This is a genomic window from Campylobacter peloridis LMG 23910 (genome assembly GCF_000816785.1).
Taxonomy (GTDB): Bacteria; Campylobacterota; Campylobacteria; order Campylobacterales; family Campylobacteraceae; genus Campylobacter_D; species Campylobacter_D peloridis.
Genome location: NZ_CP007766.1, coordinates 1,669,694 through 1,711,369, shown reverse-complemented (window position 1 = coordinate 1,711,369; position 41,676 = coordinate 1,669,694). Strand labels below are relative to the sequence as shown.

General features: G+C 28.9%; 39 protein-coding genes, 5 tRNA genes and 1 pseudogene (1 of these 45 running past the window's edge). 27 read left to right on the top strand and 18 right to left on the bottom strand.

Annotated features, from left to right (window positions below):
* The first annotated feature begins 119 nt into the window (after window positions 1–119).
* Window positions 120–605 (top strand): crossover junction endodeoxyribonuclease RuvC, encoded by a 486-nt coding sequence (ruvC, locus tag CPEL_RS08400; RefSeq protein ID WP_044599453.1) that lies wholly within the window; start codon window positions 120–122, stop codon window positions 603–605.
* On the opposite strand, the gene CPEL_RS08395 is transcribed toward ruvC, so the two are convergent.
* Window positions 592–1,218, bottom strand: coding sequence for a hypothetical protein (locus tag CPEL_RS08395; RefSeq protein WP_044599452.1), 627 nt, complete (start codon window positions 1,216–1,218; stop codon window positions 592–594). The two genes, ruvC and CPEL_RS08395, sit on opposite strands and share 14 nt — an antisense overlap.
* A gap of 120 nt (window positions 1,219–1,338) precedes the next feature.
* Between CPEL_RS08395 and CPEL_RS08390 the strand changes: the two genes are divergently transcribed.
* Entirely contained in the window at window positions 1,339–1,962 is a 624-nt protein-coding gene (locus CPEL_RS08390; protein ID WP_044599451.1) for a DUF305 domain-containing protein, read from the top strand.
* Window positions 1,963–1,987: 25 nt separating this feature from the next.
* Here the strand turns inward: CPEL_RS08390 and CPEL_RS08385 are convergent.
* The 3 genes from CPEL_RS08385 to CPEL_RS08375 all read right to left on the bottom strand — a co-directional run bounded on the left by CPEL_RS08385 (window position 1,988) and on the right by CPEL_RS08375 (window position 4,468).
* Window positions 1,988–2,063: transfer RNA gene (locus tag CPEL_RS08385), tRNA-Val, on the bottom strand.
* A 48-nt stretch (window positions 2,064–2,111) separates the two neighbouring features.
* Window positions 2,112–3,302 (bottom strand): replication-associated recombination protein A, encoded by a 1,191-nt coding sequence (locus CPEL_RS08380; protein ID WP_044599450.1) that lies wholly within the window; start codon window positions 3,300–3,302, stop codon window positions 2,112–2,114.
* Window positions 3,299–4,468: a YdgA family protein gene (locus tag CPEL_RS08375; RefSeq protein ID WP_044599449.1), complete on the bottom strand. Its 1,170-nt coding sequence runs from the start codon at window positions 4,466–4,468 to the stop codon at window positions 3,299–3,301. The genes CPEL_RS08380 and CPEL_RS08375 overlap by 4 nt, the downstream gene beginning before the upstream one ends.
* 129 nt (window positions 4,469–4,597) lie before the next feature.
* Here CPEL_RS08375 and glmM point away from each other — a divergent pair, with 129 nt between their 5' ends.
* From glmM to hemJ, 3 genes are read left to right on the top strand one after another with little or no spacing between them, the layout of a single operon-like run.
* Window positions 4,598–5,935 (top strand): phosphoglucosamine mutase, encoded by a 1,338-nt coding sequence (gene glmM, locus CPEL_RS08370; protein WP_044599448.1) that lies wholly within the window; start codon window positions 4,598–4,600, stop codon window positions 5,933–5,935.
* On the top strand, window positions 5,928–6,380 hold the full coding sequence (lspA, locus tag CPEL_RS08365; RefSeq protein WP_044599447.1) for a signal peptidase II: 453 nt from the start codon (window positions 5,928–5,930) through the stop codon (window positions 6,378–6,380). The genes glmM and lspA overlap by 8 nt, the downstream gene beginning before the upstream one ends.
* Window positions 6,374–6,823, top strand: coding sequence for a protoporphyrinogen oxidase HemJ (hemJ, locus tag CPEL_RS08360; protein ID WP_044599446.1), 450 nt, complete (start codon window positions 6,374–6,376; stop codon window positions 6,821–6,823). The genes lspA and hemJ overlap by 7 nt, the downstream gene beginning before the upstream one ends.
* 19 nt (window positions 6,824–6,842) lie before the next feature.
* Here the strand turns inward: hemJ and CPEL_RS08355 are convergent, their stop codons facing one another.
* Window positions 6,843–8,180, bottom strand: coding sequence for a coproporphyrinogen III oxidase family protein (locus CPEL_RS08355; RefSeq protein ID WP_044599445.1), 1,338 nt, complete (start codon window positions 8,178–8,180; stop codon window positions 6,843–6,845).
* Window positions 8,181–8,254: 74 nt separating this feature from the next.
* Between CPEL_RS08355 and CPEL_RS08350 the strand changes: the two genes are divergently transcribed.
* Window positions 8,255–8,443 (top strand): mini-MOMP protein, encoded by a 189-nt coding sequence (locus CPEL_RS08350; RefSeq protein ID WP_044599444.1) that lies wholly within the window; start codon window positions 8,255–8,257, stop codon window positions 8,441–8,443.
* Between the two features lie 18 nt (window positions 8,444–8,461).
* On the opposite strand, the gene CPEL_RS08345 is transcribed toward CPEL_RS08350, so the two are convergent.
* From CPEL_RS08345 to ccoG, 5 genes are all read right to left on the bottom strand, one after another.
* Window positions 8,462–9,904 carry a multidrug efflux system CmeABC, outer membrane lipoprotein CmeC gene (locus CPEL_RS08345; RefSeq protein ID WP_044599443.1) on the bottom strand — a complete coding sequence of 481 codons (1,443 nt, stop codon included), beginning with the start codon at window positions 9,902–9,904 and terminating at the stop codon, window positions 8,462–8,464.
* The gene (locus CPEL_RS08340; RefSeq protein ID WP_044599442.1) at window positions 9,897–13,019 is read right to left on the bottom strand and encodes an efflux RND transporter permease subunit; all 3,123 of its coding nucleotides are present in this window, start codon (window positions 13,017–13,019) and stop codon (window positions 9,897–9,899) included. Before CPEL_RS08340 ends, CPEL_RS08345 begins: the two co-directional genes overlap by 8 nt.
* Window positions 13,019–14,116 carry an efflux RND transporter periplasmic adaptor subunit gene (locus CPEL_RS08335; protein ID WP_044599441.1) on the bottom strand — a complete coding sequence of 366 codons (1,098 nt, stop codon included), beginning with the start codon at window positions 14,114–14,116 and terminating at the stop codon, window positions 13,019–13,021. The genes CPEL_RS08340 and CPEL_RS08335 overlap by 1 nt, the downstream gene beginning before the upstream one ends.
* Before the next feature lie 76 nt (window positions 14,117–14,192).
* Window positions 14,193–14,825 (bottom strand): TetR/AcrR family transcriptional regulator, encoded by a 633-nt coding sequence (locus CPEL_RS08330; protein WP_049984614.1) that lies wholly within the window; start codon window positions 14,823–14,825, stop codon window positions 14,193–14,195.
* Window positions 14,825–16,192, bottom strand: a complete 1,368-nt coding sequence (gene ccoG / locus CPEL_RS08325) for a cytochrome c oxidase accessory protein CcoG (RefSeq protein ID WP_044599439.1) — start codon at window positions 16,190–16,192, stop codon at window positions 14,825–14,827. Before ccoG ends, CPEL_RS08330 begins: the two co-directional genes overlap by 1 nt.
* A 181-nt stretch (window positions 16,193–16,373) precedes the next feature.
* Between ccoG and rpsU the strand changes: the two genes are divergently transcribed.
* The 9 genes from rpsU (at window position 16,374) to CPEL_RS08280 (ending at window position 23,198) form a co-directional block, all read left to right on the top strand.
* Window positions 16,374–16,586, top strand: coding sequence for a 30S ribosomal protein S21 (rpsU, locus tag CPEL_RS08320; RefSeq protein WP_002780697.1), 213 nt, complete (start codon window positions 16,374–16,376; stop codon window positions 16,584–16,586).
* Between the two features lie 40 nt (window positions 16,587–16,626).
* Complete coding sequence (locus CPEL_RS08315; protein WP_044599438.1) at window positions 16,627–17,238, top strand: LysE family transporter; 612 nt, start codon at window positions 16,627–16,629, stop codon at window positions 17,236–17,238.
* Window positions 17,239–17,294: 56 nt separating this feature from the next.
* Window positions 17,295–17,915, top strand: a complete 621-nt coding sequence (locus tag CPEL_RS08310; protein WP_044599437.1) for a UPF0323 family lipoprotein — start codon at window positions 17,295–17,297, stop codon at window positions 17,913–17,915.
* Window positions 17,916–17,927: 12 nt separating this feature from the next.
* Window positions 17,928–19,100 (top strand): glutathionylspermidine synthase family protein, encoded by a 1,173-nt coding sequence (locus tag CPEL_RS08305; RefSeq protein ID WP_044599436.1) that lies wholly within the window; start codon window positions 17,928–17,930, stop codon window positions 19,098–19,100.
* The gene (locus CPEL_RS08300; protein ID WP_044599435.1) at window positions 19,100–20,032 is read left to right on the top strand and encodes a D-2-hydroxyacid dehydrogenase; all 933 of its coding nucleotides are present in this window, start codon (window positions 19,100–19,102) and stop codon (window positions 20,030–20,032) included. The genes CPEL_RS08305 and CPEL_RS08300 overlap by 1 nt, the downstream gene beginning before the upstream one ends.
* Window positions 20,022–20,513: a YajQ family cyclic di-GMP-binding protein gene (locus tag CPEL_RS08295; RefSeq protein WP_044599434.1), complete on the top strand. Its 492-nt coding sequence runs from the start codon at window positions 20,022–20,024 to the stop codon at window positions 20,511–20,513. Before CPEL_RS08300 ends, CPEL_RS08295 begins: the two co-directional genes overlap by 11 nt.
* A complete protein-coding gene (locus CPEL_RS08290) occupies window positions 20,510–20,995 on the top strand; it encodes a hypothetical protein (RefSeq protein ID WP_044599433.1) in 486 nt (161 codons plus the stop codon). The genes CPEL_RS08295 and CPEL_RS08290 overlap by 4 nt, the downstream gene beginning before the upstream one ends.
* 8 nt (window positions 20,996–21,003) lie before the next feature.
* Window positions 21,004–22,716 (top strand): ATP-binding protein, encoded by a 1,713-nt coding sequence (locus CPEL_RS08285; protein WP_044599432.1) that lies wholly within the window; start codon window positions 21,004–21,006, stop codon window positions 22,714–22,716.
* Window positions 22,717–22,778: 62 nt separating this feature from the next.
* The gene (locus CPEL_RS08280) at window positions 22,779–23,198 is read left to right on the top strand and encodes a PepSY-like domain-containing protein (protein ID WP_044599431.1); all 420 of its coding nucleotides are present in this window, start codon (window positions 22,779–22,781) and stop codon (window positions 23,196–23,198) included.
* A 30-nt stretch (window positions 23,199–23,228) separates the two neighbouring features.
* On the opposite strand, the gene CPEL_RS09840 is transcribed toward CPEL_RS08280, so the two are convergent.
* On the bottom strand, window positions 23,229–23,669 hold the full coding sequence (locus tag CPEL_RS09840) for a methyl-accepting chemotaxis protein (protein WP_414437345.1): 441 nt from the start codon (window positions 23,667–23,669) through the stop codon (window positions 23,229–23,231).
* 804 nt (window positions 23,670–24,473) lie between these two features.
* Window positions 24,474–25,064: pseudogene (locus tag CPEL_RS09835) on the bottom strand (cache domain-containing protein); the annotation flags it as partial.
* A 300-nt stretch (window positions 25,065–25,364) separates the two neighbouring features.
* On the opposite strand from CPEL_RS09835, the gene CPEL_RS08270 reads away from it, so the two are divergent.
* The 4 genes from CPEL_RS08270 to CPEL_RS08255 all read left to right on the top strand — a co-directional run bounded on the left by CPEL_RS08270 (window position 25,365) and on the right by CPEL_RS08255 (window position 25,747).
* Window positions 25,365–25,439: transfer RNA gene (locus tag CPEL_RS08270), tRNA-Gly, on the top strand.
* 9 nt (window positions 25,440–25,448) lie between these two features.
* Window positions 25,449–25,537, top strand: a tRNA-Leu gene (locus CPEL_RS08265).
* Window positions 25,538–25,553: 16 nt separating this feature from the next.
* Window positions 25,554–25,627, top strand: a tRNA-Cys gene (locus CPEL_RS08260).
* Window positions 25,628–25,659: 32 nt separating this feature from the next.
* Window positions 25,660–25,747, top strand: a tRNA-Ser gene (locus CPEL_RS08255).
* A gap of 8 nt (window positions 25,748–25,755) precedes the next feature.
* Here the strand turns inward: CPEL_RS08255 and ilvD are convergent.
* Window positions 25,756–27,432 (bottom strand): dihydroxy-acid dehydratase, encoded by a 1,677-nt coding sequence (gene ilvD, locus CPEL_RS08250; RefSeq protein WP_044599429.1) that lies wholly within the window; start codon window positions 27,430–27,432, stop codon window positions 25,756–25,758.
* A 136-nt stretch (window positions 27,433–27,568) separates the two neighbouring features.
* Between ilvD and CPEL_RS08245 the strand changes: the two genes are divergently transcribed.
* Complete coding sequence (locus CPEL_RS08245; RefSeq protein ID WP_044599428.1) at window positions 27,569–28,921, top strand: Na+/H+ antiporter family protein; 1,353 nt, start codon at window positions 27,569–27,571, stop codon at window positions 28,919–28,921.
* A 23-nt stretch (window positions 28,922–28,944) separates the two neighbouring features.
* Here the strand turns inward: CPEL_RS08245 and CPEL_RS08820 are convergent, their stop codons facing one another.
* The 3 genes from CPEL_RS08820 to CPEL_RS08230 are packed head-to-tail and all read right to left on the bottom strand — an operon-like array spanning window position 28,945 to window position 30,867.
* Entirely contained in the window at window positions 28,945–29,343 is a 399-nt protein-coding gene (locus CPEL_RS08820; protein ID WP_148308791.1) for a hypothetical protein, read from the bottom strand.
* An 8-nt stretch (window positions 29,344–29,351) separates the two neighbouring features.
* The gene (locus CPEL_RS08235; protein WP_044599427.1) at window positions 29,352–30,305 is read right to left on the bottom strand and encodes a phospholipase A; all 954 of its coding nucleotides are present in this window, start codon (window positions 30,303–30,305) and stop codon (window positions 29,352–29,354) included.
* Window positions 30,268–30,867 carry a molybdopterin-guanine dinucleotide synthase gene (locus CPEL_RS08230; protein WP_044599426.1) on the bottom strand — a complete coding sequence of 200 codons (600 nt, stop codon included), beginning with the start codon at window positions 30,865–30,867 and terminating at the stop codon, window positions 30,268–30,270. Before CPEL_RS08230 ends, CPEL_RS08235 begins: the two co-directional genes overlap by 38 nt.
* A gap of 42 nt (window positions 30,868–30,909) precedes the next feature.
* On the opposite strand from CPEL_RS08230, the gene CPEL_RS08225 reads away from it, so the two are divergent.
* From CPEL_RS08225 to CPEL_RS08195, 7 genes are read left to right on the top strand one after another with little or no spacing between them, the layout of a single operon-like run.
* Window positions 30,910–32,214 (top strand): NFACT RNA binding domain-containing protein, encoded by a 1,305-nt coding sequence (locus CPEL_RS08225; protein WP_044599425.1) that lies wholly within the window; start codon window positions 30,910–30,912, stop codon window positions 32,212–32,214.
* A gap of 2 nt (window positions 32,215–32,216) precedes the next feature.
* Window positions 32,217–32,543: a hypothetical protein gene (locus CPEL_RS08220; RefSeq protein ID WP_044599424.1), complete on the top strand. Its 327-nt coding sequence runs from the start codon at window positions 32,217–32,219 to the stop codon at window positions 32,541–32,543.
* Between the two features lie 11 nt (window positions 32,544–32,554).
* Window positions 32,555–33,283, top strand: coding sequence for a phosphatidate cytidylyltransferase (locus CPEL_RS08215; RefSeq protein WP_044599423.1), 729 nt, complete (start codon window positions 32,555–32,557; stop codon window positions 33,281–33,283).
* Window positions 33,280–34,359 carry a 1-deoxy-D-xylulose-5-phosphate reductoisomerase gene (gene dxr / locus CPEL_RS08210; protein WP_044599422.1) on the top strand — a complete coding sequence of 360 codons (1,080 nt, stop codon included), beginning with the start codon at window positions 33,280–33,282 and terminating at the stop codon, window positions 34,357–34,359. The genes CPEL_RS08215 and dxr overlap by 4 nt, the downstream gene beginning before the upstream one ends.
* Entirely contained in the window at window positions 34,356–35,744 is a 1,389-nt protein-coding gene (pgp1, locus tag CPEL_RS08205; RefSeq protein WP_044599421.1) for a peptidoglycan D,L-carboxypeptidase Pgp1, read from the top strand. The genes dxr and pgp1 overlap by 4 nt, the downstream gene beginning before the upstream one ends.
* The gene (tsaD, locus tag CPEL_RS08200; protein WP_044599420.1) at window positions 35,741–36,748 is read left to right on the top strand and encodes a tRNA (adenosine(37)-N6)-threonylcarbamoyltransferase complex transferase subunit TsaD; all 1,008 of its coding nucleotides are present in this window, start codon (window positions 35,741–35,743) and stop codon (window positions 36,746–36,748) included. Before pgp1 ends, tsaD begins: the two co-directional genes overlap by 4 nt.
* Window positions 36,745–37,317 carry a type II secretion system protein gene (locus CPEL_RS08195; protein WP_044599419.1) on the top strand — a complete coding sequence of 191 codons (573 nt, stop codon included), beginning with the start codon at window positions 36,745–36,747 and terminating at the stop codon, window positions 37,315–37,317. The genes tsaD and CPEL_RS08195 overlap by 4 nt, the downstream gene beginning before the upstream one ends.
* Here CPEL_RS08195 and CPEL_RS08190 read toward each other — a convergent pair.
* Window positions 37,314–38,888 (bottom strand): ShlB/FhaC/HecB family hemolysin secretion/activation protein, encoded by a 1,575-nt coding sequence (locus CPEL_RS08190; RefSeq protein ID WP_084083579.1) that lies wholly within the window; start codon window positions 38,886–38,888, stop codon window positions 37,314–37,316. The two genes, CPEL_RS08195 and CPEL_RS08190, sit on opposite strands and share 4 nt — an antisense overlap.
* An 11-nt stretch (window positions 38,889–38,899) precedes the next feature.
* A protein-coding gene (locus tag CPEL_RS08185) for a filamentous hemagglutinin N-terminal domain-containing protein (protein WP_044599418.1) crosses the window boundary here: on the bottom strand, window positions 38,900–41,676 show its 3' portion. The gene runs 790 nt beyond the window's last position; 2,777 of the gene's 3,567 nt are visible here — the last part of the coding sequence; its start codon lies off the right edge, out of view; the stop codon is at window positions 38,900–38,902.

The following is a 41,676-nucleotide window of genomic DNA, read 5'->3' as shown; positions in this document are numbered from 1 at the left end:
AATTAATCTTGTCAAAATATTAATGTAAAAACTATAATTTTAGCTTATTTTTTATAAAAAATGGTTAAAATTATTCACATAAAATAAATTTCACATCTATGTGAAAAAAAGGTGAAAAAGTGAAAGTTTTAGGGATAGATCCTGGTTCTAGGTATTGTGGGTATGCTATAGTAGAAAAAATTCATAATAAAAATCATCTTATCGAAGCAGGACTTATAAAAATAAAACCCAACAACTTACAATACCAAATCACAGAGTTATGTGAAGGACTTGATTTAATCTTTAAAAATCATCAATTTGATGAGGTAGCAGTAGAAGATATATTTTTTGCATATAATCCAAAAACCGTTTTAAAATTAGCTCAATTTCGCGGTGCATTGAGTTTAAAAATTTTACAAATTCATGGTGAATTTGCAGAATATACTCCATTGCAAGTAAAAAAAGCAGTAACAGGAAAGGCAAAAGCTACAAAAGAACAAGTAGCTTTTATGGTAAAAAGATTGTTAGGGATTTCAAAAGATATAAAGCCACTTGATATAACAGATGCTATAGCAGTAGCTTTAACACATTTAGCAAATTCAAATAGAAAGATTATTTCCCGATAAAATAAATTTCTACATCATGCAAAAGTTTTTCGCATATTGCTGAGTCAGTGTTTTTTTCTACAATAAGATTAATGTGATTTTTAGTATCTCTAAAACTTCCTGCAGATTTTGAATTTTTCATTTCTAATTTTTGATTATCTTTTAAATATTTAATGGTAATAACAAATTTTTGTGCTGCAGTTGCTTCACCAAGGTTTGTTTCTATTACTACATTCATATTAGATGCTTTTGCTAAGGTTGCTTGAGTTTTATTAAGAATTTCTTTCATTCTTCTGTTTAATTCTAAAATTCTTGAAATGAATTTATTATCTATACTTTCATATGCGATTTTAAGTTTATTCATAATTTCTTGATTAGTTGGTTTATCAGGTGCCACATATACCATGTATAAGCCATTTTTAATATCTACTTTTGTGCTTTTTGTATCTCTACCGCTACCAAAAACTTTGATATAAATTGCATTATCAAGATATACTCTATCTATCATAGGTCCATAAATTTCATATTCTCTTTTTCTTACAATTACTTCTCTTGAAGCTACTTGAATTTTAACCGAACAATCATGAATTATAGGTTCCATTTCTTTTTTTATTTCAAGTAGTTCTTTAAGCATTAATAATCCTTCACATATTTTTTAATAAATTATAACAAAAAAATATTTAATTTTTTAGTTAATTTTTGATTAGAAATATTCTTATAAATTTTTATTTTTAATTTAAAATGAAGGAAAAAAATGAAAATAAAAACTATGATTTCTAGTTTAGTTTTGGCAAGTTCATTATTTGCTATGAATTCTCATCATAATCACCATAGTAGCAATGCTCAAAGTATTTCTGCTCAAATTATGGCTAGTATGCATGATCCTATGATGAAAAATCCTTTAGTTCAAAGCAATGATATAGAAAGAGATTTTTTAGCTAATATGATTCCACATCATCAAGGTGCTATTGATTCATCTAAGATTTTACTAGAACATACAAAAAGTGAAGAGATGAAAAAAATAGCTCAAAATATCATTAAAGCTCAAGAAAAAGAAATTCAAGAATTTCAAGAAATTTTAGATAAAAATCTTTATAAAAAAACCGAACTTAGCGAAGAAGATTATAAAAAATTCGTTCAAGAAGAAAAAGAATTGATGCAAAAAATGATGATTTTAATGAGTGCAGTTAAAGAAAGTAAAAACATCAATAAAGACTTTTTAGAAGCTATGATAGCACATCATCAAGGTGCAGTAGATGCGTCAAAACAAATTTTATTTTACTCTAAAGATGAAACTATAAGAGAAATTGCTAAAAAAATCATTTTAGATCAAGAAAAAGAAATTCAAGAATTTACGAATTTGTTAAAGTATATGTAGTGAGTTGATCAAAAGAAATAAAAAATGGTGGCTCCGATTGGACTTGAACCAACGACCACCACCATGTCAAGGTGGTGCTCTACCAACTGAGCTACGGAACCTTAAAAAAACAAAAATTATATAAAAATATTTTTACATTGTGCTTAAATTTATGTTTTAGATTTTTTCATATCATTTAACCATAAGTCTAGCTGTGCTTCAAAGCCTATGCCTTTGCTATGATAAAATTTCAAGTCTTTTTCTAGGTATCTTTGCTTAACCCAGCCTCCAAAATCATGCGGATAAAGGTAGTTTTTTCTTTGTGGGTTGTTATTATCAAGATAAGGAAGTATTTGCAAAGCAGGATTATTTTGCACATAATTTAGCGCTTCATTTATAGCAAGATAGCTTGAATTTGACTTGGGCGAACTTGCTAAAAATACCACACATTGAGCCAAGATGATTCTAGCTTCAGGATAGCCTATGTTTTTTACTGCTATGAGTGTGCTTGTGGCTAGATTAAGTGCTTGAGGATTTGCATTTGATATATCTTCACTTGCAAATATCACTAGCCTTCTAGCGATAAAATCAGCACTTTCGCCCCCATCGATTAACCTCGCAAGATAATACAAACTCGCATCTACATCACTTCCTCTTAAGCTCTTTATCAAAGAACTTGCTAGTTTATAGTGTGTGTCTTTGCTTGAAGTGCCATCGCTTAAAACATTTGCTCTTAGTTTTTTTAAAGTTTCAAGAGTGATATGAGTGCTATTTAAAGCCAAAGCAAACTCACATAAATTTAAAAAGCTTCTTGCATCATTTGCACTAGAAGTGATTAAAAAGTCTTTAGCATCATCATCGATTTTACACTGGAGTTTTTCTTGCACCTTTGTAGCAAGTTTTTCTAAGTCTTTATATTCTAAACCTTTAAATTCAAAAAGCATACTTCTGCTTCTTATGCCTGAAGTTAAAGTAAAGTAAGGGTTTTCAGTGCTTGCACCTATGAAAAGGCATTTTTGATTTTCTAAAGGGATTAAAAGCATTTCTTGTTGAGTTTTTGAAAGCCTGTGCACCTCATCGATAAATATCAAAGGTTTATATAAAGAATTTTCGTAATTACTTAGTATTTTTCTAAGCTCTTCAAGTTTAAAATTTCCCCCATCTAATTCATAAAAATCTAATTTAAAATCATTTGCTATAGCCCTTGCAAAAGAAGTCTTCCCGCAGCCTGCTGGGCCAAAAAATACACTATGAGGGAGCTTTGAAATTTGTATGAATTTTTTAAAAATTTCTACTAAATTTTCTTGTCCTAAAACCTCATCTAAAGTTTTAGGACGAAATTTTAAACTTAGATTGTTCATTGTGGATTAAGCGTAATTCCTTCGCCATTTATGATGGTTTTTATATCATTTTTATCAGAATCATCATATATAAAATCTAAAACATAAGTGCCATTTTCATCTACAAAATAAGAATCAAAATTTTCAAATGTCGGCCAAAATTGACTTGGAAGAATTTGAGTGTTAATGTGTAGCTGTGATTTTATATTATTTTGTGTGAAAATAGCTTGAGCATTAGCATTGAATTTTTTTTCTTCCTTCTCAAAGCTTAGATTATTCAAAATGATTTCAGGATTTGCTTTTAAAAATTCATTTGCTATAGCCATCATAAAAAAGATGTCTATATTAGGGCTAAACATTAGCTGTTCATAGGCTTTTTTTGAAATATTATTAAAATTTGCATCTAAATTGATGTTATTTAATAATAAATCCTCTTGTATTAAATGTAGTTTATTAAGAGTTAGTTTTAAATCATTATTGTAATCATTTTGTGTATTAGGTATAGTTTTTGCATAAATATGCAAATTATCAAATACTGCTTCATCTGTGAAATTAGCATATTCTATACTTATGTTTTGCTCGCTATTGCGTGTAGGATTAAAAATATCTTCAAATTTTAAAGCTGTAATAGGGATTTCTACTACATGAGCATTTTTGATGTTTATTTTATCATCTACGCTAAAATCCCCAATATTGTATATTATATCTTTTACTAAACCTTCTTTTGTATTTAAAGCAATATATATATCATTCCATTTGATTGAGCCTGTTTGTTCATTGTTATAATTAACATTATTAATTTTGAGCTTTAAATTGATATTAGAGTTAATATTAAATGGATTAAATTTAGCATTGATATTACCAATTTCTTCATTAGGAAAAATATCTTTAAAATCATCATTTTGATTAGTAATAGAAATTTTTACATTATTGCTTGCAAAAAATACATTAGAAAAATTTGCATTTACTTTAAATTCATAAGGTAAATCATTTAGTTTTATTATAAAATTTCCTTGAGAATTCAACAAACCCTTAGTATAATTTACATCTTCAACTTGATAATAAAGCGTATTTTTACTCACATAGTTGAAAAATTTTTCATTTATAGAATTCATATAAGAAGTAGAAACAAAAAATAAAATAAATAACACAACTAAAACCGCAATGCTTATGATGGTTTTTTTCATCTAATTTCCTTAAACAAATTTTGAAAAATTATATATTTTTTTTACTAACTAAAGATTATATTTTTTTACATTTATGCATTACTTAACTTTTTTTCTTATAATTTCACTATTTAAAATCAAAGGTAAAAAATGAAACTTTTTGGAACAGATGGTGTAAGAGGAAAAGCAGGAGAGTTTTTAGATTCATTTTTAGCTATGCGTTTGGCTATGGCTGCTGGAATTTATTTTAAAGATAAGGCTGTAACTAATAATATTTTAGTAGGAAAAGACACTAGACGCAGTGGTTATATGATAGAAAATGCAATAGTTTCAGGGCTTACTTCTATAGGTTATAATGTGATACAAATAGGCCCTATGCCAACACCTGCTATTGCTTTTTTAACTGAAGATATGCGTTGTGATGCGGGGATTATGATATCAGCTTCGCATAATCCTTACTATGATAATGGCATTAAATTTTTTGATGCACATGGCAATAAACTAGATGAACAAGCTGAAGCTAAAATAGAAGAAATTTATTTTAACGATAAGCTTATAGAAGAAGCTAAAACTACTAAATCTCAAATAGCTCAAGCAAAAAGAATTGATGATGTAATAGGAAGATATATAGTATCGATTAAAAATTCCTTTCCGAAAAATTTGACTTTGAAATCTCTACGCGTTGTTTTAGATGTAGCTCATGGAGCTTCTTATAAGGTTGCACCTACCGTTTTTAAAGAGCTTGGTGCTGATGTGATAGTAATAAATGATAATCCAAATGGTTTAAATATCAATGAAAATTGCGGAGCTTTACATCCTTTAAATTTAGCTTTAGAAGTTAAAAAATTTAGAGCTGATGTGGGTTTTGCTTTTGATGGAGATGCAGATCGTTTAGTAGTAGTAGATGAAAAAGGTGAAGTAGCTCATGGAGATAGCCTTTTGGGTGTTTTAGCTTTATTTTTGAAAAAACAAGGCAAGTTAAAATCAAGTGTAGTTAGCACTATTATGAGTAATGGAGCTTTAAAAGAATTTTTAAATAAACACAAAATTACACATGAAACTTGCAATGTAGGTGATAAATATGTCCTTGAAAAACTTAAAGAATGCGGTGGAAATTTTGGTGGAGAACAAAGTGGGCATATTATCTTTAGTGATTATGCAAAAACTGGAGATGGTTTAGTGGCTGCTTTGCAATTTAGTGCTTTAATGCTAAGTGAATCAAAAAGTGCAAGTGAAATTTTAAATCAAGTTAAACCTTATCCGCAACTTTTACATAATCTTAAAATTTCAGAGAAAAAAGACTTAAGCAAGCTTGCAGGTTTAGATGAGTTGAAAAAAGATTTAGAAAAAAAAGGAATTGCTAGTTTATTTAGGTATTCAGGGACTGAAAATTTGATAAGATTATTGCTTGAAGCAAAAGATATCAAACTTTTAGAAAGAGAAATGAAAGTAGTAGAGAAGTTTTTCATGAAAGCGTTGAATGCTTAAAATTTTATCTTTGAAATTTTATCTTGTTTTTTTTATAGTTTTTATATTAGATCAAGCAAGTAAGTATGTATTTTTGCAAGGATTTGAATATAAGGGCGAATTTTTTGATTTAGTTTTAACTTACAATACTGGTGTGGCTTTTTCTATGTTTGCATTTTTAGGAGCATATTTAAAATACATACAGCTTGTTTTTATTTTGGCTTTGTTTGTATATTTGCTTTATCAAAAAGAGTTTTTTAAAACACATTTGATTGCTTTTGCTATTATGCTATCTGCTGGGTGTTCAAATTTACTTGATCGTTTTGTGCATATAGGTGTAGTGGATTTTGTGTTTTGGCATAAATGGTTTGAATTTGCTGTGTTTAATTTAGCAGATGTTATGATAAACATTAGCGTTGCTTTGATTTTAATAAAAGAAATTTTTAATAAAGGAAAAAAATGTTAGATTTTTTAAATGAGTGGTATTTATGGATTAAAATGGTGCATTATTTGGCTTTTGTTTCGTGGATGGCTGGTATGTTTTATTTGCCAAGGCTTTTTGTCTATCATACAGAACATAAAGATAATAAAGGCTTTGTTGAAGTAGTAAAAATTCAAGAGAAAAAATTATATTTTTACATACAAACTCCAGCGATGATAGCTACTGCAATTACAGGTAGTTTGATGATGATAGCCAATAAAGATGTTTTAATGGTGGGTGGTTATATGCATGCTAAATTAACTTGTGCTTTGCTTTTGATTATTTATCATTTTCAAAATTATTACTATTATAGACAACTTCAAAATGATACTTGTAAAAAAAGTGGAAAATTCTTTAGAGCTTATAATGAAATTCCAACTATATTATTTATAGTTATTGCTATAATGATGGTAGTAAGACCATTTTAGTAAAAGCCTTTAAAGGCTTTTACCCTTTAAATTCCATACTTTTAAAATCAAGCGGATCAACATTTTCGTGCATGATGTTAATGTGTTCTTTATTTTGCAAACGCTTATCATCTCTAAATACCGCACGCACTAAATCCATACCCGTATAAAAATCCTTCATTAAAACCATAAACAAATAACGCCCAAATTCACTAGTATATAAAGTATTATTTTCTTTTTTTATAGCTTTGCTTAATTTAAGCCCTAAAAGCTCGATGAAAAGATCTTTTTCTAAGTCGCATTCTAGGGTTTTATTAAATTTATCAATCTTGATTTTACCTGCAAACATTTCAGTTAAAAAGACATATTTTATGATTTCTTTCTTGCCAAAATTTGCCTTAGCAATATTTGCATTTTGTTTTTCTTTGATGAGTTTAGAATACTCATTCAAATTAAAAGCATTGATTAAAAGCTCTCCATCTAAAAAGCTAAAAGCTCCACTTCCTACACCCAAATACTCATGATGGCTACTTACATACTCATCATTAAAATGGCTTTTTTCTAAAGAAAACGACCATGCATTGTTTCTTTCATAATCTTTAAAAAAGTCTACAATGATTTTATAAAATTCAAATTCATTATCCTTAAAGCTTACTCCTAAAGTTTTTGCAATATTATCTTTAGTCAAATTGGATTTCATTAAAGGATAAGTTGTAATTTGCTGAGGTTTTAAACTTTTAGCTATCTCTAAATCATTGAGTAATTGCTCTTTAGTTTGAGAAGGAAAATTAAAAATCAAATCAATACTCATGATAGGAAGCACACCTATGGCTTTAGAAAGCTTTTCTTGAAGCTCCTTGCTTGAACCAAATTTATGATATCTTGCTACTTTTTTTAAGGTATCATCATCAAAGCTTTGTATGCCACAGCTTAAGCGATCTATAAGTCCTTTAAACATTTCTAATTTTTTTGGGTCAATATGGTTTGGATCGCTCTCGCAAGAAATTTCTTTGATATTAAATAATTTTTTGCAAAGTTCTAAGGTTTTAGCAAGCTCTTCTTCATTGATTAAAGTAGTGCCACCACCCACATACATAGAAGTAAAATCAAATCCTTTATCTTTAATTTGCTTAATTTCTTCTCTTAAACTTTCAAAATATTTTTTTGCCAAATTTTCATCATAGTAGTATTTATGAAAACTACAATATGGACAAAAAGTATGGCAAAATGGTATATGAGCATAAAGCATATAAGATTTTTTTTCATTTACTTTTTTATCTTGTCCTTGCTTTAAAAGTTTGACATCAAAACCATTTTCTAAAGACTTTTGCATAGCCTTGTGAGAGTAAGAAAGTGCTAAATTTTGTAAAAAATTCATATTTTTCCTAAATTTTTGTTTTGTAGTTATTTAAAAAGACTATAATTGTAGCATATTTTTATAAAGGCTTTGCAATGAAAAAAATATTTATAGTATGTTTTGTGTTTTTATTGGGTTCATTTAGTATTGTAAATTCTGCTCCTTTAGATGAAATTTTTCAAGATGTTAATGTTTCAGGTAGTATGCGTTATCGTTTTGAGCATAATAGCCCTAAAGATAGAAATGATAAATCTCATCAAAGAGTTAAAATTCAAATGCATTAACAACTAAGCCTTTAAGGCTTAGTTGTTGTAAAAGTTTTCTTTTAAATTTTCTTCCATAGCTTTGATATTTTCTTTAGAATCTTCTTTGGCGTTAAACCCACCGCCAAAAGCTTTCATTACATCCACGATAGAATTTGCAAGCTCATAAGATGAGTTAGTATAAGAAAGTTTAGCGTTTAAATAATTTCTTTGATCTTGTAAAAAATCAGCTAAATTGATCACACCATTTTCATATCTTAAAGTAGAAATTTCATAAATTTTACTTTGAGCTAGAAATAAATTTTTATAATTTTGCTCATTTTCATAATAATTTTGGCGATTAAATAGAGCAAGTCTTATCTCTGCAAAAGCTGTCTTTAAAGTGTTTTCATATTGTAAAAATGCTTCATCTTTGGTAAGTTTTGCAATATTAACATTATTCATAATCTCACCCCAATAAAAAATAGGCATTGCAAAATTTCCAGCTACATTCCAAGTATTGCTTCCGTGTTTAACCAAAAGATCTAAATCACTACTTTGAAAACCTAAAAGTCCTGTTAAAGAAAGGCTTGGTAAAAATGCACTTCTAGCAACTCCCACAAGATAGTTTTTTTCTTCTAAAATTTTTAAACTAGCTTGTATATCAGGTCTTTGGAGTAAAATTTCACTTCCTATACCCTCAGGTATATTAAGTTCATATTTTTCTAGCTTTTGATATTCTATATTATTATAAAATATATCATCTATATTGTTTGAAGTTAAGATTTTCAAAGCTTTGGTATTAGCTTCTTTTTGAATTTTAGCATTAGTTAGTAAAACCTTTGAATTTTCAAGCTCGGCTTTAAATTTATTTAACTCATACTCGCTAATCACCCCAAGTTTAAAATGTTCTAATTTTAAATTATAAGTTTTTTGATAGCTTTGAGTTGTTTCTTCTAAAATTTTTACTTGTTCACTTAAGCTGGCTAAGTTAAAATAAGTTTTTATTACATTAGAAATTAAACTTAATCTTGCACTTTCATAGTCAAATTCACTTGCTTGAAGTTTTGATTTTGAAGCACCATAATTATCTCTATATTTTCCCCATAAATCAATTTCATAGCTTAAATTTAAACCCATTTTAAAATCATTACCATAGAAAAAATCATTACTTTTATTGCTTGGTGCATTAATGCTAGTTTTTGCTCTTGCTCCACTAGCACTTCCATCAAGCTTTGGGAGTAAATTGCTTCTTGCTATACCTAAAGTTTCATAAGCTTTTTGTAGATTAATATATGCAATTTGCAAATCGTTGTTATTTTTTAAAGCTTGTTCAATCAAAACATTTAAGTTCTCATCATTAAAAGCTTTCCACCATTGTTTATCAATGCTGATGTTTTGATCCAAACTTTTAGTGTAGTTTATATCAGCGATTTCTAGTTTTGGTTTTAAACTACAAGCTGCTATAAAAAAGCAGCTTATAAATATGATTAATTTATGCATGGATTTTACCTCTTTTTATATCAAGCCATCTATTAAAACTCTCTAGTAAATAAAAGAACAAAGGCACAAAAAATATTGCTATGGTTGAGGCTGCTATCATTCCTCCTACAACTCCAGTTCCTATAGCATGGCGACTTGCACTTCCAGCACCATAAGCAAATACTAAAGGTAAAATTCCACAAATAAATGCCAAAGAAGTCATAACAATAGGCCTAAATCTTAATTTTGCTGCACTAATAGCAGCATCAAAAATACTTTTTCCTTTTTTAAGATGTTCTTCCATAGCAAATTCAACAATTAAAATTGCATTTTTAGCAGAAAGTCCTATTAAAAGTAAAAGTCCTGTTTGAAAATATATATCATTTTCTAAGCCTCTAAGCCATACAAAAAGCAATGAACCAAAAACAGCAAAAGGCACAGCTGTAATTACTGCTAAAGGCATAAGCCATCTTTCATATTGGGCTGCTAGGATTAAAAATACAAATAAAAGTCCTAGCATAAAAGCAACTTGTCCAGCTCCACTACTTGTAACTTCTTGATAAGCTGAACCTGACCAAGCTATAGAATAATCCTCTCCTAAAGTTTCTTTTGCAACTTGTGCAATCGCATCAATAGCCTGTCCTGAGGTATAGCCTGGAGCAGGATCGCCTTGAACTAAAGCCGATGGGAACATATTAAAGCGTTTTACATCATCAGGACCAACACTTCTTTGTAGTGTTAAAACGCTATCTAATGCTATCATAGAACCATCATTTGCTCTAACAAAAATATTTTTTAAAGCATTTTGAGTATTTCTAAAATCCCCTATTGCACTAATATTTACACGATAATTTTTTCCAAGCATAGAAAAATCATTTACATAATAAGTTCCTATAGTAGCATTAAGTGTGCTAAATACATCTGCTAAATTTAAACCATAAAGTTTTACTTTGTCACGATCAACTTCTAGCTTAAGTTGAGGAAAATTTGTATCAAGTGTAGTTCTTACATTAGCAAGTTCAGGGCGTTTATTAGCCGCTTCTACTAATTTATTAACATCAATTTGTATTTCATCATAATTTTTACCACTACGATTTTGAGCATACATTTCAAAACCACCAGTTAAGCTTAAACCTTGAATTGGAGGTGGATTAACAAAAAAAGTTTGGAAATTCGGATTTAAGAAGTATTGTTTATTATACATGCTAGTTAAATCAAAACTACTAGTGTCTCTATTATTCCAATCTTTTAAATTCACAAACATTGCTCCAGCATTTTCTTTTAAAGAGCCTGTGAAAAGATCATATCCTATAAGTCCTACTATATTAGTAATATTTTCATTTTTACGCACTTCTTCGGCCATAGCATCCATTGCTTGAGTGGTTCTATGCAAAGAAGAAGCCGCAGGTAAATTAACAACTGATAAAAAACTCCCTTGATCTTCATTTGGAACTAAAGAATGCGGAACAAGTTTAAAAAGTCCATATAAACCTCCTAAAAAGATCACGAAAATCAATATAAAACGCACAGATCTTTTTAAAATATATGCAACCCCTGCACCAAAAACTTCAGTAGACCAATCAAAAATATGATTGAATTTTTTTACCAAATAAAATGGCTCACCTTCATTGCGTCTTAAAAAAATCGCACATAAAGAAGGGGTTAGTGTTAAAGCTACAAAGCCTGAGATTGTAACTGAAATTGCTAAAGTTATAGCAAATTGTCTTTGAATTTCGCCTACAAAGCCAGATATAAACGAAACAGGTATAAACACAGCACAAAGCACAAGCACTATAGAAACAACAGGAGCAGCAACTTCATCCATAGCTTTAATAGCAGCATCTTTTATGCTTATATTAGGATCTTCATGCATGATTCTGTCTATATTTTCTACCACAATAATAGCATCATCAACAACAATACCAATAGCCAATACCAAGGCAAAAAGCGTAAGTAAATTTATACTAAAACCTAAAACATATAATCCTGCAAAAGTTCCCAAAATAGAAACAGGCACAGCAATCATAGGTATGATGGTTGAGCGGAAATTTTTTAAGAACAAATACATTACAATTACAACTAAAATCAAAGCTTCAAAAAAAGTTTTAACCACTTCTTTAATGGAGGCTTTTATAAATAAAGTTGTATCATAAGGCACTTTATAAGTTAAACCTTCAGGAAAGTTTTTAGAAAGCTCTTCGAATTTTTTTTGCACTAGTTCTGCTGTGCTAACTGCGTTTGCTCCAGTTTGTAAAAAAATCAAAATCGGAGTAGCACTATTTCCATTTAATCTACCATTAAAAGTGTATTCTCTAGCACCTAAAGCAACTTCAGCTACATCTTTTAATCTTAAAAAAGAACCATCGCTATTAGTTCTTAAGATGATATTTTCAAATTCTTTTGTGTTTTTTAATCTTCCTTGCATAGTCACTGAATATACATAAGGAGAATGCTCCATAACCGGCTCTTGCCCTATTTTACCTGTGGCGTATTGGGCATTTTGCTCTCTAACTGCAGCAATAACATCTGTAGCTGTAACTTTGTATTTATTTAACAAATCAGGATTTAGCCAAATTCTCATAGAATAATTTCTTGAGCCAATAGCTACAGCATTTCCTACTCCAGGAACCCTAGCAAGATCATCTAAGATATTTAATGCAGCATAATTATATACTTCTAGTGCATCCATAGAACCATCAGGTGAGTATAAAGTAGCAACTTCTAAAATACTTGAGCCCGTTTTTCTAACACTAACACCGGTTTTTTTAACATCTTCAGGCAATTTTGCCATAGCTGCTGAAATTCTATTGTTAACATCGACTGTTGCTTGATCAGGATCTGTGCCTATGTTAAAATAAACACTTAAACTCATATCACCTGAAGAGCTTGAAGTTGAATCCATATAAATCATATTTTCAACTCCATTAATCGCATCTTCAAGAGGGATAGCCACCGTTTGAGCCACCGTTTGAGCATCAGCTCCTGAATAATTTGCATTTACTTTAACTACAGGAGGTGTTAAAGAAGGGTATTGTTCCACAGGTAAAGAATAAAGCCCTATAATCCCTGCTAAAGAAATGATAATAGCAGTAACTGCAGCAAATACAGGTCTTTCTATAAAGAATTTAGAAAACATTATTTATTCTCCATTACGCTTACACTTGCACCAGGACGGATTTTTTTGAAATTATTTAAAATTACTTTATCTCCGTTTTTTAAACCTTGGTTGATAATGGCTTTATCAGCAGTTTGATAAATCACATTTACAATAGTTTTAACCACTTTCCCATCTACTAAAGTATAAACATAAGTAGCGCTATCATCTTGTAAAAGTGCAACTTGAGGAATTTCAAAACCATCTTTTTGGACAAAACCACTTACATAAACATTAGCAAATGATCCAGGCATTAAATAAGAAGTGTTATTATCAAAAATTGCTTTTGCTTTTACCCCGCCACTATGAGTATCAATCACACTATCTATAAAGTATAATTTTCCATTAAAAAGTTCGCCGCCGACATTAGCTTGAACTTGAACATTTTCTAATTGCCAATTACCATCTTTGATATTTTTATTCATGCTAATCTTATCAACATCTGATATGTAAAAATCTGCAAAAATAGGATTTATATTACTAATGCGAACAAGCTCAGTTGATGAAGCATTAACATAATCACCAATATCCACCAAAGAATCACCCAAAATTCCATCAAATGGAGCGCTTACTAAGGTATATTTTAAATCCAATCTTGCATTAGCAAGTTTTGCTCTAGCACTTTCTAAAGTAGCTTTTGTAGAATTAAATTTAGCCAAGCTTGCATCAAATTCTTTTTGTGAAATAGCATTTTTTTCTATTAAAATACTATCTCTTTTAAAATTTTTTTCCGCATCATCAAAATTTGCTCTTGCTACTAAAGCTTCTCCATAAGCCATATTTACGCTTGCTTGGTATTTATCAGGTTCTATAAGAAAAAGTTTATCGCCTTTTTTAACAGCTTGGCCACTTTTGAAGTATTTGGCTTTGATTTCACCGCTTACCTTAGGTTTAATCAATACATCAAGTTCAGTGCTTAATCTTGCAGGATAAGTAAATTCTAAAGGCAAGTTAGCACTTTGCATAGTCATAACACTAACAGGCTGAGGAGGAAGTTGTTTAACTTGAGCTTGTTTGTCATCTGTGCAGGCTGCGAGTATCAAAGAGACGCAAGTTAAAGCTAAAATTTTTGTTTTCATTTCATTCCTTAAAAAATCAATATTTAAAAAGTAATTAATATTACAAAATTATAATACAAATTATATTATGCTTTAATTAATAAAAGTTAATAATCCCTTGAGTAAATAATTTTACAATTTTTTCTGCATGTTTAATTTGCTCATCTTTACTCATTGAAATTTTATTTTTAAAAACACTTTGCATAAAAAAATCTCCTCTAAGCATAGCACAAAATGTGCTACTTAAGAATTTGGAATTAGAAGAAATATTGCTATTTTTTTCTTGATAGAATCTTTTTTGCAAAATAAACTCAACTGCTCTTTCACTTTCTTCTTCAAACCATTCGCTTAGGTTTGTTTTTTCATTATACACTTGTGAAAAAATTATTCTTGCAATAGCAATTGTTTTTTCATCGTTAAAAATTTCTAAATAAGCTAAACAAAATTCATAAAGAAAGTCTTCTAGTTTTTGATTTTCAACATTTTCCATATGTTTTAAAGCCCGCAAAAAATGTTTTTCAGTAAAATCATCTAATACAGCTCTAAATAAACCTTCTTTATTTTTATAATGTTCATACACAGAAGAAAAAGAACCGCCAGTTTGTTTAATAATATCTTTAAGATTGGTTGCTTCATAGCCATTTTTTAAAAATGACTCTAAAGCAATTTGTTTAATCTTTTCTAATCTAAGTTGTGATTTTGAAAGCAGTTTTTCTGTATTTTTATTCATTATTTTTCTTCTAAAATAGAATTTTTAGGATATACAAAATTACTACTTCTTGTTACGGCTATATTTTTATCATCAATTGCATAAGCTTTGATGGTTAAAGGTATTACCGTATCTTTTCTATCATTATCTGCTAATTTTTTTGTAGCTTTTAAAACTACAATATATTTATCTTTCTCACCTGCTTTTAGTTTAAAAGACTTTTTAGGTCTAATGATTTCTAAACCATCTTCGATGCCTTGTAATTTTACATCAAAATAATACTCATGAGTTTTATTGTCAGTGTTTTGAAATAAAAATACATAAGCGTTAGTAATTTGCAATTGTTTATCATGTGTTTTTCTAACTTGATAAAGTTCGCTTGAGCGATTGATATTTAAAAGCATATTTTCTTTTTTACTTCCCATCAAAACCAAAGCTACAAAAACACCACATAAAACAACTAAATAACCAATGGTTCTAAATCTAAAATATTTTACCTTTTCTCTAGTTTCTATTGCTTTTGCACTAGTCCAGTTGATCAAACTAGGACGATTAAATTTAGCTTGAACTTTTGAACAAGCATCAGCACATTCAAGACAATTTATACATTCAAGTTGCATTCCTTGGCGTATATCTATATGAGTAGGACAAATTTTTACACAGGCTTCACACCCTATACATTCTCCTTGTGGAGGTTTTTGATAAAGTTTGGTATGGCCATCATAGATTACACCGCCTCTTTTATCATCATAAATAACTTGGATAGTATTGTTATCAAACATTACAGATTGTATTCTTGCATAAGGACAAACATAAACACAAAATTTTTCACCCAAATACACTATATCAAAGGTAAATGCCAAAGAAGCACAAAATAAAATTCCTAAAAGCAATAAATGTTCAGCAGGATTTTGAATATATACAAAAAAATCTTCGGGTGGAACAAAATACCATAAAAAAGCACTCATCATTAACAATGAAAAAAGATAAAAAATCACAATACTTAAAGCTTTTTTGATAAAAAATCCATCTATTTGTTTTTGTTTATTGGCTGTGCTTTTGTGAATTTTAAAAATTTTTGTTTGTAAAAGATCTCTATAAATAACTCTAGCAATAGTCTGAGGACAGCTCCAAGCACACCAAATTCTTCCTGCTAAGGTAGTAACAAAAAGTATAGTTAAAAACATACCCATAATAACAAAAGGCATTAAATAAAGTTCTTGAGTATCAAAAGCAATAAAAAATAAATTTAGCTTTTTGTGATCAAAACTTAATAAAAAGAAATGATTCCCGTTGATTTTTATAAAAGGTAAAGCAATAAATACAATCATAGAAATGATATATGCTATATACCTTTTTTTGGTATAGTTTGTTATACAAGCACTCATTTTATTTCCTTGTAAAAATATTTTTATAATTGTAGTCTTTAAAAATTAAACCAAACTTTGTCTTATTAAAATTTTTATTTAATTTTTATTTATATAATTATTACAAAAATAAATTTTATTTTCAAGTAAAATTATGATATAATCAAAACTTTCAAATTTTTAATGAAAGGTGGTGAGGGTCGTGCCAGGAATTAAGGTACATCCTAATGAGTCTTTTGATGAAGCGTATAGAAAATTCAAAAAACAAGTAGATAGAAATCTAGTTGTTACTGAAGTGCGTGCAAGAAGATTTTTTGAGCCTATGACTGAAATTCGCAAAAAACAAAAAATTTCAGCGCGTAAAAAAATGCTTAAAAGGCTTTATATGCTTAGACGCTATGAGTCAAGACTCTAATACCAAAAAAGCCGAGCAATCGGCTTTTCTTCTTTAATCTATGTTTTTATGGACTTTAATTATACATTTTTTTGGACTTATTTTACCAGGGCCTGATTTTTTCTTAATAAGTTCTTATGCTCTAAGAGAAGGTTTTAAAAATGCTTTAAAAGCAAGCTTGGGTGTAAGTTTTGCAATGAGTGTTTGGATAATACTTTCTATACTTGGTTTGAGTGTAATTTTTCATCAATTTCCTTTTTTGCAAGTGATTTTATCAAGCATTGGGGCTTTATATCTTTTGTATTTAGCATATTTGATTTATAAAAATACAAAAAATACCAAGTTAAAAACACAAAAACCGCCTATTTCACCTTTTTTTAGCGGGGTAATTACTAATTTGTCTAATCCAAAAGTGATTTTTTATTTTGCTAGTGTTTTTGCTAATTTTGATTTTTCGCAAATGCAATGGATGTTAGTGGTTTTAATTTTAGTGCTTATATTAGAAACTATTGTTTATTTTTCCTTGGTTGCTTTACTTTTTTCTAAGCAGTTTATGTTAAAAATTTATGAAAAAAATTTAAAAAAGATTGATTATTTAAGTGCTTTTATATTTTTTAGTTTTGGTGTTTTTATTTTAGCTAAGAATTTATTGGCTATGATTATTAGTAATTAATTTTTATTAATACTTTTTTTGTTAAAATTTTCATAAATTTAGCCATAGGAATGATGATGAAACATATAAAGACTATACTTAAACTTAGTATGATAAGCGGAATTGCTGCAATAAGCGGTGGTGCTTTGAGTGCGTGTAGTAACAATTCAAATGATACAAACAATAATGCATTAACTCAAGCTGCTAACACTCAAGGTGCTTTTGTTATTATCGAAGAGACTGCACCAAATCAATATAAAATCAAAGATCAATTTCCAAGTGATGAAACTAGGGTAGTTTTAAAACAACTTGATGGAACTGAAAGAGTTTTAAGTAAAGAAGAAATGGATAAATTAATCCAAGAAGAAGCAGCAAAAATTGACAATGGAACTTCAAATTTAACCAATGCTAATAATGCTTCTATGAGTAGTGGAGGGCTTTCTTTGGGCGAGACTTTGCTTGCTAGTGCAGCTGGAGCTATACTTGGTAGCTGGATAGGTTCTAAGCTTTTTAATAATCAAAATTTTGCAAATCAACAACGCGGAGCTTTTTCAAATCAAAGTGCTTACCAAAGAAGCGTAAATAGTTTTAATAAAGCAGGCACAAGTGCAAGTTCTGGATCAAATGCTAAAAAATCAGGATTTTTTGGTGGTGGTTCAAAAGCTGCAAGTTCAAATCAAAATTCTTTTGGTTCTTAAAAAAGGTGAAAAATGCAATTTTTAAAAGTAAATCCTTTAGAAAAATCATATTTAGAGCAAATAGGTTTTTCATGGCATACAGATAATGATGGAAGTGATTATTTAGATTCTAATTTAGTTTGTGTTAAAGAAAGTGAAGCAAATGCATATTATGAAGCAGTAAATGAGCTTTATGATATGTATGTAGCTGCTGCACAAGAGGTGATTGATAATGATCGCTTTGATGAGCTTGGCATTCCTTTTAATTTAGTTGAAGCTATTAAGATGAGCTGGGAAAATGATGTGCATTGGCATTTATATGGAAGATTTGATTTAGCAGGTGGGCTTGATGGCAAGCCTATAAAATTGATAGAATTTAACGCTGATACTCCAACTTCTTTGTTTGAAAGTGCAATTTTACAATGGGCTATTTTAAAGCAAAATAAGCTAGATGAAAGTGCGCAATTTAATAATATCTATGAAGCCTTAGCGGATAATTTTAAAAGACTTATCACTTTAGAAGAAGATGTGAGCGGGTTTGAAAAATATTACCAAGGCTGGAAGATTTTATTTTCTTCTATTGCAGGGAGCAATGAAGATACTATCACTACAAAGCTTTTAGCGCATATAGCTAAAGAAGCAGGCTTTGAGAGTGAATTTTCTTTTGTTGATGAAGTGGAATTTTCACCTGAGGGAATTTTTAAAAATGATGTAAATTATGAGTATTTTTTTAAACTTATTCCTTGGGAAAGTATAGCCATAGAAGAGGGCGAACTTGCTATGCTTTTAACTCAAATCATGCAAAATCAAAAAGCTATTATTTTAAATCCTGCTTATACTTTGCTTTTTCAAAGCAAGGGTATAATGAAAATTTTATGGGAGCTTTATCCAAATCATCCTTTATTGCTTGAAACTAGCGATGAGCCTTTGGTGGGTAAAAAATGTGTTAAAAAGCCTGTTTTTGGTAGAGAAGGGGCTAATGTTTCTATTATAGAAGCTAATGGAGATATAAGTTTTAAAACAGATGGAGATTATCAAAACAATCGTTTTGTATATCAAGAATTTGCTGAGTTTAATCAAAATGAAAATGATTATTATCAAGCTGGAGTTTTCTTTGCTTATGAGGGTTGTGGATTAGGTTTTAGAAAAGGTGGATTGGTGCTTGATAATTACTCTAAATTTGTAGGGCATTTGGTAAGAGATTGATGAAAATAGTATGTTTAGATGCAGCAACTTTAGGCGGAGCAGATTTATCAGCTTTTAAAAGTTTTGGTGAGTTTGTAAGCTATGATTTAACACCTAAAGATGAGGTTGTTTCAAGGATAGCTAATGCACAAGTTGTAATGATAAATAAAGTTATCATTGATAAAGAAGTGATAGATAAAACCAATCTAAAGCTTATTTTGCAACTTGGCACGGGAGTAAATAATATAGATGTAGCTTATGCAAATTCTAAAGGTATAGTTGTTAAAAATGCAGCGGCTTATTCTACAAAAAGTGTTTTAAGCCATACTTTTGCTTTACTTTTTGCTTTTTTAAATCAAATTCCTTATTATGATAAATGGAGCAAAGAGGGCAAATGGTGTGAGTGTGCGATGTTTACTGATTTTAGTAGAATTTTACACACTTTAACAGGAAAAAGACATGGCATTATAGGACTTGGTGCTATAGGAAAGGAAGTAGCTAAAGCTTCAAGTTTGTTTGGAGCTAGTGTTTGTTATTATTCTACTTCAGGAGCTAATTTTAACGATGAATACACGCAAGTAAGCCTTGAAGAGCTTTTAAAAACTTGTGATGTTATTAGCATACATGCACCTTTAAATGAAAAAACTAAAAATTTACTTACTAAAAAAGAATTAATGCTTTTAAAAGAGGGTGCTATTTTGATTAATGTTGGGCGTGGTGGTATCATCAATGAAACAGATTTAGCTTTGATTATGGATGAAAAAAATATCAAAGTTGGACTTGATGTGCTTGAAATAGAACCTATGGTTAAAAATCACCCTTTGCTTAGCATAAAAAATAAAGAAAATTTAATCATCACTCCGCATGTTGCATGGGCAAGTGCTGAATCTATACAAAATTTAGTTCAAATCGTATTTAATAATCTTAAGGAGTTTGTGGAAAATGGCAAGTGAGCATAGTTTTGATATAAGTGGGGAAATCGACAAACAAGAGTTGAAAAATGCTTTAGAGCAAGCAAAAAAAGAGCTTGATAGCAGATATGATTTAAAAGGCATTAAAAGCGAGATAGAGTTAAATGAAAAAGAAAGTGTTTATAAGCTTATTTGCTCTAGTGAGGCAAAACTTGAAGTTTTAAAAGATATTATTATTTCAAAATTAATTAAAAGAGGGATAAACCCTAATGGCATTAAAGAATTAAGCAAAGAAAGTGGAGCAAATTTTAAACTGAATTTAAAGGTAAATGATGCTATTGATGCAGATAGTGCTAAAAAAATCAACAAGGCTATAAAAGATAGCAAATTAAAAGTAACTTCAAGTATAAGAGGCAATGAAATCCGCGTAACTAGCAAGCAAATAGATGACTTACAAAGTGTGATGAAACTGGTTAAGGACTTGAATTTAGAGCTTAATATCAGTTTTAAAAATCTCAAATGAGAAAATTATATAAGCTAGCATTTTTGTGTTTTTTGTGTTTATTTTTAAGCTCATGTGCATTGAAAAATAAAATGCAATCACAAAGTGCTTTTGTTGTTTTAAAAACCCCACAATTTAAATTCAGTGATTATGGGTTTTTATATCAAGGTAAAAATATAACACAGCTTGAGCTATATAATGCTTCAAGAGTATTGTTTAAACTGCAAATTACAGATAAAATTTGCATAAATGGGATATGTTATGCTAAAACATTGTTTAACCAAAAATTCTTTAATTATGAGCATTATGATGATTTTTTGCAAGATGTTATTAGTAAAAAACCTATATATCAAGGAAAAAATGAAATTCAAAATTCATGTGGGTTTAGCCAAAAATTAAAAACTAAAAACTATGATATTTATTATGAGGTTTGTGGTAATAATATAAATTTTAATGATAAAAAGTCAAAAATTAAATTTAGTATAAAATTAGTTGATAATTAAAGGAAAATATGAAAGATTTAAAACTTTTTTTAAGCAATACGCAAAAAAGCAATATATATAAAAACCTACAATGCAATAAAAATGAGCTTTTAATTTTAAAGCATTTGTGCAAGAGTTATTTGCAAGCAAATGCAAGTGTGAATGCATATAATTTACTAAATGAGGTTTTTGGTAATGATGAATATCGATTTTTAGATCATTTAAAAGATTTAAAAAATCTTATAGAACGAGGTTTTATTGTCCAAATTTATTCTGATTTTAAAATAGGAAAAAATTCCACCTTGCTTTTGAATTTATTGCAGAGTGATTTAAGCTTAAGTGAAGTATTTTTACAAATTTTAGAAAATAAAAATATAAAAGATGTAATGAAAGAAGAACCTTATGAAGATCATATGGATTATTTAAAAGATGAATTTTTTAAAATAGAGCTTTACCAAAGGTTGCGATTTTTTACGCAAAATTCTAAAAATAAAAAATTAAAAGAAGATATAATTGAATTTCAATCATATATAAAAGCTAGATTGAAAAAAAGCAAAATAGCTAATGTCTTGGCAGATATTTTTAAAGAGTATGCCTTAAACGACAAAGAATGTTTGATTTTTATTAGTTTACTAAAAGAAGAATATTTATTGAATACAGAAAATTCCTATAGTAGAGATTTTAATTTTTTATTGCATTTAATCAGTGACAATGAAGAGCAAAAACAACAAAATAAAGCTTTATTAGAAGAAGACTCTAAGCTTTTAAGCACCAATCTTTTAGAATTTGATGAATTTGTTAATTCTTTAGGGGATATTTCTAGGACCTTTTATTTAAGTGATGATATCTTACAAAGAATTATCAACTTTAAAGAACCAAAGAAAAATAAAAAAATTAAATTGCAAAATTTGGTAAAAAATCAAGATATTTTTGAACTCATAGAACCAAATATCAATATAGATGATGTTATCATGCCTCAAAGCACTAAAGATTTATTAGAAAGTATTTTAAAACAACAAGATAAAAAAGTTTTAGAAAGATTAAACAAATGGGGCATAAAAACCAATAAAAACATAGAAGCAAAAATTATTTTTTATGGACCTGCTGGAACAGGAAAAACAATGAGTGCTTTAAGCATGGCAAAGGCGATGAAAAAATCCATTTTAAGCTTTGATTGCTCAAAAATTTTAAGTAAATATGTAGGCGAGAGTGAGCAAAATGTTAGAAAAATTTTTGACACTTATAAAGAACTTTGTCAAAGTAGCAAACAAAGTCCAATTTTACTTTTAAATGAAGCTGATCAGTTTTTAAGCACTAGGATAGAAAGCAGTGGTGGTGCAGATAAAATGCATAATCAAATGCAAAATATTTTTCTAGAGCAAATTGAACGCTTTAACGGAGTGATTATAGCTACTACCAATTTTTTAGAAAGTTTAGATGTGGCATTTTCAAGAAGATTTGATTATAAAATAGAATTTAAAAAGCCAGATTTTAAAGAAAGAGTGCTTATTTGGGAAAAGTCTTTACCTAAAAATGCCCAATTTGATAAAGAATTTGATCTTAATATTTTAGCTCATTATGAATTAAGTGGTGCTCAAATTGTGATGGTGGTAAAAAATACCGCCTTAAAAGTTGCTATTTCCAAAGAAGGTATTTTTAAAATCAATGATTTTTTAGAAACTATAGAAAAAGAAATAACATCTTCTTTTGATAAAAATAAAATAGTCGGTTTTAAAAATTAAATTCACATAAATTTCACAAGTAAATAATATTATTCTTTCAACTTTTATTTAAAGGAGAAAAAATGAAAATGAAATTAATGTTAGCAAGTTTAGTTTGTGCAAGTTCTTTGTTTGCAGATATGATTGTAAGTCCAGCTGCTTTACCTCAAAAAGCTCAAGAGTTTTTAAACACTTATTTTAAAGGTGTAAATGTAGGCTATGTAAAGCAAGATGTGGATTCTTATGAAGTAAATTTAGTTGATGGAACTGAGATTGATTTTATTATCAATGGGGATTGGAAAGAAGTTGATGGTAAATATAAAGGTATTCCAACTGGATTTATTCCAAAAGAAATTATATCTAAGGTTCAAGCAGCCCAACCAAATGCAGCTATTGTAGAGGTTGATAAAAAAATCAATGGATATAAATTTAGAACAAATAATATGATGGAAATATATACTGATTTTAAAGGTAATATTTTAGGACAAAAATTTGATGATTAATAAGTTAAACCCGTTAGGGTTTAACTTTATCTAAAATTTCTTCTTCTTAGCATCCTCTAAGATATCATTAGCAATTTTATTAACATTATCAGATATTACTGCACTATCATTAGCTATTTTTAAATTCTCTTGAGTTACATGATCAATTTGTGCTACTGAATCATTTATTTGAGTAATACCTGTAGTTTGTTCTTTTATACTCTCACCCATTTCATTAATAGATTGTACTAAGATATTAGTATTAGCTTCAATCTCACCTAATGATTTTTGAGTTCTTTCTGCTAAGTTTCTAACTTCATCTGCAACAACAGCAAAGCCTCTACCATGCTCACCAGCACGTGCAGCTTCAATAGCAGCATTTAATGCAAGTAAATTAATTTGATCAGCAATATCTCCAATAATAGAAGTAACATTTTTAATCTCTTCACTTTGAGCTATTACTTCACTAGTTTTATGAGAAACATTTTGCATAGAAGAAGTAATCTCTTCTAATGCAGCTGCTGTTTCTTCTAAAGAAGAAGCTTGAGAAGCTGAAGAATCTGTTAGGTTTTTAACAGCACTTTGTAATTTAGCACTTTCTGTAGCTAAAAGATTAGCAAATTCAGAAGATTGTCTTAACATACCTACTATTTCTTGACCTAAGACATTAGTAGTAACTTCTACTCCACCTTTAGCATTTTTAACTTCTGTAGTAAAGTCTAATGCTTTATAGCTATCAAATACTCTATTAATTTCATTCATATTAGAACCAACTTTTGCTTCTAATACATTAAGCATTTCATTTAATACATTCTTTAATTCTATTAATTGAGGATTAGCAGGAATTGCTGTAATTCTTGCTGTTAGATTACCACTTTCTATTTCTTTAGCAGTTTCTACTGATTGTTCTACTGCTTTAGTATCTTGTTCTAATGCATTTTTAGTTTTAGTGATGTTTTCATTAATGGCTTTAGCCATAGCTCCAAATTCATCATTAGTTTTTACATTGATTAAAGCAGAATCTTTTGTTTTATGATTGATGAAATCAAAGAAAGAATTTAGGCCTGATTGGATAATGGCAATTGGTCTTAGATTTTTAATAATAGCAAATCTAATTAAAATTAAAGCTATAACAATAGCTATAATAGCAATGATGATTTGTTGGAATAAAACTTTATTTATAGCATCTGTATATACAGCATTATCTGTAATAGAACATACCATATATTTAGGATTTAAACTTTGCACACAAGTTGCAACTTGTGTTTTTCCGTTTTCATCTTTAGCATAAAATAAAGTATCTTGTTTATTTGGGTTGATTAAATCAGGGTTTGATTTTACGGCATTTGCTATGTTGATACTTAAATCATTTTTGGTTAGCATACGATCTTTGTTTTCATGAAAAATAATCAATCCTTCTTTATCATACACTGCTGCATAAGAATCAGCTGATTTACCAAGAACTAATACATCTTTGGAGAAAGTATGAAGATTGTAATCTCCACCAACAACAGCTAGAAGTTTACCATTAACAAAAACTGGTGCGGTATAAGAAATAGTAATAGAACCATCTTCTATACTCTTATAAGGTTCTGAAACAGAAAGTTTTCCTGTTGCTTTTGATTCTTGATACCAACTTCTACTTCTAGCATCAAAACCAGTTTTTTCAGGGCTTCTAATGATTTTATTAGATTGATATAAACTTCCATCTTTTTCAAAACCAACATAAGTTACATCAAATCCACCTGCAACTTGAATGGTTTCTAAAACAGAAAATAATTCATGCTCGTTTGGATTAGGATTTTTTGCTAAAAATAACGCGACAGAATTGATAACAGATCTTTTGCTGCCAGAATAAATTTGATATGCTTCATTAACATCAAACATAGTCTTTTTTTGAATTTCTTCAAGATAATAGCTTGTTGATTTTTTAGATTCATAATAGCTGATTGCGTTTACAACTATTAGTATAATAGCAATTAAAAAACATGCTATAATTGTGAGTTTGCCAGATAGGCTTTTGAAATTAAACATGAAAGCTCCTAAATTAAATGAAAATTAAGATGGCATTTTACTCTTTAATACTTAAGAAAAATATTAAATTTATACTAAATTGTTAGTTGTTTTAGTTTATGAGTGTTTTATTTAAAATTAAGTTTTAGATTGTATAATTTTAACTTAATTTTTGCGGGAATAGCTCAGGGGTAGAGCACAACCTTGCCAAGGTTGGGGTCGCGAGTTCGAATCTCGTTTCCCGCTCCATTATCACCCGCCCGGGTGGTGGAATTGGTAGACACAAGGGACTTAAAATCCCTCGGAATTTTTCTTCCGTGCCGGTTCAAGTCCGGCCTCGGGCACCACTTTTTGGTAACTCAAGGCGACATAGCCAAGCGGTAAGGCATGGGCCTGCAAAGCCTTGATCTCCGGTTCGAATCCGGATGTCGCCTCCAATGCGATGTTAATTCTTGATATATTTATTTCTCGGGAGATGGCTGAGTGGTCGAAAGCGGCGGTCTTGAAAACCGTTGAGGGTAACACCTCCAGGGGTTCGAATCCCTTTCTCCCGGCCACTTTTTTGTCAATCTATATCCAAAACTCCGCCTTTGCTAGCATTGCTTACAAGTTTTTGATACATTCTTAGCCATCTTGAATTGATTTGTTTATTTGGCATTTTAAAATTTGCTTTGCGTTTGATGATTTCATCTTGACTTAAATTTACATTGATAGTGTAATTATCTACATCAATTTCTATTTCATCATTATCTTCTAAAAGTGCTATAAGTCCACCTTCTGCAGCTTCAGGGGAGATATGGCCTATACTAAGTCCTCTTGTAGCCCCACTAAAACGGCCATCAGTTATAAGTGCTACTTTAGCACCAAGTCCCATACCAGTAAGTAATGAAGTTGGGCTTAGCATTTCTTGCATACCTGGTCCACCTTTTGGCCCTTCATAGCGAATTACACAAACATCGCCTTCTTTAACCTTGCCTTGTATAATGCCTTTAATGGCTTGTTCTTGAGAATTAAAACAAACCGCTTTGCCCTTAAATTTACGCTCGCCCATAATGCCTGCAGTTTTTATCACACAACCTTGCTCGGCTAAATTTCCAAAAAGTATAGCAAGCCCGCCTACATTAGAATAGGCATTGTCTATTTTTCTTATAATGTTTTCATCTTTAATACTAGCATTTTCAATACGCTCTTTTAAAGTTTTTCCGCTGATATCTAAAGTATCAAGTTCTAAAATGTGTTTAGGTTTTTTAGCTATTTCAGCCATTACTGCACTTACTCCACCTGCTTTGTGTATATCTTCCATGTATATTGTATTTAGCGAAGGCGCAATTTTGGCTATATGTGCTACATTAGCACTGATATAATTGAGTTCTTTTATGTCTAAATTTACACCCGCTTCATAAGCAATGGCAAGCATATGTAAGATAGTATTTGAGCTTCCGCCCATAGCCATATCTACTACTAAAGCATTGGTGATGGATTTTTTAGTGATGATATTGCGAATTTTAAAACGCTCATCTAGAGCAATTTCACAAATTCTACGCGCAGCCTTTCTTAAAAGTTCTTCTCTTTCTTTGGTGAGTGCTAAAATGGTTCCATTTCCTTCTAATGCTATACCCATAGCCTCACATAAAGTATTCATAGAATTTGCAGTAAACATACCCGAGCATGAACCCCCGTTAGGACAGGCTTTGCATTCTATATCTTTTAAATCATCTTCATTGATTTTTTTAGCCTCATATGCTCCAACTGCTTCAAAAACAGAGCTTAAACTGATTTTTTCTCCGTGTTTGTTTATGCCCGAACGCATAGGCCCACCACTCACAAAAATAGTAGGTACATTAACTCTTAAAGCTCCCATTAGCATACCTGGAGTGATTTTATCACAATTTGGAATACAAATTAACGCATCAAGTTGATGTGCATTCATCACTGTTTCTATGGAATTTGCAATGATTTCGCGGCTTGGCAGAGAATAAAGCATGCCATCATGCCCCATAGCTATACCATCATCTACACCTATGGTGTTAAATTCAAAAGGGATACAACCATTTTTGCGGATTTCATCTTTAATGATTTTTGCATATTCATTTAAGAAAAAATGCCCCGGGATAATGTCTATATAGCTATTTGCTACACCTATAAAGGGCTTGTTAAAATCCTCATCATTTAAACCACACGCTCTAAGTAAAGAGCGATTTGGTGCTTTTAAATGTCCTTTTTTGATCGCATCACTTCTCATTTATCTTCCTTTATTAAAGTAAAAATTATCATTTTATGTTTTTATTTTGCAATTTTTGCTTAAATTTTTAAAAACTTAAATAGTATTTTAAATAAAATTATTTAAAATGTGAAATTATTTTAACTCAAGGAATATAATGCTTTTAACTAACCCTGTTTTTATAGGCGTTGTTTTAATGACGCTTTTGTGTTTTTTTAGATTTAATGTTTTACTTAGTGTTTTACTTTCTGGACTTTTTGTGGGTGTTTGGTCTAAATTTATGACTATGGAGCATTTAACTTTAGCGGAATTTTTTATAAAACTTCCACAAGCTATGATGGATGCTATGAAAATTTTAATTGATGGTATGCAAGGAAACTTACAAACTGCGTTAAGTTATATTTTACTTGGTGCAGTGGCTGCAGCTATATCAAAAACCAACCTAACTGCTTATTTGATCAAAATAGTAGCACACTATATTTCACATAGGAAATATTTACTTATACTTTCTTTGGCGTGTATTGCTTGTTTTTCACAAAATTTAATTCCTATTCATGTAGCTTTTGTACCTTTGTTAATACCGCCTTTATTAAAGCTTTTTAATAAATTAAAAATAGATCGTAGAGCTATAGCTTGTGCTTTAACTTTTGGGCTTACTACTCCTTATATGGTAGTGCCTTTAGGTTTTGGGCTTATTTTTCAAACCCTACTTGTGGATAATTTAAATTCAAATGGAGTAAATATTAATTTAGGAGAGGTTTCTCAAACTATGGCTTTTGCGGCTATTTGTATGTTGGTTGGTTTGTTTTTAGCTGTGTTTGTATTTTATGCTAAGCCAAGAAAATATCAAGAAGAACAAATCGCTAAAATGGATTTTGAAAATTTAAAAATGAGTAAAAAAGAATGGGGCGTTTTAGCTGGATTAGGGCTTACTTTGATTTTGCAAATTTTAACGCACAATTTACCTTTATCTGGACTTTTAGGTTTTGTTTTAATGGTAATTTTGGGCGGAGTAGAATATAGTAAGGTAAATTTAGTTTTTGATGATGGTTTAAAAATCATGGGCTACATAGCCTTTGTAATGCTTGTTGCTTCTGGTTATGGAGAGGTTTTAAAGCAAAGTGGAGGTATAGCTGATCTTGTAAAAGTTAGTGTGCCATTCATGGAAAAAAGTCACTTTTTAGCCATTTTTATCATGTTAGCAATTGGACTTTTAATTACCATAGGTATAGGTAGTTCTTTTGGGACTATTCCTATTATAGCGGCTTTGTTTTGTCCTATATGCCTTGAGCTTGGTTTTTCACCTGCTGCGATTATTTTTATCATCGGTGTTGCTGGAGCTTTGGGCGATGCAGGATCGCCTGCTAGTGAAACAACACTAGGAGTAAGTGTGGGACTTAACGCAGACAAACAAAGTGATCATATAAAAGATACTTGTATACCAACTTTTGTGTGTTTTAATGGATCTTTACTTATTTTAGGCAGTATAATAGCTTTTTGTTTGCTTTGAATATTAAAAGTCTTTTAAGGCTTTTAATATTCAAATTCTTCCATATATCCACAATCAACGCTTAAAATTTTCATTTGGAATGATTTTATAAATTCGATAATAGGCTCAACTCCACCATAAGGAAAAGAAGTGGGATAAAAATACAACTTAGCAATATTTTTTTCTATTTTTTCTATAGAATGAAAATAATATTCCCCACATCCTATACAATCAAATATATCATCAAATTCCCAACAATCTGCATGTAAAAAGTATTCTAATTCTTTTTCGCTATAAAAATTATGTATGTTTTTATCTGCATATAAATCTTCTAATTGTAAATTTTCATTTTTTAAGATTTTGATATAGTTAAACAAATCACATAATCTTTTAAAAGATTCTTCATTATCAATGATAAATTTAATAAAACAATATTTTTTCATTTTTCTAGTCAATACATTAGTAAAATTCCACTTGAGAATCTGCTTGAAGATTTATTGTATTCAATAAGACTCTCACCATATCCGTTAAAATATTGGGTGTAAAGATATAAACCATTATTAGAAATTTTATAAGCACCGCTTATTTCTATAGCACCATGATTGTTTGAAAAATTTAAGTTATTACGCCATAAAACATTAATGAAATAATTATCTTGAGTATAGGCAAAATTGATATCAAAATTTCCTAAGTATTTTTCTATATCAGGATTATCATCTTCAGTTTCTTTTTCTGGGATTCTTAACCAAACTCTAGGTATAAACACAAAATCTCCAAAAAACCATGCATTGCTTAGATAAATTCTATTCCAAGATCTTGATTTTGGATCATCTTGTCCATTTGATTCATGCAATAAGCCCAAGCGTATATTTTTTAAATTTTCAAAAGCCCCATGTCCGCTTATAGGAAAATTAATAAAAAATTCAGGCATGTAGTTTGTTTCCCTAAAAGGAGAAGAATGTTTATAAAGCTGCCACCATGAAATTTGTGTATATGCTATATTGTAGCTTTCATTTAAACCTAAGAGATTTTCAAAAAGGGTTTTTTTAAGACTAATTTGAAATTTAGTTTCGGTGTTTTTGTAATCTCTTTTGCTAAAGTTATAAGAAACAGGCATAAAATAGCTAAGATTATGCGCACTAATACCAAAAGGATTGTTGGATTTTTCTGTACCAAGATAATTAGCTAATGCTTCGTTTCTTGGGTTAAAATCATCCATTGAGTATTCTTTTGTTAAATTTTGTTCCTTTTTTAAGGCTAAATTATTTTTTAAAGCTAAATCTTTATATATTTGCATAGCTTTTTTGTAATCACCTTGTTTTTCGTATTCTAAAGCTTGTTGGATTAAATTTTCATTTGCAAAAACATTAAACAGACAAAGAATTAATAGTATTATTTTTTTCATAAAGCCACTTTTTATAATCTTCATTATAATTTAAATTTATAAATTCATCTTCGTTTTTAAATTCGATAAATTCAGCATTCATTGTATCACAAAAAAGAGCTAATTTGTGATTATTTTCTTGTAAAAATTGCATAGATTTTTCATGATTTTTACTATGGTAAAAGCCACATAAATAGTGTTTGTGGTTTTTTGTTTTTGCTAAAAGCATATTTTGTGATTTTAAATTATTAAAAAGTTTATAAATACTTTCTTTGCTAATATTTGGACTATCAACGCTAATGATAAAAATATAAGTGTTTTTAAAATGTTTAAATATAGAATTTAAAGCAATAAGCGGGGAGTAGCATGAACCATTTTCATCTAAAATTAAAGGTAAATTTTTTTGATGAAATTTATCTTTTTTAGAACTAATGTAGACATTAGAAAAAAAATTTAAGAATTTTTCGTATTGATAAAGTGTCAAATTTTTATCATCAACGCGTAATAAACTTTTATCCTCTCCCATGCGAGAAGACTTTCCACCGCATAAAATCACACAAGGATAAGGAATTTTTTCATTCATAAAAAACCTCATAAATTCATCAAAATATTTTATAATATATTTATGAAATATACAGATTTAATACAAATAAAAGATTATTTTAAACAATTCCAAAGAATAAATTATCTCAAACGCCTTGATGATAATATCTTAGAGCTTAGTTTAAATCATCATATTTTTATACTAGATTTAACGCGTGGTAAGAGTGGAATTTATCAAGAAAAACTTCAAGCAAAAGTTTATAATGCACCTTTTGATTTTATGTTAAAAAAATACTTTTCTAATGCAAAGATTTTAAATTTAGAGGTTTTAGAAAATAATAGAATTTTATCTTTTGAAGTTTTATCAGAAAAATCTTACAAAGCTTATAAAGCTAAGATTTATTTTGAATTTACAGGAAAAAATACTAATGCAATCATCACAGATACTAATGATATTATCATAGAGGCTTTACGCCATATAGATAAAAGTTATCGTGTTGTAAAAATAGGAGAAAAACTTCAAGCTTTAAAAGCTTATGAAATCAAAGAAGAATTTGTAAAGATTGATGATTTTGATGTATATTTTAAGGAAAGTGCTAAAAAATTACAGCAAGTTCGTTTAAAGGATATTAAAGAAAATAAACTTTTAAATGTGGATAAAAAAATTCTAAGCCTTAAAGAGAATATAGAAAATTTAGAACAAGAAAGTAATTTATTAAAAAAAGCACAGGATTTAAGTCAAAAAGCAGATGTTTTATTTGCTAATTTAAATTCTTTAAAAGATTATCAAAGAGAATTTATTTTGCAAGATTTTAACGGCAAAGAACTTTCTTTTAAACTCGAAGATAATCCTAAAAATAGTGCGAATGAATTTTATAAAATAGCAAAAAAACTAAAGCAAAAAGCAAAAAATATAAATATAGAGCGAGAAATTTTAAATGAAAAGCTTGATTTTTTTGTAAATTTAAAAGAATTGATTTTTAAAAGCACTTCTTTGCGAGAACTTGAAGTTTTAATGCCTAAAAAAACCAAAAAAACTAAAAAAGAAGAAATTAATGCAGGAATTAGTAGTTTTTATTTTGATGAGTTTAAAATTAGTGTAGGTCGTAATGAAAAAGCTAATGAGTATTTATTAAAAATAGCTAAAAAAGATGATATTTGGTTGCATGTGAAAGATTATCCTAGTGCACATGTAATCATTACTTCAAATAAATTAAAAATAAGTCAATTAGTGCTAGAATTTGCAGCAAAACTTTGTGTGGAATTTTCTAAATTAAGCTCTGGAGCTTATTTGGTCGATTATACTAGTAAGAATTTTGTTAAAGTTAAAGAAAAAGCTTTTGTAAATTATACAAATTACAAAACCTTGAGCGTTTTAAAGGAGTAAAAATGCCTATAAGTCCTATAGGTGGCATACACTTTGCCAATCAAAATGCACCAATTCATTCTGCACAAGCAAGTAATGAACTAGCAAAAGATTCTTTTGCTACTTTGGTTAATATGAGTGAATTTCAAGCAAAAGAAAAAGCGGTTGAAAAACTTGAAAAAGTTAATCAAAGTCATGAGGTAAGTGATGAGGTTAAAGAAAGACAAGAGGAAGAAAAAAAACATTCTAAACACCATCAAGAGCAAACTAGTGAAGATGAAGAAGAACAAACTCAAGATGAACTTTCTAGTAAAAGCAAAAGTTCTCATTTGTTAGATTTAAGCATATAAAAGGGTTAAAAATGTTTTCAAAAACAAGAATTTTTAGTGCTGCTGTTATGATAGCTGCTATTGTTATTGTCGCTTTAGTAGATAATTTTTTTATTAATTTTATTATTTTTGGTGTTTTGTTGTTTTTAGCATTTAATGAAGCAAAAACAATGTTTAATAGTAAATATGCAAGTGTTTTTATAGCATTATGTATTTTTGCAATTGGAGCTTTTTTAGATAAACCTTTTTTTATAGGGATTTTTGCATTGATTTTAATTTTAGGATATTTAGTTTATAAAAAAAGTGAAAATTTAAATGAGCTTATGCCTTATATATACCCAACTTTGCCTATTTTAATGCTTTATCAAGTATTAAGCTATGAGGGTATGTTTGTTTTATTTTGGCTTATAGTGATTGTTGTTGCTTGTGATAGTGGGGCTTATTTTATAGGAAAATTAATTGGTGAAAGAGCTTTTTCACCGACAAGCCCAAATAAAACTTTAGAAGGTGTTGTAGGTGGTATAGCATGTGCAGCAATCATTGGAACTATAGTTGGTTCTTTTGAATTTAGTGTGATAAAAAGCATTTATGTATCTTTAATTGTGGCTATTTTTGCTGTGATTGGGGATTTGCTTGAGAGTTATTTTAAAAGACAAGCAGATATTAAAGATAGTGGTAATTTAATCCCAGGACACGGGGGAATTTTAGATAGAATTGATGCTGTAATTATTGCAGCATTTGCAATGGCAACTTTAGTATGATTGTTCTTGGAAGCACTGGAAGTATAGGGGTTAATACTCTTTTTATTGCTAAATCTAAAAATATAAAAATCGAGGCTTTATCATGCGGTAAAAATATTAAGCTTTTAAACGAACAAATTGCTATTTTTAAGCCTAAATTTGTGTGTATTCAAGATGAAAAAGATAAAGCCTTGGTTAATCATGATAAAGTCTTTTTCGCTCAAGATGGTTTAAAAGAGATGATAGCTGAGTGTAAAAGTTCTTTAGTGGTTAATGCTATTGTGGGTTTTGCAGGATTAAATTCAAGCTTAATGGCACAAAAACTTGGCAAAAATTTAGCCTTAGCAAATAAAGAGAGCCTAGTGGTAGCAGGGAAATTTTTTGATACTACAAAAATAAAGGCTATAGATAGTGAGCATGCGGCTTTAAAATGTCTTATAGAAAAGAAAAAAAATATAAAAAAGCTTTTTATTACAGCAAGCGGAGGAGCTTTTTATAAATATAAAATCAAAGATTTAAAAAATGTTAGTGTGAAAGAAGCGCTTATACATCCAAATTGGTCTATGGGAGCTAAGATAACTATAGATAGTGCTAGTATGTGTAATAAACTTTTTGAAATCATAGAAGCTTATCATCTTTATGGCATTAAGCAAATAGATGCTTTAATAGAAAGGAAATCTTTGGTGCATGCTTTGTGCGAATTTAAAGATGGCGGAATGAGTGCATATTTTTCTCATGCAAATATGCGTTTATCTATAGCACAAGCAATTTTAGATGAATGTGATCAAAGCTTTATAGAAAATTTAGATTTATTAGCTATGCCAAGTTTAAAATTTGAGAAGATTAGTTTAAAAAAATATCCTATATTTTCACTTAAAGATGAGTTGTTAAATGAACCTGATTTGGGTGTGGTTATTAATAGTGCAAATGAATACATGGTGTATAAATTTTTAGCACATAAAGCACATTTTTTGGATATTTACAAAGGGGTTTTTAAAGCATTAGATCATTTTGGCGTGCCAAAGATTAACCAAATAGAAGATGTTTTTGAGTATGATAAACAAGTAAGGCTTTATTTAGATAAGGAAATGAAGTGAGATATTTTTTAGGTATTTTGATTTTTATAAATGCAGTTTTTGCCTTAGAATTTAGTGTCAAAGAAAACGGAAAAAGTTTAGATGATAATAATACGGTTTTAATTCTTGGAGGTATACAAGGAGATGAGCCAGGTGGCTTTCATGCTGCTAGTTTGCTTTTGAGTGATTATAATATCACTAAGGGTAAAATCATCGTTGCGCCCAATTTAGCTTTTGAAAGCATTATAGCTAGGAATAGAGGAAATTTTGGGGATTTGAATAGAAAATTTGCTCATATAGATGAAAGTGATCCTGATTTTTATACCATAGAGCGTATAAAAAAACTTATTTTAGATCCTGAAGTAAATATGGTGATTAATTTACATGATGGAAGTGGATTTTATAGGCCAAAATATGAAAGTAAAGACAAAAATCCAAATCGTTGGGGTAATACTAGCATTATCGATCAAAGCGAAGTAAATTCTACTAAATATGCAGATTTGGAAAATATAGCCAAAGAAGCAGTGGAAAATATCAACAAAGCTTTAATCAAAGAAGAACATCAATATCATTTAAAAAATACCAAAACCCAAGAAAGCAATGATAAAGATATGCTTAAAGCATTAACTTATTTTGTAGTATCAAATCACAAAGCTGCTTTTGCAAACGAAGCAAGCAAAAATTTACCAACACATTTAAGGGTGTATTATCATCTTTTGGCGGTGGAGTATTACTTAAAAAAAGCAAATATAGAATTTCAAAGGACTTTTGATTTAACTCCAAATGGAGTTTATAGAGCTATTGAAAAACCTTTAGAGGTTAAACTTTTTAATGATAAAATTTTACTTTATCTTGATAAGCCAGCTAATACGATAAATTTTTTGCCTTTTCCGATAAATCAAGCATTAAATTATGAAGCAAGTAATGAAATTACAGCAGTAGTAGCAGGAAAAAATTCATATTCTGTAAATTATGGCAATCGCTTACAAACTAGAATTTATCCTGAATATTTTGAATTTTCCAATGCCTTAGATACTATAGAACTTATAGTAGATGGTAAAAGCATGCAAACTAAATTTGCACAAAAAATTATCGTAAAAGAAAATTTTAAAATTCCTTCAATTATAGGTGTTAGGGCTAATGTTATAGGTTTTGATAGAGGTAAAGATGAAAGTGGTATTTTAATTAGTAAAAACCAAATGCAAAATCGTTATTCTTTAGATAAAAAAAGAAAAATTTTTCGTGTGGAATTTTATGAGTTGAAAAATGCAAATTTAGCCGAGCAGGTTTTAGAAAAAAGGATTAATTCCAAAGAAATTAAAAAAGTAAATATACCAACTACTGCTATAGAAAAAGCAGAGCAAAAAGATAAATTTATTGGTATGATTTTAGTGGAATTTCAATGAAAAATTTAATCCTTGCCATAGAAAGTTCGTGCGATGATAGTTCTATTGCTATTATAAATAAGGATAATTTTGAATGTATTTTTTATGCTAAGATTTCTCAAGATGAAGAGCATACTAAATACGGAGGAGTTGTGCCTGAGCTTGCGGCAAGATTGCATAGTCAAGCTTTGCCTAAAATTTTAGAAAAATGCCAAAAATACTTTAATAGACTTTGTGCTATAGCGGTTACAAATGAGCCTGGATTAAGTGTGAGTTTAGTAGGTGGGGTGGCTATGGCAAAAATACTTTCTGTAGGTTTGAATTTGCCTTTAATAGCAATTAATCATCTAAAAGGGCATATTTATTCTTTATTTTTAGATAAAAAGGCAAATTTTGATATGGGGGTATTGCTTGTAAGTGGCGGGCATACTATGGTGCTTTTTGTTGATGAGCTAGGTTGTATTAGTGAATTAGCAAGAACAGGTGATGATAGCTTTGGGGAAAGTTTTGATAAAGTGGCTAAAATGATGAATTTGGGGTATCCTGGAGGAGCTATTATAGAAAGATTAGCTAAAGAGGTAAAATGCGATGATATAGAATTTAGCATACCTTTGCTTCATTCTAAAGAATTAGCCTATAGTTTTTCAGGACTTAAAAATCAAGTTCGTTTAGAAATTTTAAAACAAGAGCTTACTCAAGATCGTAAATGTAAAATTGCTTTTGCTTTTCAAAAAGCAGCTATAGCACATATAATGCATAAATTAGAAAAAATTTTTAAAGAGTATAAATTTAAGCGTTTTGGTATAGTGGGTGGTGCTAGTGCAAATTTAAATTTAAGAACTCAGGTTGAAAATTTATGCAAAAAGTATCAGTGCGAGCTTTTATTAGCTCCACTTGAGTATTGCTCAGATAATGCTTTAATGATAGCAAGAGCAGCTTGTGAGGCTTATGAAAGAAAAGAATTTGTAAGTATTGAAGATGAACTTATAAGTCCTAAGGTTAAAAATTTACAAGGGATATTATGAAAAAAGCATTTACTATTATGGAGCTTGTTTTTGTTGTGATTATGCTAGGAATTTTAGCTGCTATTGCATTGCCAAAATTAAGTGCGAGTAAAGATGAGGCAAATTCAGCACAAGCTCTAGGTAATCTTAAAATTTTTATAAATGATGTTAGCACTTATGTGATAAAAAATGAGAGTCTTTCAAGTACTGCTTTGATGAGTAATGTTGCTAATGTAAAAAATGAGGATTTATCAAATTTACAAAATGCCACCAAAGAGCTTGATTTTAGCGTAGGAAATGATGAGCAGTGTTTTAAAGTGCTTTTTGTGGATAAAGAAAGCGTGTTGCTTTTAGCCTTAAGTAATGATAATACACAAAAAAATAAAATAGAAAATATCGCTAATTTAAAAAATCAACTTTTAAAAGATCCAGCAAACCAATCCTTTAAAAATCAATTAGATGAGGCTTTAAAATCTTTAAGCCAAAGTGAATTTAAAAGCACATCAAAATCAAAATCTTGCCAAAATTTAGTTCAATCAAAAGCCTTTAAAGATTTAGCTAGTAGGGTTTATTTTTTAAGTGGTAATTAAAAATACAACCCACCACTTAAATATAATTTCATTCTATGATCATCATCGTATTTGTATTTATGTAAAGCTCTTGCTCCATCTAATTTTATATAATACTCATTAGGTTTATTATAAAGAATTTGCAAACCAACAGCATCTAAAAAATAATCATCTTCTGATCTATCTCCAGATTTTTCATACCAAGCATAACCTACATCATAAAAAGGAGTGAAATAAAAATTTGTATTTGGTATGTTTATTCTTACACCAAAATTAGCTACTATGGTATTATCTCCATCACCTTCTCCATTATCATAAGCTCTTACTCCATAAGCTCCACCTAAAGAAGAACTTTCAGAAGAATCAAGTTCAAAATTTCCTAATACTTTTTGATAATTTACACTAAGAGTATGAGTGATATACTCATTAAAGCTATAATAATTATTTAAACTAGTATTTAGTTTTCTAAACCAGCCAAAGCCTTTAGCTCCACTCTTGTTTGTATTTCCAAATGCACTAACACCATCATCATTTACTTTACCAATGGTTATTTTAGCACTATATATAAATGTATTATTATATTTTCTATATAAACCTTCTAAACCAAAACTTCCTACATTAGAGCTTTTGTCAATGCTGTTATCAAATATATTTGAAAAAGGCTGATCTTTTAATATCTTATGAAAAAAACTAGAAGTCACATAAAAAGATGAATAAGTATTAATCCATATAGGGTATGAAAAATCTGCTCCAAAATTTCTTGATGTTCCGCTAAAACCAACTTCTTTGTATATTCCGCCTAAAGAATAACCTCCTTGTGATATACTAGGGGTAATTTTTAAATTCCCCAAAAAGAAAGTATAACTTGCTCCATAATTAATCTGTCTTTGGCTAGAACTTTGTAAATAAAAATTATAATAATCTCCCATATTAAATATAGAATTAAATCCCATACTAATACCTGCTCTATATTCTCCTGAGCTTTCTATACCATAATTGTCTGCATACATTAAAACATTAGCTTTAGTATCAGGTTCTACTTCTATGATAACATCAGTTTGTCCTACTTGTGCTCCAGCTTGTAAGCCTGCTAGAGTTTGCACTCCATACATTTCATCAACCTTGTAAGCACTATCTTCTATAAGTTGGGTAGAGATAATTTTACCTTTTAAATTTTTATCAAGTTTTGCTTCTATGAAATGATTTTTTATAGTTGTATTGTTTTTTATAATATGCCTTCCAAATACTCCTAAAAGGATATTAATTTGTATAGTTCCTTGTTCGAAATTTTGATTTGGGACATAAATTGTTGCTGCAGGATAACCATTTACTTGAAAATAATAAGCTACTATATTTGCAATAGCTTGCAAATCATTAAAATCAAATTTTTTATTTTTAAATTCAAGTATAAGATCTTGCAAGTGTTCTTCTTTTATATTTAATTTGTTAAAATTTATGTCTTTATTGGCGATAAAAAATTTATAATGAGTTGTAAATTCTTTTTTGCAAGGTTTATCCTCGTTTGGATTTTTATTAGCATTAGCTAGTAGCATATTTGCTAGAATGAAAATACCAATAATAATTTTAATCATTAGTTTCCTTTTTAATCCACGCAAGGATTCATAACTTTGAAATTATCATTTACTACACATGTTTTTTTGATTTTTTGTGTTTTAAGCGTTTGTATTTCATTTTTATAAATTTCTTTTTTTATGAGTTCATCCCCTAAGGAATTAAACAAAAAGAAATAATCAAAATTATTATTAAATATGGTAGGAATATAAATAATATCTTTATTTTTTTTACTTATGCTAGGTATAGCAAAGCTAATTGATGCACTTGGACTTAATGATATATTTTCTAAATTTGGATCATAAGGCTTTTGTCCAAAACTGCCTATTATTGAGAAACTACCATTGTTATTTTTGTATTCTATTTTATTTTTTATGGATGTTAAATTTAATTTTGAAATGATAATATCTTGATAATTTTTTAGCATTTTAATGTTTTTAAGTAGTTGTGATAGTTCTTGTGAATTAACTTGGTCAATATTTTGTATATATTCATTATATATTTTTTCTGCTTTTTGTAGTTGTGTTTTTATGTATTGTAATTGTTCTATAAGCTTTTTGGAATTTAAAATAATATCTTTTAATTCTCCATATATTACATTTGAGATAAATATTTTCTTGCTAAGAATATTATCTATTTGTGTTTGTATGTTTTCAATATAAAAATTTTTAACTCCATTTTCAAATTTATCTTCTTTAGCATTAGATAAACCATTTTTTCTATAAGCACTTATAAAATCCAAAGATTGAACTATATTTAGTGCTTCATTTTTGCTGTTTTTGGTATCTTTTATGAAATATTTTTCAACAAAATTAATTTTTTCATCTTGTGTCATTTTATCATAGTCTTTTTCTAAAAACATACTCATTAAAGTATCAAGATATAGCTTATAATCTTGTTTTAATAGCTTTATTAAAATTTCATTTTTTATAATTAAATTGTTTAAATCATCTTTGCTAAGTATTGATTCTTGTTTTAAAATATTATCTATATTTGGATAATTTTGCTTTGGTTTGTTTGAAAATGTAGGGTTTTTTGGAATTTGTATAATGGGTCTTGCTATAGTATAATTTTTGCTTAAAAATTCTTGATATTTAGTTGTTTTATCTAAATCATTGTAAGGAATAATATTTATATCATTCCAATAATTTGAATCAGAATTAGCATTGGTAAAATCTTTATTATAATGATAAATGAAAAAATTATCAAATGAAAATTTTGTGTGGCTATTATCATCGCCTATAAATTTTCCACTCGAGTTTTTACCATTACCGATGCTAGTAGCATTTATAATAGCATTATTTTCAAAAAATAAAAAAATATTTTTGAAATTTAAGTTTAGTTTGTTAATAATCGAACTTCCTTCTATATATCCTATAAACCCACCAGCGCTCACATAGTGATTATAACTTTTAGCTTGTATGTTTTTTATATTATATAAGCTTATATTTTCAAAACTACTTTTTCCTTCGCTTTGTATCCATCCTATAAACCCACCAGCATCAGCAATTCCTTTTTTATTTTGAGTTCGCTTTGCTATGATATTGTCTATATTTTCAATGGTAATGTTTTTAAATGATAGTTTATCATTTCTATAGCTTTCTATTTTTCCAGCAAATCCTCCAGCTACAGCACGGGTATCTTCAATAGTGTTATCATTAATGCTTTCTATGTGTTTTACTTTTATGGTTATATTATCAAATATACCACCATTAGCAAAACCTGTAAACCCACCAGCATAAGCATTTCCATTGTCGTTGTTTGATATAAATGAATTTTTAGAATCACTATTAATGCTTTTAATGGTATTTACACTTAAGTTTATGTTTTTAAAAGTAGTATTGCTAGAATCAATACTACCTATAAATCCACCAGCATAAGCATGTCTTGATGAATTATATGAAGATGTGATATTAGTTATAGTTGCATTTATATTAGAAAAAGTAGCTTCTAATGCATTTCCAGCAAATCCACCTGTTACAAATTCACCTTGTATGTTATTTATATTGCTTAAATTTATATTTTGAAAATTTCCAGACCAAATCTCGCCTACAAAACCGCCAGTGTAGGATACTTTATTTGTTTTATTATTTATAATATTATCTATATTGAGTATATTAATATTGCTAAATTTTCCATCAAAAATACTTCCTGAAAATCCACCAACATGGGATCTATCATTTAGGCTAATTCCACTAATATTTTTTATATTGTCAATTTTTATTTTATTAAAATTACCATCACCTATGTATCCTATAAAAGCACCATTATATGATAAATCTTTAGCTTGGTTTGAAATAGATGAAATGTTTTTTATTTCTATATTTTCAAAATCACTTTTATTTGAAATTCCAGCAAATCCACCAGAGTATAAGTTATTTGTTGAATTTGTTTTAATAAAACCATTATTATAATCAATTAAAATATTTTTAAATTTTGAATTTTCAATATGTCCAAATATTCCTACATTTGTAACATTTTCTTGTGATTTTGATGTATCTATATTGATATTTTTCAAAGAAAAATTTTGCCCATTAAATGTTTTATTTGCAAAGCTATTATTTTCTAAGATATTATAATTATCATCATAAATAATCCCTTTATAACCAACTATCATATTAGTGCAACCAAAACCATCTATACAATAATTTGCATAATTTTTGCCCTTAAAATCTATATCTTGAATTAATCTATATTCATTTGCTGTGGTTCTAAAATTTGTTTTATTTTCATTCCAACCTTTTGCAAAATGCCACCAATCAAGATCTGAACTTATGCCAATAAATTTATATATATTAAATGTGTTTT

Coding starts and splice junctions, on each gene's coding strand:
- CPEL_RS08395 (WP_044599452.1), bottom strand. CDS start 1,218: ATGCTTAAAGAACTACTTGAAATAAAAAAAGAAATGGAACCTATAATT.
- CPEL_RS08390 (WP_044599451.1), top strand. CDS start 1,339: ATGAAAATAAAAACTATGATTTCTAGTTTAGTTTTGGCAAGTTCATTA.
- CPEL_RS08380 (WP_044599450.1), bottom strand. CDS start 3,302: ATGAACAATCTAAGTTTAAAATTTCGTCCTAAAACTTTAGATGAGGTT.
- CPEL_RS08375 (WP_044599449.1), bottom strand. CDS start 4,468: ATGAAAAAAACCATCATAAGCATTGCGGTTTTAGTTGTGTTATTTATT.
- glmM (WP_044599448.1), top strand. CDS start 4,598: ATGAAACTTTTTGGAACAGATGGTGTAAGAGGAAAAGCAGGAGAGTTT.
- lspA (WP_044599447.1), top strand. CDS start 5,928: ATGCTTAAAATTTTATCTTTGAAATTTTATCTTGTTTTTTTTATAGTT.
- hemJ (WP_044599446.1), top strand. CDS start 6,374: ATGTTAGATTTTTTAAATGAGTGGTATTTATGGATTAAAATGGTGCAT.
- CPEL_RS08355 (WP_044599445.1), bottom strand. CDS start 8,180: ATGAATTTTTTACAAAATTTAGCACTTTCTTACTCTCACAAGGCTATG.
- CPEL_RS08350 (WP_044599444.1), top strand. CDS start 8,255: ATGAAAAAAATATTTATAGTATGTTTTGTGTTTTTATTGGGTTCATTT.
- CPEL_RS08345 (WP_044599443.1), bottom strand. CDS start 9,904: ATGCATAAATTAATCATATTTATAAGCTGCTTTTTTATAGCAGCTTGT.
- CPEL_RS08340 (WP_044599442.1), bottom strand. CDS start 13,019: ATGTTTTCTAAATTCTTTATAGAAAGACCTGTATTTGCTGCAGTTACT.
- CPEL_RS08335 (WP_044599441.1), bottom strand. CDS start 14,116: ATGAAAACAAAAATTTTAGCTTTAACTTGCGTCTCTTTGATACTCGCA.
- CPEL_RS08330 (WP_049984614.1), bottom strand. CDS start 14,825: ATGAATAAAAATACAGAAAAACTGCTTTCAAAATCACAACTTAGATTA.
- ccoG (WP_044599439.1), bottom strand. CDS start 16,192: ATGAGTGCTTGTATAACAAACTATACCAAAAAAAGGTATATAGCATAT.
- CPEL_RS08315 (WP_044599438.1), top strand. CDS start 16,627: ATGTTTTTATGGACTTTAATTATACATTTTTTTGGACTTATTTTACCA.
- CPEL_RS08310 (WP_044599437.1), top strand. CDS start 17,295: ATGAAACATATAAAGACTATACTTAAACTTAGTATGATAAGCGGAATT.
- CPEL_RS08305 (WP_044599436.1), top strand. CDS start 17,928: ATGCAATTTTTAAAAGTAAATCCTTTAGAAAAATCATATTTAGAGCAA.
- CPEL_RS08300 (WP_044599435.1), top strand. CDS start 19,100: ATGAAAATAGTATGTTTAGATGCAGCAACTTTAGGCGGAGCAGATTTA.
- CPEL_RS08295 (WP_044599434.1), top strand. CDS start 20,022: ATGGCAAGTGAGCATAGTTTTGATATAAGTGGGGAAATCGACAAACAA.
- CPEL_RS08290 (WP_044599433.1), top strand. CDS start 20,510: ATGAGAAAATTATATAAGCTAGCATTTTTGTGTTTTTTGTGTTTATTT.
- CPEL_RS08285 (WP_044599432.1), top strand. CDS start 21,004: ATGAAAGATTTAAAACTTTTTTTAAGCAATACGCAAAAAAGCAATATA.
- CPEL_RS08280 (WP_044599431.1), top strand. CDS start 22,779: ATGAAAATGAAATTAATGTTAGCAAGTTTAGTTTGTGCAAGTTCTTTG.
- CPEL_RS09840 (WP_414437345.1), bottom strand. CDS start 23,669: ATGCAAAATGTTTCTCATAAAACTAGTGAAGTAATAGCTCAAAGTGAA.
- ilvD (WP_044599429.1), bottom strand. CDS start 27,432: ATGAGAAGTGATGCGATCAAAAAAGGACATTTAAAAGCACCAAATCGC.
- CPEL_RS08245 (WP_044599428.1), top strand. CDS start 27,569: ATGCTTTTAACTAACCCTGTTTTTATAGGCGTTGTTTTAATGACGCTT.
- CPEL_RS08820 (WP_148308791.1), bottom strand. CDS start 29,343: ATGAAAAAATATTGTTTTATTAAATTTATCATTGATAATGAAGAATCT.
- CPEL_RS08235 (WP_044599427.1), bottom strand. CDS start 30,305: ATGAAAAAAATAATACTATTAATTCTTTGTCTGTTTAATGTTTTTGCA.
- CPEL_RS08230 (WP_044599426.1), bottom strand. CDS start 30,867: ATGAATGAAAAAATTCCTTATCCTTGTGTGATTTTATGCGGTGGAAAG.
- CPEL_RS08225 (WP_044599425.1), top strand. CDS start 30,910: ATGAAATATACAGATTTAATACAAATAAAAGATTATTTTAAACAATTC.
- CPEL_RS08220 (WP_044599424.1), top strand. CDS start 32,217: ATGCCTATAAGTCCTATAGGTGGCATACACTTTGCCAATCAAAATGCA.
- CPEL_RS08215 (WP_044599423.1), top strand. CDS start 32,555: ATGTTTTCAAAAACAAGAATTTTTAGTGCTGCTGTTATGATAGCTGCT.
- dxr (WP_044599422.1), top strand. CDS start 33,280: ATGATTGTTCTTGGAAGCACTGGAAGTATAGGGGTTAATACTCTTTTT.
- tsaD (WP_044599420.1), top strand. CDS start 35,741: ATGAAAAATTTAATCCTTGCCATAGAAAGTTCGTGCGATGATAGTTCT.
- CPEL_RS08195 (WP_044599419.1), top strand. CDS start 36,745: ATGAAAAAAGCATTTACTATTATGGAGCTTGTTTTTGTTGTGATTATG.
- CPEL_RS08190 (WP_084083579.1), bottom strand. CDS start 38,888: ATGATTAAAATTATTATTGGTATTTTCATTCTAGCAAATATGCTACTA.